Raw genomic sequence first — 54,820 nt, 5'->3', positions numbered from 1 at the left:
CGCGCGGGAACGCCTCGCGCAGTTCGGCCAGCCCTCCGGTGGCGAGAACCCGCTCGCCGGTCACGGCGAACGCCTCGACCGGCGCGGCCGCCTGGGCGTGCACGGTCGCCGCGGTGAAGATCGTCGTGGGCGCGGTGTCCACGTCAGACCTCGTCCGCCAGCTCGGCGAGCACCGCGGCGCCCTCGGCGGGCCGGACCAGGAACATCGCGTGGCTCATCGGCAGCGAGCGCACGTCGAACGGGTTGTCCGGCGTCAGCGAGTCGGCCTCCTCGATGAACCGGTCCTGCAGGGCGATCGGCATCGAGGTGTCCTCGGTGAGCCGGACGTAGGTGCGCGGGACGCGGCCCCAGGTGCCGGCCCGCGCCCGGTCGTTCTCACCGCCCGCGTCGAGGTTCTCGTCGGGCTCGAGCGTACCGAGGAAGGCGAGGAACTCCGCGTCCGTGCCGTCGGCCAGCGTCGCGTGCTTGAGCGCGGCCAGCGCCAACGGATCGGCGGTGCGCCAGTTCATCCGGATGGTGCCGAGCGCGGCGGGATCGCCGACGAGGACGTCCGGCGGGTCCGCCAGGGCGCTGGTCGCGAACTCCGGCGTGGTGAGGTAGCCGCCGAGGGGCAGCTCCACCGGACACCACGCGGAGACGTAGACGATGCGGGAGAGCAGGTCGGGGATGGCGTTGCCGAGTGCGGTGAGCGTGGCTCCTCCCCTGCTGTGCGCGACCGCGATCACCGGACCGTGCTCGCGCGCTCGCCGCACGATCCCGGCGACGTGCTCCACGCAGTCGGCGAGCGTCACGCCTGCCGAGGCCGACGGTGACTCCGCGAACGCGGCGAGGTCCTGGGGCGCCTGGTACGCCGGGGAGCAGGCCGCGCCGAACCCGTGGCCGGGCAGGTCGACGGCGAGCGAGCGGTGTCCGAGCAGGGCCAGCTCACGCTGCAGCGGCGCCCAGCCGAACGAGTTGCTGTTCGAACCGTGGATGAGCACATAAGTTGCGGTCACGGCCCCATCCTGGCACCGATCACTCCGCGAGCCAGTCTGCAGGAGCCTCGATCAGCGCACTGGTGACCGTGGTGGCCGCGGCACGGGCCACGACGTCCGCGGGCAGGCGCGAGGCTCGCACCCGCACGGCCGCGCCGGGGCAACGCTGCCGCAGCGACAGGTCCACGGCGTCGAGGAAGTCACTGCCCAGTGCGGGAAGGTGCCCGCCGAGCACGAGGACATCGGGATCGAGTGCGGGCACCAGCCCACCGAGGACGGTGCCGAGCGCCGTGGCCGCCCGGCGAACCGCCGCGACCGCCACGGCCTCCCCCGAGCCCACCAGCGCGGGCAGCTCGCCGTCGCCGCCCGTGAGCCTGGACCGCACGACCTCGTCGAGTCCGGCGGCTCGCAGCAGTGCCCGCCGTCCCGCCACGGTGTCCAGGCAGCCGCGCTGTCCACACGTGCACGGGTCGTCGGCGCCGGGGATCCGGACGTGGCCGAGCTCGCCCGCGGCCCCACGCGCTCCGGCGTGCACCTCGCCCGCGATGACGATCCCGGCGCCGAGTCCGTCCTCACCGCCCACGTGGACGAGCACCTCGGCCTCGTCGCCACCGAACCAGTGCTCCGCGCGGGCGGCGAGCTGGTGGCTGTTCGCCACGGTGACCGGAATGCCGCCGGCGCCGAGCGCGCTCAGCCGATCGCCGAGCAGCCACGGGAAGTTGGTGTCCGCCCAGCCGAGTCCGTCGGCGTGGACCACGGTGGCGTCGCGCACCCTGGCGGGCAGTCCCACCGCCACGCCCACGACGACGTTGTCGGTGCTGTTGGCTGTGTTGAGCAGCCGCCGCAGCACCGGCTCGGCGGCCTTGACGGCCCGCTGCGGGTCACCGGTGAGGTCGTCGGCCTTGCGGAGTGCGCGATCGCGCACGCGCCCGGTGAGATCGAGCAGGCACCCGGCGACGTGGTCGGCCTCGATCTGCAGGCCGATGCCCGCCGGACCGAGCGAGTTCAGCACCAGCTGGTTGGCGGGCCTGCCGGGGCCGCCCGAGCGGCCGGTGCCGATCTCGCGCAGCAGTCCGCCGTCGAGCAGCTCGCCCGTCAGCTGCGTGACGGTCGACTTCGTCAGCCCGCTCTCGTGCGCGAGCCGCGCGCGCGACACCGGGCCCAGCCGGGCCGCAAGCCGCGCGACCAGGGCGAGGTTGTGCCGGTGCTGCTGGACCGGGCGCACCGGCGCGTCGCGTTCCATGTCCACCTCGCGGGCAATTAGTTCGTCTACTGGACTATTGAACTCTAGCGGTGGCGGTCCGAGATCGGCTAGACAGTGCGCCATGGCTGATGTGTCGTTCCAGGAAGCGTCCCGCGTGTTCTCCGGCAACCCGCCGGTCCGTGCCGTCGACAAGTTGTCGCTCGACATCGCCGACGGCGAGTTCCTGGTGCTGGTCGGCCCCTCGGGCTCGGGCAAGTCCACCGCGCTGCGCATGCTCGCCGGCCTCGAGGACGTGAACGAGGGTGCGATCACCATCGGCGGCAAGGACGTCACCGAGGTCTCGCCGAAGAACCGCGACATCGCGATGGTGTTCCAGTCCTACGCGCTCTACCCGCACATGACGGTCGCGGAGAACATGGGCTTCGCGCTCAAGATCAAGCGCATCAGCAAGACCGAGATCGCTGAGCGCGTCAAGGAGGCGGCCCGTCTGCTCGACCTCACCGACTACCTGGACCGCAAGCCCAAGGCGCTCTCCGGTGGCCAGCGTCAGCGCGTGGCGATGGGCCGCGCCATCGTGCGCGAGCCCGCGGTGTTCCTCATGGACGAGCCACTGTCCAACTTGGATGCGAAGCTGCGCGTCGAGACGCGCGCCAACATCACCGCCCTGCAGAGCAGGCTCGCCACCACCACGGTGTACGTGACCCACGACCAGATCGAGGCCATGACGATGGGCCACCGGGTCGCGGTGCTCAAGGACGGCGTGCTGCAGCAGTGCGACACCCCGCGCGAGCTCTACGACCGCCCTGGCAACGTGTTCGTGGCCGGGTTCATCGGCTCGCCCGCCATGAACCTGACGACCGTGCCGCTGACGGCCGACGGCGCCCAGCTCGACGGGCTGACGGTGCCCATCGCACGCGACCTGCTCAGCGGACGGGAGGCGAGCGAGCTCTCCGAGGTGACCGTCGGCATCCGGCCGGAGGGCCTGCGCCCCGCCGACGCGGGCGAGCCCGCGCTGGAGCTGAAGGTCGAGCTCGTCGAGGTGCTCGGCTCCGACGCCTACGTCTACGGACAGGTCGCCATCGGCGCGACACACGAGCGCTTCATCGTGCGCACGGAAGCCCAGAACACCCCGTCCTTCGGCGACACCATCCGCGTCACCCTGCGAGACCCGGAGGCCGCGCACACGTTCAACCCGGGGACGGGTCAGCGCCTGACAGCCTGAGTCCCTTACGTGGCAGGCATTTTCGCGGACCTACGGACCTATTGCCCGGACAGTCGCGGTGGCACGATTGCCCCATGGCCAGCCTGGATCCAGTTCCATCCGGCCCGGCCGGACCGGACCCGTCCGGCGAGCGGACGCCCTTCACGGGACCTCGCCTGTTCGGGATCATCGCGGCCGTGCTGTTGGTGCTCGCCGCCGCACTCACGGTGGTGGGGACGTTCCAGCCGCTGTTCAGCGGCCGGGTGACGGCGTTGGGCCAACCGGGCTTCGAGCTGAAGCTCACCGGCTGGGGCGTGGACACCGACGCGCCCCAGCAGAACGGCGGAGTGCCGCTGAACGGACTGCCGCTGGTGTTCGCCGCCGCGCTACTCCTCGGGGCGGCGGGGCTGTGCCTGCTGCCCGCGCTGCGCCGGGCCGCGGGCCTGCTCACCGCCGTCGCGACCGCGTTCCTCGCCGGAGCCGGCTGGGTCGTGGCCATGCAGGTGCTCAGCTGGATCGACACGTTCCGGAGCACCGAGGCCAGCGCGGAGGCCGCCCTGCAGGTGGACACCACCACCAGCGTCGGGCTTGGCACGTGGCTGTTCGCCGGCGCGCTGGTGCTGGCCATCGCCGCGACCGTGTTCGCGTTGCGCGCGCCCTCGGCGGGCACGGTGTCGGTCGCCGAACAGGCCACACCTCGCTTCGGGTTGCCCGCGCCGGGAGTCACCACCGCCCCGTACCCGCCGAACCAGGCCGGGGCTCCCGCTCCGCAGCCTCGGTCGGAGGTGCCCGGCGAGCCGGACCCAGCGAAACCCCTGGAATGACCAAAGCGCAGCCGTATAGATCGTTATACGACCAGAGTCAGGGCTGCAGCAGGATCTTGACGTGGCGCTCCGGGCGGCGGGTGAGTTCGCGCGTCGCCAGCTGGAATTCGTCGAACGGATAGTGGCCGGTCACCAGCGGCGCCAAGTCGACGCCGGGGCGGTTCGCCAGCCGGATCGCCTCGGCGAAGTCCGCCCGCATGGACCGGCCGGCGGCGATCACGCTCACTCCGTGCGCCCTCGGCAGGTCGCCGGACACCGCGACGTCGTGCCGGGCGTGCGGCGGCCCCACGGCGACGTAGCGCCCCCTCGGCGCCAGCACGGCCAGCGACGCGGTGGCCGAGGCGCGACTGCTCACGGTGTCCACCACGATCGAGGCCGGGCCGAGGTCCCGCCAGTACGCCGCGTCGAGTTGACCGCCGAGCGTCACCACCGACGGCAGCCCGCACCGCGTCGCGATCTCGCCGCGGTCGGCGAAGCGGTCGAGCAGGACCGGAGCGGGCAGGCCCAGCGCCTTCGCGGCGACGGCCACCGTCAGCCCCGCGACCCCGGCACCGAACACCAGCAGCCGGTCGGCGGGTGTCGCGGCCGCCTGCCGCAGGATCCGCACCGCCCGCGCGAACGGCTCGAGCAGCGGACCGGCCCGTTCGGCCGCGCCGCGAGGCACCGGCATCAGCTGCGTGGCTGGCAGGGTCAGGGTCGGCCGGAAGCAGCCGTAGGGATGGGTGCGCCCGAGCATCGCGGGAGTCGCGCAGTCGTCCTCGCCCGCCAGGCAGGGCGCACAGCCGCCGCACGCCACCGAGGGGAGGACGAGCGCGTGGTGGCCCCGCCGAAGCCCGGACGCACCGGGGTCGGCGATCTGCACGAGGCATTCGTGCCCGAGCACGAGCGGATAGCGGGCGTCGGGGTCGCTGCCCGCGAGCACGGAGAGGTCGGTGCCGCAGATGCCCGCGCTGTGCACGGCCGCGGTCACGAGCGGGGCGTCGCCGTGCCAGTATTGGTCGTCGCATCCCGCCGTGCGGTCCCAGCGCCAGTGGCCGGGCCCCTCGACGTACACCGCCATCCGCCGCCTGCTCCCCAGGTTGGTCCAGTCCACCGACAACAGGGCAGCTTACAACAGGCGTTTCACTGAGAAGAACACGTCACCAGCCGGCGGTCAGCGTCCCGACCAGCCGCTCGGCGAGCGCATGCACCTCGTCCGCGTCGAGCGGGCCGCCCTCGAAGTCGATCAGGAAGGCCTGCTGGAAACACGCTCCGAGCAGCAGCGCGGCGAGCGCGTCGGGATCGGCTCCCTCGGGCAGCCCGCCGCGGTCGCGCGCCCCGCGCAGGTAGCCGGCGAGCTCACGCAGGGGCCGAGCGGGTCCCGCGGTGGGGTCGACCTCGCGCAACCGGTCGCGGTGCGCGGCGAGGAAATCCCGGGAGGAGAACACCGAGACGGCGAGCGGGAAGGTCTCGGCGTAGAACTCGATGGCGGTGCGGGCCACCTCGACGAGGTCGGCCCGCACGTCCTCGCCCGGTTCCCGCGAGTTCAGCTCGGCGAGCAGCCGGACCAGTCCGGGCAGTTGCTCGGCGAGCACGCTGAGAAAGATCTCGGTCTTGTCGTCGAAGTGCTTGTACAGCGCGGCTTCCGAATAACCGGCGGCCCGCGCGATCTGTTTGGTGGTGGCGCGGGCATAGCCGTCGGATCGCATGATCCGCGCCGCGGCGGCGATGATGTCCTCGCGCGTGCCCATCGGTGCTCCCGGGAGTGAGTGTCCACTCACCCTAACCGCAGGACACGCGCGAGGTACTCAGGCCGACGTCGTGGCGGCGGAGCGATCGCCCCGCCTGCCGAGTTCCTCAGTGGGCACCTGGTAGGTCTCCTTGCCCGAGGCCACCGCGATGGCGTTGACGACACACAGCGCCGCGGTGAACACGGCGACCGCGATCCAGTTGGAGCCGTCGCCGCCGGCCAGCGCCGCCGAGATGCTGGGCGTGAACCCGGCCACCGCGAATCCGATCTGCGTACCGATGGCCATGCCCGACAGCCGGACCCGCGCGCTGAACATCTCGCCGTAGAACGACGGCCAGATCGCGTTGGTGGCGCTGTAGACCACGCCGAACATCAGGATGCCGATCGCGAAGATCAGCCCGAGGTTGCCCGTGGAGATCGCCCACAGGTACGCGAAGATCAGCACCGCGCAGCCGAGGGAGCCGCCGATGAACACGGGCTTGCGGCCGACCCGGTCGGCGAGCCTGGCCCACAACGGGATCGCGACCAGCGCGACGACGTTGGCCAGCACGCCGACCCACAGCATCGGCGTGCGCTCGATCCCCACCGTGTTGACCGCGTACGACAGCGCGTACACCGTGAAGATCGTGCTCACCGACGCGATCACGGACGCGACGATCACGCGCAGCACGTCGGCCCAGTGGTCGCGGAAGAGCACCACGACGGGCAGCTTGGCCTTGTCCTGTGCGACTTCCTCGGTGAACACGGGCGTCTCGTCGAGCGTGCGCCGGATGACGAACCCGGCCACCACCACGAGCGCGCTGAGCCAGAACGGCAGCCGCCAGCCCCACGACAGCAACGCGTCTTCCGGCAGCGCGGCGATGGGCAGGAACACCGCGGTGGCGAGGATCTGGCCCGCCTGCGTCCCGCTGAGCGTGAAGCTCGTGTAGTACGCCCTCCGGTGCGCGGGCGCGTGCTCGAGACTCATCGAGTTGGCCCCGGCCTGCTCCCCCGCCGCCGAGACACCCTGCAGTAACCGCAGGATCACGAGCAGCACGGGCGCGAGCACGCCGACCTCGTCGTAGGTGGGCAGACAGCCGACGAGAAACGTCGACACCCCCATCAGCAACAGCGTGAAGACCAGCACCTTCCGGCGCCCGAACCGGTCGCCCACGTGGCCGAGCACGAACGCGCCGACCGGGCGCGCCAGGTAGCCGACGCCGAAGGTCGCGAGCGCGAGCAGCGTGCCGGTGGCCGGGTCCGCGTCGGGGAAGAAGATGTCCGAGAACACCAACGCCGCGGCGGTGCCGTAGATGAAGAAGTCGTAGTACTCCAGTGCGCTGCCGATCCACGCGGCGAGCGCGGCCTTGCGGGGCTTGCCGCGAGGCGCGGCCGCCTCGGCGGGTCCGGAGGGAGACGTCACGTTGTGCTCCTCTGTCGCTGCTCCGTTGCGGGAACAGGGGGCGGAACCAGTTTCGTACGTACTAGATAGTTATGTACTAGATGGTTAACAGGGAGAGTGGAGCGAGGCCGCCCGGTTTGTCAAGCACGGGTTCCGCGGCGGCTCAGCGCACGGATCAGCGCGCGGTGAGGTAACCGAGCACGAGGTCGCCGAGCATCGTGCGGTAGTGCTCGCGCCTGGCGGGGTCGAGCATGTCGCGCTTGAAGATCGCGTCGAACGTGTGCTGGTTGGCCGTGCGGAACACGCAGAAGGCGCTGATCACCATGTGCACGTCGAGCGGGTCGACGTCCTCTCGGAACCTGCCCGCGGCGCGCCCGCGCTCGAGGATGCGGGCCAGCACGTCGAGTGCCGGGTTGGCCAGCCTGGACAGCACCGACGACGTGCCGATGTGCTCGGCGCGGTGGATGTTCTCGATGCTGACGAGCCGGATGAAGTCGGGGTGCGACTCGTGGTGGTCGAAGGTCAGCTCGGCGAGCTGCCGGATGGCGTCGACCGGGTCGAGGTGCTCGACGTCGAGCTCCTGCTCCAGCGCGCGGATCGTCGTGTAGGCCTGCTCCAGCACGGCGACGAAGAGCTGCTCCTTGCTCCCGAAGTAGTAGTAGAGCATCCGCTTGGTGGTGCGCGTCTTGGCCGCGATCTCGTCCACCCGCGCGCCCGCGTAGCCGTTGTCCGAGAACTCCCGCGTGGCCACCTCGAGGATCTCGGCACGCGTCCGCTCGGCGTCGCGAGCAGGCTGGGCAGCCAACAAGTTCTCCTTCGGTACTCCGGTCAGCGATTCAACTCTAGCTGGCGGTACTTCCCGGTTGCGCGCTGTGGCCCTACAATTAACTAGCTGGTTCGTTCAAAGATGTGGAGAGCTCGTGACGCAGCACCCCGAAGGCAGCCACCTCGTCGGGCTCGTGGGCGCGGGCATCGGCCCCTCCCTCAGCCCGGCGCTGCACGAGCGCGAGGCGGACGAACTGGGCCTGCGCTACCTGTACCGCAGGCTCGACCTCGACGTGCTCGGGCTGCCCGCCGCGGCGATCGGAGACGTCGTCGCGGCGGCGCGGCTCGCTGGATTCGACGGGCTCAACGTCACGCACCCGTGCAAGCAGCTCGTGCTCGGTCACCTCGACGACCTCGCCCCGGAGGCGGAGACGCTCGGCGCCGTCAACACCATCGTCTTCAGCGGTGACCAGGCCGTCGGCCACAACACCGACTCCTCGGGGTTCGCCCGCAGCGTGGGACTCGGCCTGCCGGACGCCTCGCTCGACGTCGTGGTGCTGCTCGGCGCGGGCGGGGCGGGAGCGGCCGTCGCCCACGCGCTGCTGACCCTCGGCGCGGGCACGGTCCACGTGTTCGACGCCGATCAGCACCGGAGCGCGGCGCTCGCGCGCTCGCTGACCGCCCGGTTCGGCACGGACCGCGCCGAGGCGGGCAGGCTCGACCATGACGAACTGGCGCCGACGCTCGCCCGCGCCGACGGACTCGCGCACGCCACGCCCACCGGCATGGCAGGCCACCCCGGCCTGCCGTTGCCCGCCGAGCTGCTGCGGCCAGGGCTGTGGGTGGCCGACGTCGTCTACCGGCCGCTGTCCACGGCGCTGGTCACGGCCGCCCGCGAGCGCGGCTGCCGGGTGCTGGACGGCGGTGGGATGGCGGTCTTCCAGGCCGCCGACGCGTTCCGGCTGTTCACGGGCCACGAACCGGACGCGGCCAGGATGCTCCGGCACTTCGACGAACTCACGGGAGAGACACATGTCCACAGCTGAGATCCCCCGGCACGGCATCGCCACCGTGTGCCTGTCGGGCACGCTCGAGGACAAGCTCACGGCCGCCGCCGCGGCCGGGTTCGACGGCGTGGAGATCTTCGAGAACGACCTGGTGTGCTCGCCCGCCTCCCCCGCGCGGATCGGCGGGCTGTGCGCCGAACTCGGCCTGTCGGTCGACCTGTACCAGCCCTTCCGGGACTTCGAGGCCGTGCCGCCCGACGTGCTCGCGGCCAACCTGCGGCGCGCCGAGCGCAAGTTCGACGTGATGGAGCAGCTCGGCGCCGACACGATGCTCGTGTGCTCCACGGTCTCGCCCGACGCCGTCGATGACGACGACCTCGCGGCCGAGCAGCTGCACCTGCTCGCCGAGCGGGCCGCCGCGCGCGGCCTGCGCATCGCCTACGAGGCGCTGGCCTGGGGCCGCTTCGTCGACACCTACGACCACTCGTGGCGCATCGTGCGGCGCGCGGACCACCCCGCGCTGGGCGTGTGCCTGGACAGCTTCCACGTGCTCTCACGCGGCAGCGATCCGGCGGGCATCCGTGTGATCCCCGGCGAGAAGATCTTCTTCCTGCAGCTGGCCGACGCGCCGAAGCTGCACATGGACGTGCTGCAGTGGAGCAGGCACCACCGGCTCTTTCCTGGCCAGGGCTCGTTCGACCTGGCCGGGTTCGTGGGCACCGTACTCGGCACCGGGTACGCGGGCCCGCTCTCGCTCGAGGTGTTCAACGACGTCTTCCGGCAGGCCGATCCCCGGCGCGCCGCGGTCGACGCGATGCGCTCGTTGCTGGCGCTGCGCGAACCCCTCGACGGGGACACGCTGCCCCCCGCGCCCGAGCTGTCCGGGCACGCGTTCACCGAACTGGCCGTCGACGAGGCGGCGGAGCCGGTGCTCGCCGGTGCCCTCGGCGCGCTGGGGTTCACCCACACCGGGCGGCACCGGTCCAAGCCCGTGCAGCTGTGGGAGCAGCGCGACGCGCGGATCCTGCTCAACTCGGCGCCGCGCGAGCACGCGCGCGACGGCGGCGCCGACGTGACCGCGCTGGCCGTGGAGAGCTCCGACCCCGTCGCCTCGGCGCGCAGGGCCGAGTCCCTGCTGTCTCCGGTGCTGCCGCGCGAGACCGGCGCCGACGAGGCCGCGCTGTCCTCGGTGGCCGCGCCCGACGGCACCGCCGTGTTCTTCTGCCGCACCGGCGAGGCCGCGCCGGGAAGCTGGCGCGAGGACTTCTCCCCCACCGGCAACGCCACCGTCGCCGGTACCGGGATCACCGGCACCGACCACGTGTCGCTGACCCAGCCGTTCGACAACTTCGACGAGGCCGCGCTGTTCTACCGCTCGGTACTGGGCCTGCGTCCCGAGCAGGCCACCGAGTTCGCGGCGCCGTTCGGGCTGGTCCGCAGCCGCGCGGTCAGCGACGACTCGGCGCGCGTGCGGATCGCGCTCACCGTGGCCCGGCTGCGCCGTGGCGACTGGGCGCCCCGCGTGCCCTCCCCACAGCACGTGGCGTTCACCAGCGACGACGCCATCGCCTGCGCCGCAGCCCTGCGCGAGCGCGGCGCACCGCTGTTGGAGATTCCCGGCAACTACTACGACGACCTCGACGCCAGGCTGGCTCCGCCCGGCGAGCTGCTCGCCACGCTGCGCGAGCACTCCGTGCTCTACGACCGCGACGAGACGGGCGCGTTCCTGCACTTCTACACCGACGTCCTCGGCGGACGCGTGTTCTTCGAGGTCGTGCAGCGGCTCGACGGCTACACCGGATACGGGGCGAACAACGCGCCCGTGCGGATGGCCGCGCACCGGCACCCGCACGCATAGTGGTGCGGGCAGCCAGCACCCCATTTAGCCGGCTGCCCGCACCTCCACTGGGGTCGTGCGGCTACCGGGCGACACCTCTGCCCGGTTGCACTCCCCCGGTACCGGCCCGGCGATTTCCCCGCCACCGAGCGGTACCTGCCGCGGATCGGACCCCGCTTTGATCCACCCATTTCACCGCGGCCCTAACGGGCGAACGAGTACAGCTTGCCGCCGGGCGACGAGGCGCGGCAGGGCCGAAAGCCCTCAATTCCGGGCGCCCGCCCCGAGCCGATCACGGGGTAACACGATGGACAGACGAGAAATCCCTGCTGTACAGCGACAAGCGTCGCCTCGCACGACGTGTGGCAGTGCGCACACTCGAACTCGACGGACGCGGCGAGGCTGTGCAGCTCGATCCCGCCGCGCACCGGATAGGACGACACGACGCGCACGGATCGCCCGTCGCCCAACATGATTCGCCCTCCGCCAGTGACGGAGACCGGGCCTGCGAGGGGCCGCGCCAACTCCGGCATCGTCGTCATGATCAGATGCGTACCCGGGACACCGGGAAGGAAACCACCCGAGGTGCGGTTTGCGATCCGGTACAAGTGGGTACACACGCCCGCGGTCGCGCTGTCGAGGCGTGGCCCAGGGAGACGAGGAGCCGCCATGACCGCCTTCACCTCGCCCCTGGACAGAGACATCTACCTCGGCTTCCAGGCGACCGAACTGCTCACCACCACGCGCAGGGGCGACTCCACGCACGCCGTGCAGGTGATCCGCCACGTCTTCGCCGAAGCGGGCACCGCCGCCGGGATGTGGCTGGCCAACTGGTACTTCGACGCCGTGTCGCGCACGAGCACCGACCCCGCCATGCACGCGATCGTCGACGACTGCATCCGCGAGCTCGAGCAGACTTACGGCTCCGACGCCTAGAGCAGCTCGGCCAGCCGGTCGAGGAACACCCGCTGGCCCTTGACCAGCTTCTCCGCCGCGTCGGCCAGCGCGAACCACTCCACGCGGTCGAGCTCGGGAAACTCACGGATCGTGCCCGATCGGGGCGGCCACTCCAGCTCGAACGTGCCCGGCACGACGGCGGCCGGGTCGAGCTCACCCTCCAGCGCCCACACCGTGACGACCTTGCCGCCGGACTGCTTCACCTCGCCGAGCGCACGGAGCTCGCCCTCGGGCGCGGGCAGGCCCAGCTCCTCCTGGAACTCCCTGCGCGCGGCCGCCAGCGGCGCTTCGTCGGCGGTGTACTCGCCCTTCGGCACCGACCAGGCCGCGGCGTCCTTGCGCGCCCACAGCGGCCCGCCCATGTGCCCGAGCAACACCTGGACGTCCTCACCCCGCACCCGGTACATCAGGATTCCCGCGCTGCGCTTCGCTGCCACGGCGCACATTCTGCCGGGTCACGACGCGGCGGCCGCTCCGGCATACCCGCGCAGCGCCTCGCGTGCGTGCTCCACGAACGCCCGCGCCGCGGGCCCGCTGGTCCCCGCCGCGCGCCAGGCCAGCGCCACGCTGCCGTGCAGCCGCGGCCGCACGATCCGAACGCCGTGCAGGTCGGCGCGTGCGGCGCCGGACGAGGGCACGATCGCGACGCCGAGGCCGCGCGCGGCGAGATCGGCGAGCACCCCGGGATCACTCGCCTCGAACACGATGCGGGGCGAGACGCCCGCGGCGGCGCACGCCTGGTCGAGAATCGTCCGCATGCCGCCGCCCGGCGGAAGGCTGATCAACGCGCGCTCCGCGAGCGCGGCGAGCGGCACCGAGTCCCGGCCCGCCAACGGGTCGCCGTGGCCGACGGCGGCGACGAGTTCCTCGTCCACCACCGTCTGGACGTCGAGCCCTGCGGGCACCTCGCTGCCGAAGGCGATGAGCGCGAGGTCGAGCCCGCCCTCGCGCACGCCCCGGATCAGCGTGCCCGCGTCGGATTCGGTGAGCGTCACCTCCACGCCGGGATGAGCGTGGTGGAAGTCGGCGAGCAGGTCCGCGATGCGGAACGGCCCGCACGAGGGCAGCACCCCCATCGCGACGCTGCCCCTCAGCAGCCCGGTCAGCTCGTCGACGGCCGTCCGCGCGCCCTCGACGGCGGCGAGCGCGGCGCGGGCGCGCGGCAGCACCGCCGCGCCGGCCTGCGTGAGCCTCGGCGTGCGGCCGGTCCGGTCGAGCAGCGGCTGGCCGAGCTCGCGCTCGAGCTGCCGGAGCTGGGCGCTGACGCCGGGTTGGGCAACGTGCAGTTTCTCCGCGGCGCGCGTGAACCCGCCCTCGTCGACCACGGTGACGAAGTACCTCAGCTGCCTCAGCTCCATAACTGAACATGCTAGCTCCGAGCAGAACCAGCTGTTGGACTTCTGATTCGCCCCGGCCGAGGCTGGACCCATGACCACGCACACCGCCCCTCATCGAGACCTGGCAGCCGCCGTGCGCGGTGCCGTGCACGTGCCCGGCGAGCCCGGGTACGACGACGAACGCCACGGCTTCCAGCTGGCGCTGGCCCACCGGCCCACCGCGGTCGTCGGCGCGCTCGACGCCGAGGACGTGCGGGCCGCCGTCGCCTACGCGAGCGCGCACGGGCTCGGCGTGGCCGTGCAGGCGACCGGCCACGGCCTGTCCGTCGCGGCGGGCGCGGACGCCCTGCTGATCAGCACCCGGTGCCTGGACTCCGTTCGCGTCGACCCGGTCGCGCGCACGGCATGGGTCGGCGCCGGGGTGCGCTGGCAACGGGTGCTCGACGCCGCCGCCGAACACGGGCTCGCACCGCTGAGCGGATCGTCCCCGCACGTGGGCGTGGTGTCGTACACGCTCGGCGGCGGGCTCGGCCCGCTCGCGCGCCGCTACGGCTACGCCGCCGACCGCATCCGCGAGGCCGAGCTCGTCACCGCCGACGGCACGCTTCGCCGGGTGAGCGCCGAGACCGAGCCGGAGCTGTGCTGGGCGCTGCGCGGCGGTGGCGGCAACGTCGGCGTCGTCACCGGGCTGGAGATCGGGCTCGTGCCCGTCGAACGGCTCCACGGCGGCGGCCTGGTGTTCGACGGCGCGCACGCAGCCGACGTGCTGACGGCCTACCGCGTGTGGACCGCGACGGTGCCCGACGAGCTGACGTCGTCGGTGAGCATGGTCCCGCTGCCGGACGTGCCCGGCGTGCCGGAACCGTTGCGGGGCAAGCACATCGTGTCCGTGCGCGTCGCGTTCCTCGGACCGGCGATCGAGGGTGAACGCCTGGTGGCGCCCCTGCGCGCGGCGGCGCCGGTACTGTCGGCGGACCTGCGCGAGCTGCCGTTCCGCGATTCGGCCTCGATCTACCAGGACCCCGTCGATCCGCACGCCTATCTCGGCGACAACGCGTTCGTGCGCGATCTCGACCCGGCCGCACTGCGCTCGATCGTCGACCTCGCCGGGCCCGGCGCGCCGGTACCGTGCGTGGTGGACATCCGGCACCTCGGCGGAGCGCTCACCGAGCGGCGCGACAGCGCCGTCGGGCACCGGGACGCCGGGTTCCTGGTGCGCGTGCTGTCCGGGCTCGACGGCGTGGGCGAGGCCGAGGTCCGCGCCGCGCACGCGGACCTGCTGACCGCACTCGCGCCGGTGACGCTCGGCCGCTCACTGAGCTTCGTCTACGGCTCGAGGGCCGACGCGCGCACCGGGTTCGACGAGGCCGCGCACAACCGGCTCGCGGCGGTCAAGGCCGCCCACGATCCCGCGAACCGGTTCCGGTTCAACCAGAACGTGACCCCCGCGGTGTGAGCGGTTCCGGTGTGTACCGCTCAGACCGGATCGAGCTCGCCGGACTCGACCGGAGTGGGCGGCACGAGCTCGGAGGAGGTGTCGCGGCCGGGGTGGGTCCAGAGCACCACCCGCGAGCCCTCCTCGGCGCCCGCCGTGCCGACCGGGCGCTGCGCGGTGACCACGCCCGTCGACGGCGGCTCCGCGCTCTCCGGCCCGACGGGCACCAGACCGGCACTCCGCACGATGGAGCACGCGTCCTGTGCTCCGAGGCCCACCACGTCGGGCACCTCGGTGACCGGTCGAGGTCGATGCATAGGTCGAGTGTAGGAGCCTTGTCGACACGGGGGCCGGGTGGAAAACCCGGTGGACAGCGCGTGCGGTCGGGTCTTCCCCCACCCCCGCGCCGGGACGCACACTGGAGACGTGGCCACCAGGCCGCGGCGCGACGTCTCCGTTCGCGAGCGGGCCCGCGCACTCGCCGAGGACCACGCCGCCGCGCCCACCGGCACGGCGAACCTGTGGTCGGCGACGCGAGAGCGCTGGCGAGCCGCGCGCGAACGGCGCCGTGTTCGCTCACCCGAGACAGACCGGCTGGCGCGGGAGTTCCTCGCCGGGCGACGGCCGCTGTTCGCCCAGCGCGCCACGACCGGCAGGGTGATCGCCGACGAACGCGAGGGCTGGGCCGACGCCCTCGACGTGGCCGCCCGCGCCGCGGCGGAGCGGCCCGGGGACGCCGCGGCACTGCTCGCCGCCTACCTCGAGTGCGCGCACGACACCGCGGCCACCACGCTGGGACACCACTTCCTCGCCTGGCACCTCGACGCGTCGGGCCACGTCGACCGCGCGGCGCGGCACCTGCGCCTGGCGACGGTGCGGCTCGTGCTCGTCGGCGGGATGCCGGGCTCGGGCAAGTCCACACTCAGCTCCGCACTCGGACCGAGACTCGGCGCGAGCGTGCTCAGCAAGCACAGCCAGGCACACCCCGACTGGTCGTACCAGGAGCTGCTGCGCCGGGCGGCGGTCGAACTGGGACTCGGCAGGCCCGTCGTGCTCGACGCGTCGTGGATGTCGCCCGAGCACCGCATCGCGGCCTCCAACCTGGCACACGACACGCACAGCACGCTGGTCTCGCTGTGCTGCTGGGCGCCGAAGGCCACCACGACCCGCCGGGGCGGCCCCCACTCCGAGCCGTGCACGCAGGCCGAGGCGCACATCAACCCGTGGCCCGGCGCGAGCACGGTCAACACGGCCGGCTCGCCCGCCGACTCCCTCACCCAGGCACTGGACCTCGTCGAGCCATTCCGGAACCACCCGGGGTAGAACACCTGTTCGATTACGGGTACGCTCGCGGGATGGAAGCCGCACTCCAGGGGTCGCTGTTCGGCGCGGGCGAGGAGCCCGCACTGGGCTCGCTCGGCGGCGTGCGCCGCACCGTGCTCGGCCATGGAGCGTGGGTCGACGTGCTGCCGGGCTGGCTCACGGGCGCCGACGCGCTGTTCGACCGGCTGGTCTCCGACGTGCCGTGGCACGCCGAGCGGAGGCGGATGTACGACCGGACGGTCGACGTGCCGCGGTTGCTCAGTTTCTACGACGAGCAGGACGCGCTGCCCGATCCCGTGCTGGCGCGGGCGCGCGCGGCGCTCAGCGAGCACTACCGGGACGAGCTCGGCGAGCCGTTCCGCACGGCCGGGCTCTGCTACTACCGCGACGGCGACGACAGCGTGGCGTGGCACGGCGACACCGTCGGCAGGGGCAGCACCGAGGACACGATGGTCGCGATCCTGTCGGTGGGGGCGCCGAGGGCACTGTTGCTGCGGCCGCGAGAGGGTGGTGGCGGCTCCGTTCGCCACGGCCTCGGTCACGGCGACCTGATCGTGATGGGCGGTTCGTGCCAGCGCACGTGGGAGCACGCCGTGCCCAAGACGACCAAGCCCGTCGGACCGCGCATCAGCATCCAGTTCCGTCCCCGGGGTGTGCGGTGACGGTCGTCAGACCGTGAGCTCGCGCGTGTCGTCGTGGTGCCGGTGACGAGTCCGTCGTGGACGGTCGGTCCACGTGCCACGGCCGCGGGAACCGGTTCGGCGGACACGTCCACTCGCCTGCTCGGCCGAGCGCTACGCGCCCGCGTCCTCCTGTTGAGTGCCCTGGGTGCCTTGAGTGCCCTGCGTGTCCTGGTCCTGGTTCCCGGTGTCACCGGGGTCGCCGCCGTCGCCGGGTTCGGGAGGCGCCGAGGACTCGGACTCCGGCTGCGGCTCGGGTTCGGGCTCGGGTTCCGGCTCCTCGCAGACGATCGTCGGCTGCGGGTTGTAGACCACGGTGCGCGGTTCGCGGCGGAGTTCCTCACCGGACTCGGCATCACGGATGATGCGCGTGTCGGTGACGCTGAACCCGCTGGAGCCGCTACTCGGCGCACACGTCGCGATGGGCTGGACCTCCACCGACGGCGAGGTGTAGCCGAAGGGCTCTCCGGTGACGGACTCGACCTCGACGTGCTTGGTGCCCCACAGCTTCACGGTGATGTCCGACTCCGTCCAGATGGTCTGGATGACCACGCCGGTCTCGGTGTCGTTGGTGAACTTCAGGTCGATCACGCTGGAGCCGTCGGGGTTCTGGAACACGGTCGCTTCCCGGCCCTGCGGGTAGCGGCTGATGTAGTAGCTGTGTTCCTGGTGCTCGACGTCGGTCATCCCGGCGAAGTAGTAGGCGTTGTAGAGCGTGGTCGCGAACTGCGAGATGCCGCCGCCCACCGCGCGTCCCGGCACGCCGTTGGAGATCACGCCCGCACCGACGTAGCCCTGTTCGGTGCCGCGGGGACCGGTGAAACCGTTGAGGCTGAACGAGTCCCCCGGTTTCACGACCGCGCCGTCGACCTCCTCGGCCACCGTGCGGATGTTGATCCCGGAGTCGTAGGCGAAGCCACTGGTCGTGAACTCTCCGATGACCTCCTCGATGCCGAGCTGCTCGGCCTCCTCGGTGGTCAACGACGCGGGCTGGGCCGCGTACTTCGCGGTGACGGCGCGCTCGCCGGTCTCGCGCAGCACGTCGGGCAGACCGGACAGGGTCGCCTTCCAGTCGATGCCCCTGCCGTGCGCGGACTCCTCGATCCGCACGGAGTCGCCCTCGAACACGAAGCTCGCGTCGCGACCGCGCTGCTCGGTCGACGCCAGCTGCGGGCCCACGTCCCCGACCACGACCTCCTGGTCGATGCGGGGTTCCAGCGAGCCGTCGTCGCGCGCGGCGAACGTCAGCGCCGCGGCGATCGTCTCGGGGCTCAGCACGGCGTCCTTGTTCTCGCCACGCACGGTCACCGGACCGGAGACGGCGGGCGTCGCTATCTCCTCCAGCGCGGTGCGCACCGACTCAGGAGTGCTGCGCACGTCCAGCGTCGACACGGGAAGCGCGACACCGCCCTCCGCGGGCCAGTGCCGAAGGATCTCGGCGCGCGCCGCGCCGACGTCGAGCCGCTGGCCGGGACGGGGATCCTCGGGTACGGGGGTGAGCCCGTCGAAGCGCACGGTGCCCTCGGCGGCCGCGCGGTCGGTGGCGGCGCGCACGCGCTCCACCTCGGCGTCGAAACGCTCCTGATCGGCCTCGGACACCACGCCGATCTCGTCGGTGGTGAAGAACGACGCGATCCGCGTGAACGGGTTCAGCGGCTGATCGGCGGCCTCGGAGACGGTGCCCGCCCAGTCGACGCGCAGGTCCACGGCGGCGGGATCGAGGGTGTGGGTCTGCTCGCCCGCCGTCAGCTCGACCGGCCCCGCGAGCCGGGGTTCCAGCTCGGAGCGCAGCAGTTGCTCGGCGTCGTCGGTGCTCATTCCGCTGACGTCCACGCCTGCCACCGTGGTGCCCCGTGCGACGTCGCCCTGGCTGATCAACAGGTCGAGCCCGTACAGCAGGGCGAGCCCGCCGACGACGGATCCGGCGATGATCCCGGCCCTGCGCAGCTTCCGGTTCCGGGCCCGGGTGTCCACTCCGGACTCCGGCGGCGTGTCCAGCTGCACCTTCGGCAGCACCACCGTGGCCTCGACGTCGTCCCGGCCGGTGTCCGGACTGGCCTGAACAGTGTCCTGCTCGGCGACCGCGCTCTCGTCCTGGGCGGTGCTTTGGCCTGCGTCCTGTTCGGCGACCGGACTGTCGTCCTGGGCGGTGTCCCGGCTCGCGTCCGCGCCGGTGTCCTGCTCGGCTGCCGGACTCGCGTCGTGATCGACGTCGTGGCTCGCGTCCGGGCTCGAGTCCTGACTGGCCTGCTCGACGGTCTGTTCTGCTGCCGCGTCGGCGGACTGCTGCCCGTCAGGACGCTCCTCGGCCGAACTGTTCTCCTGCGACAAGATGTCCCCGACTGGTCCCTGGTCCGCCACGGTCAACGAAGCTGGACAAAACTACCCCACCAGGCAGGATTCGCTGATCGGTACCCCGGGCAACCTCAGCCGTCGTCGTCGGAATCGTCGTCGCCGCGGTCCTCGTGCTTGCGGCCCTTGCCGCCCTTGTCGTCCTTCTTGTCGTCGCTGTCTTTCTTGTCCGCCTTGATCTGGCGGGACGACATGAGCTCGTCGGAGTCGATCAGCGGAGTGCCGTCCTCCACGACCAGGCCTAGCCGGTGGACCTCGCGGTACACGTCGCCGCCTGCCACGGTCAGCTCGATGCCGACCTGCACGGTCGACTCGCCGTACGTCGCGGGACCGTTCACCACCTCGACGGCCTTGATGTCGCTCCAGAACCGCTCGTACTGCTGCTGCCCCTGCTTCCGCAGTCCGGGGCCCAGCGACTGCCAGCCCGCGTCGGTGTCGTCGGGCAGCGACGCGTAGTAGCCGGCGACGGCCTGCGCGAGGTCGTCCGGGTCGACGGTCTCGGAGGTCGGTGCCGGTGACGGCGTGCTCACGGCGGTGGTCGTGGCGGCGGTGGTGAGTGCGGCCGCACCGGCCGCGGTGTCCGACGACTCGGCGGTGGCGGTCACGAGCAGCTCGGCCACCAGGATGCCGATGGCCGCCGCGGCGATGACGGCGAGCGCGGTCAGGGCGATGCGCTTGCGCGAGCCCTCGTTCTTCGGCGCCGGGCCCGACGGAGCGTGGTTGTGCGCCGCGGCGCGTTGCGGCGGGGAGGGCGGCTGGGGCGGCGGCACCGAGGGGTGGAGGTCGAGCCGGGTCGCGGGCCTGCGCGGCGGCGCGGCGGGCAAGGTCGCGGGCAGCGTAGGCGGTTCGACGAGCACCGGCGGCTTTCCGTCTGCGACGGCCTGCAGCGACTCGGCGACCTGCGCCATCGTGGGCCGCGTCGCGGGCTCGGTGCCCAGCATGGCCTGCAGCTGCGCGGTGAGCGGGCCCGCCTGACGCGGCGGGATCGTCCGGCCCGTCGCGACCGTATGCAACAACGCGATCTCGTTCTCGGTGTTGCCGAACGGCGGCTGACCCTCGATGGCCGCGTAGAGCGTGGCGCCGAGCGAGAACACGTCCGAGGCCGGGCCGGGCTCGGCACCGCGCGCGGTTTCGGGCGACAGGTACGCGGGCGTGCCCGCGAGCAGGCCGGTGCTGGTCACGCTGATGTCACCGGCGGCGCGGGAGATGCCGAAGTCGGTGATCTTGGTGGTGCCGTCGTCGCCGAGCAGGATGTTGCCCGGCTTGACGTCGCGGTGGATCACCCCGGCCGCGTGGGCCACGGTCAGCGCCGAGGCGACCTGCGCGCCGATGCGGGCGGCTTCGACCGGCGGCAGCACGCTGCGCTCGTCGAGCACCGCGGAGAGACTGCGCGACGGCAGGTACTCCATCACCAGCAACGGGTGACCGTCCTCGTCGGCGACGTTGTAGAGCGAGATGGCGTGGGGATGCTGCAACCGCGCAGCGATGCGCCCCTCCCGGAACGCGCGCTGGCGCGCCTTCTCGGTCTCGGTCTCGTTGAGCCCCGGCGGCAGCAGGAGCTGCTTCACCGCGACCACGCGGTCGAGGCGCTCGTCGACCGCACGCCACACGACTCCCATCGCGCCGCTGCCGATACGAGCCTGGAGGCGGTAACGGCCTGCGACCAGCCGTCCCTCGTCGTCACTCACCTACGCCTCCCCTTTCACGCGGACAGATTACGGCGTGTGTTCCCGGCTCACCCGCCTAGGACCCGACACATGCTGGTCCACCTGGAGTAATTCGCCTCCGGGCGACCAAAACAGCGTTTTGGTGTCACCCGATCGCGGGTAACTGGAGCGAGCAAGACCCGGCACGTTAGCAAACACCAATGATCGAAGGAGATCGATCGTGAAAGGCGGGGCACAGGTTGCCGCGGCGGTTGGAGCCGGTTACCTCCTTGGACGCACTCGCAAGATGCGGCTGGCGCTGATGATCGCCGCCGCGGGCGCCACCGGAAAGTTCGGTGCGGCACCTCGCGAGCTGCTGCAACAGGGAGTGAAACGGCTCGCAGCGTCGCCAGAACTCAGCAAGATCACCGACAGCGTCCGAGGTGAGCTGCTCGACGCGGCCAGGTCGGCGGCGGTCACGGCGGCGAGCAGTCGCATCGACTCGCTCAACGACCGGCTGCAGGACCGGATCACCAATCCGGTGCGCGGCACGCGCGGACAGGACGAGAACGGCGAACAGCCCGCGGACGACGACTACATCGACGCCGACGAGGAACCCGTCGACGACTCCGTGGAGTCCGACAACGGCGAAGTGTCCGAAGTGTCCGACGAGCCCGAGGCCGACGAGGAACCGGAACCGCCCCGGCGCAGGAACGCCCCGGCCACCCGGTCCACGCAGAGCCGCTCGAGCCGTAGCCGCGCCACCACACAGGCACGGTCCGCATCCGGACGGGCACCCGTCCGGCGCACCGGGAGGTGAGGATGATGGCCACGAGATCGGCTGCGAACGCGACGAAAGCCGCGGGAGGCACGGCCAAGAAAGCGGCGGGAGGCGCCGCGAAGACCGCGAGTGGGGCGGCGAAGACCGCGGGCGGGGCCGCGCAGGCGGCGAGTTCCGCACTGTCACCCTCGGAGTTGCTGAAGCAGGCGCTCGGACAGCTGGCCACGACCATGGCCCAGCGGGCGGCGTCGTCGGTGACCGACCGCGTGTCCGCCACGGCGGAGCGGCTCACCGACTACGCCGAGAGCGGCGGAGGCGGCGGCGGACTCAAGGCCGCGCTCACCGGAGCGTCCAAGCTTGCCGAGGGCAAGTCACCGATGTCAGCGGCGCTGAGCGCCGGGTTCTCCGGCATCAAGGACAAGGTCAAGAACGCCGTCGGGCTCGGTGGCGGCGGCGAGGGCGGCGGCACCAGCACCAAGGTGAAGGTCACCAACATCGTCGAGTCCATCGACATCGGCGTGCCCATCGACCTGGCCTACGACCAGTGGACCCGCTTCACCGACTTCCCCCGGTTCATGAAGAAGGTCGAGAGCGTGGAGCAGGTCTCCGACGAGAAGCTCGCGTGGAAGGCTCAGATCTTCCTGTCCCACCGCACGTGGGAGTCGACGATCCAGGAGCAGGTCCCCAACGAGCGGATCGTCTGGCGTTCCAAGGGCCAGAAGGGCTATGTGGACGGTGCGGTGACGTTCCACGAGCTCGCGCCGAACCTCACCAGGATCGTGCTGGTGCTCGAGTACCACCCGCAGGGCCTGTTCGAGAAGACCGGCAACATCTGGCGCGCACAGGGTCGCCGGGCCCGGCTGGAGCTCAAGCACTTCAGCCGCTACGTCAGCGCCCACGCGATCCTGCGCCCCGACGAGGTCGAGGGCTGGCGCGGCGAGATCCGCGACGGCGAGGTCGTCGAGGAGTCCGAAGAGGACACCGATGAGGCCGAGGACGAGCGCGAGGACGACGACCTCGACGCCGAGGACACAGAAGACACCGACGACACCGAAGAAGAAAAGGAAGTAGACGCCGGCGAACCGGACGTCGCCGAAGCAGAGGACGACGAGGAAGAGGAGGAGGCTCCCAGGCCCCGAAGGCGTCGCCGGGCCGCGGAGGGGACGCCGACCCGCAGGAGCAGCAGGAGCCGAGGAGGTCGTTCGTGACCACAGCCGTACAGCCGTCAGGCGGAGGAGGCGGCTTCAGCGGCCCCTCGTCGTCTGGCCTCGCCGACGTCATCGACACCATTCTGGACAAGGGCCTCGTGATCGACGCCTATGTGCGCGTCTCCCTCGTCGGCATCGAACTGCTGACGATCGACGCGCGGATCGTCGTGGCGAGCGTGGACACCTACCTGCGCTTCGCGGAGGCGGTGAACCGGCTCGACATCCCGGCCAACGACCAGCAGAAGGGGCTGCCCGACCTCATGCAGGACATGACCGAGGGCGGCGCCAAGTCGAAGACGAAGGGCGCGCTGGAAGCAGCGGGAGAGAAGCTCACGGACTTCCTCGGCGCCGACGACGACGAGGAACGGCAGACCGCCCGCCGCAAGCGGAGGGACGGCTGACATGACGACCGGCGAGCAGACCGAGCACAGAACCGCTCTCTACGTGTACGGAATCGTGCCCTCCGACGTCGAGAGCGACCCCGAGGCGCGGGGAATCGGCGACCCGCCAAGCCCGATCACGCTGGTGAAGCACGGCGACGTCGCGGCGCTGGTGAGCGAGATCGACGCCGGGACGCCGCTCGGCAAACCCGCGGACCTGTCCATGCACGCGCAGGTGCTCGACGCCACCTCGGGGGTGGCCCCGGTGCTGCCACTGCGCTTCGGCGCGGTCGTGGCCGGGGAGGACGCCGTCACCGAGGAACTGCTCGCCGAGCACCACGACGAGTTCCGTTCCGCGTTGGAGGAGCTCGAGGGCAAGGCCCAGTACGTCGTCAAGGGCCGCTACGACGAGCAGGCGATCCTGCGCGAGATCCTGTCCGAGAGCGACGAGGCCGCGCGGTTGCGGGACTCCGTGAACAGCCTGCCCGAGGACGCCGCCCGCAACGACCGCATCGCGCTGGGCGAGCTGATCAACAACACGATCGCCGCGAAACGTGAGCAGGACACCAGCCGGACGGTCGAGGTGCTCGAGGGCGCGTGTGTGGCGCTGAACGTGCGGGAGGCGACCCACGAGCGCGACGCCGTGTACCTCGCGTGCCTGTGCGAGGTGGCCGAGCAGGACGAGCTCGAGCGCGTGGTCGGCGAGCTGGCGCAGGACTGGGAGGGCAGGGTCGAGTTGCGGCTGCTCGGTCCGCTCGCCCCCTACGACTTCGTCGTGACGCAGCAACCGCAGGGGTGAGGACATGGGTCTGCTCTCGTTCATCACCGGGCTCCCGCTGGCCCCGGTCCGTGGGGTGATCTCGCTCGGCAAGGTCGTCCAGGAGCAAGTGGAGTCCGAGCTGTACGACCCGGCCTCGGTGCGCAGGGAGCTCGAGGCCGCCGAGGAGGCGAGGGCCGCGGGTGAGATCACCGCCGAGGAGGAGGCGCGGATCCAGCAGGCCGCCCTCGACCGGATGACCGGTGACCGCGAGGCTCCCGGCGCCGGAAAGGAGTGATGGCGGTGGCAGGCGAACGACGCACTTCCCGCAAGGCCCCGGCGGAACTGTCCGCACCGGATGCCGCCGAGACGGCACTCGGCCACATCTCGTCGCTGACGGGCAGGGAGCTCATCGGCGCCACGTCGGTGGAGCCGACCGACGACGGGTGGCGTGTGGGGGTGGAGGTGATCGAGGAACGGCGCATTCCCTCCACATCGGACTTGCTCGCACAGTACGAGGTGGACCTCGACCTGACCGGAGAGCTGCTGGCCTACCGCAGGGCCCGCCGCTACGTCAGGGGCAGAACGGACGCAGGGAACGGGATCGCATGACCGAGATCGGACGGCCGACCTCCACCGCGCTCGGTGGCGCACAGGGATCGAGCCGGAGCGCCAACCTCGGGGACATCCTCGAGCGCGTGCTCGACAAGGGGCTCGTGATCGCCGGGGACATCCAGGTGAACCTGCTCGACATCGAACTGCTCACCATCAAGCTGCGGCTCGTGGTCGCCTCGCTGGAGACGGCGAAGGAGGTGGGCATCGACTGGTGGGAGAGCGACCCGTGGCTCACCAGCGGCAACGACCGCCGTGAGCTGGAACAGGAGAACCGGGAGCTGCGGGAGCGCGTGGCCAGACTCGAGTCGGGGCGTGCGGAACCCAAGCAGGTCGAGGCGGCCGACGACGAGTACGACGACGAGCAGGTGGATGTGGTGGACGGCGAGTTCGCCGCCGAACAGGAGCCGGCAGAGCGGGAGCGCGGCTAAGGCGGAGGGAATCGGGGGACGATGATGGCGGACAAGGAAGGACGCTGGCTCTACGCCGTGGCTCGCGATGTGGCCGTGGGCTCCCGGACGCTGACCGGCGTGGCCGGTGAGCCGGTACGGGTGCTCGAGAGTTCGGGACTCGCCGCCGTGGTGAGCGACGTGGACCTCGCCGAGTTCGGAGCCGAACCGCTGAAGAGCAACCTGGAGGACCTGGACTGGCTCGCGGACACCGCCCGCGCCCACGACGCCGTGGTGACCGCCGTGGTGCGGGCAGCGCCGGCCGCGGTGCCCCTGCGGCTCGCGACGGTCTATCTCGGCGACGACCGGGTACGCGAACTGCTGACGCGGCGCGCGGCCGACTTCGGCGTCGCGCTGGACCAGTTGACGGGGCGCACCGAGTGGGGCGTGAAGGGCTACGCCGACCCGGACGCGCTGGCCGAGGTGGCCGAGCAGGCGGCCTCGGAGGGCTCCGGCGCGGGCACCGCGTACCTGTTGCGCCGCAAGGCGCAGCTGTCGGCGAGGGAGCGGGCCGAGCAGACGGCCGCCGCGCGAGCCGACCGGCTGCACGGCGAGATCGCCGGGCTGGCCACGGCCGCGCGCAGGCACCCGCCGCAGGACCCGAAGCTGTCCGGGCAGCGCGACTGGATGGTGCTCAACGGCGCCTACCTGGTCGACGACGTGTTGGCGGACGAGCTCGCCGCGATCGTGGAACGCCTCGGCTCCGAGCTGCCGGGCGTGCGGCTGGAGCTGACCGGACCGTGGCCGCCGTACTCCTTCGCCGGAGTCGAGCAGGAGCGGGAATGAGCGAACTGGAGCCCGCACCCGAGCGCCGGATCGCGCTCGTGGACCTCCTGGACCGGGTACTCGCCGGCGGCGTGGTGCTCTCCGGCGAGGTGACGCTGTCGATCGCCGAGGTGGACCTGGTGCACGTGTCGCTGCGGGCGCTGATCACCTCGGCGAGCACGTTGGAACGGAGCCTGTCCGGTGAGTGAGAACCCCCACAGAAACGAGCTGACCGAGCACATCGACGCCGATCCCGAGACCGTCGAGAAGGGTCTCGTGAGCCTGGTCCTGACCATCGTGGAGCTGCTGCGGCAGCTGATGGAACGGCAGGCGCTGCGGCGTGTCGACGACGGAAAACTGAGCGATGAGCAGGTGGAACGCATCGGCCTGACCCTGATGCGACTCGAGGAGCGGATGGGTGAGCTGCGGGATCACTTCGGGCTCGAACCCGAGGACCTCAACATCGATCTAGGACCGCTGGGCCCTCTTCTCGCACCCGAATAGGTGACATAGGCTCCGCCCCATGGGTTGGTTGTCGAACGCGTGGCACGAGTCTGCCTCCAGGCGGGAGCTCGCCGCGCTCTCCGACCGGCTGAGCCGGGTCGGGCTCGCCGCGAGTGGTCTGGCCCCGGGTCTGCTCGCCACGGTCGACCAGCACGCCGCGGCGATTCGCGACATCCTCGCACTGTCGGGCGACCGCGTCGGAGCCATCGAGCTGGCCGGTTACGCCCGCGGGATCCAGGACGTCGCCGAGGAGTCCGGCTGGCAGCCGCCCGCCAGGGGCGCCTTCGCCGGCGACTGGGTCAGCCTGCGGCTCCTCGCGGTGTGCCTGCTCGCCACGGCGGGCACCGTCGCGGTGACGAGCGGTGACATCGACCCGCTGCTGTTCTTCTGAAGTTCTCGGGACACGATGAGGGCGCCAGGGACATGCCCTGGCGCCCTCATCTGTTTTCCTGGTTATCGAGTGGTCACGGGTAGTCACCGCGGGAGTGCTGCGGCAGCGTTCCCGACGTGCCGGTCTGGATCGGCTCGGTCTGCGGTGACTGCGGCGATGGCATTCCCTGCTGCTCCGAGTGAGCCCGCGTGGCGTCTTCGCGGCCACGCTCGTAGGCCTCGTTCTTCGGGTTCGCCTTGGGCAGCTCGTCCTCGGCCTTGTTCAGCCAGCGGTCCCAGCGCTGCTGCATCGGGCGGACCATGCCGCCGCCGAGGCCGACGACCAGGATCCCGCCGACCGTCGCGAGCACGGTGACCAGCACCGGCGTGGTGACGGCGGTGGCGACGCCGATCTGGTTCAGCGCGGCGATGACGCCGAGGGCGACGATGAAGACCTGGGCGACCCGCGCGATGAGGTTGCCGTAGCTGAGGCCACCGAGTGCGCTGCCCGCCAGATCGCGCACCGCGCTGGCGATGGCTGCGGCCACCACGATGATGACGATCGCGACGATCGCCTTCGGCAGCCAGGCCACGATGCCCGCCAGCATGTCGCTGATCGGGTTCGACCCGAAGACGCCGAACGCCATCTGCAACGCGATCAGCAGCACCGCGTAGTACACGAGTGCCGCGATCAGTCCGCTCGCGTCGTACTTGGACCGCGCGAGCGCCTGCTTGATACCTCCGCGCTCGACGGCGCGGTCGAAGTTCAGCCGATCCAATACGACGTCGACCAGTTTGCGAAGGGCTTTCGCAACAAGCCAACCGATGACCAGGATCACCAGGAAAACGGCGAACTTCGGCAGGAAGGTAATGACTGACCGAAGCGCGTCGTTGAACGATTCCGTGATGTTCATCCGGCTTCCATCCTTTCCGTGGCCGGCCGGTTCACCGTGCCAGACATGACGTTCGCGGCACGATGTAACTCCCGTGTGGACAGTGGTAACCCACGAGACGAGGGTCACACGCCGGCGGCGAGGACGCCTTTCGGGAATTGCGGACAGCTCGATCAGGTGAGGCCGAGCGAACGCGCCAAATCTGCGATGTCACCTGGGCGCACCCGGCAGCAACCACCCACGAGGGCGGCGCCCTCGACGATCCACTGGTTCACTCCACCGGGCGAGAACGCGGATCGCCCCGTCCAGCGCCTGTTCCTGGCGTCCCAGCCCTCCCCGCTGTTCGGGTAGACCACGACGGGTTTGCCGGTGACCTCCCGCGCGATCACGACCGCGTCGGCGACCTCGTCCGGCGAGCAGCAGTTGACGCCGACGGCCAGCACCCGCTCGCGCTCCGCCGCGACGGCGAACGCGTCCTCCAGGCGCTGCCCGGCGCGGGTCCGCCCGCCCGCGACGGTGTAGGAGAGCCAGGCGGGCACGTCCACGGACTCGAGCGCGTCGAGCTCGGCGACCGCCTCGTCCACATCGGGCACCGTCTCGAAGGCGATCAGGTCCGGCTTCGCCTCGGCGAGCACCTCCAGCCGGGGCCGGTGGAAGGCGAGCAGCTCACGGTGGCTCAGGCCGTACCGGCCGCGGTACTCCGAACCGTCGGCGAGGACCGCACCGTACGGACCCACCGACGCGGCGACCCGGCGCCGCCCGCCGGAGGTATCGAAGGCACCGCCGCTCCAGCCGCCGGTTCGGCCGCCGCTCCAGCCGCCGGTTTGGTCGCCGTTTCGGCTGCCGGTTCGGTCGCCGGTTCTGCCGGACGCGCCATCGGCGTCGCCGCCCGAGGCATCGTCCGTGGCACCGCCTGGGGCGGTGCCGCTGCTGTCGCCCGCGACGGCGTCGCGCGCTCGCCGGGCCAGCTCGACGCTGCGGCGCATCAGCCGGGCGGCCTCGGCGGTGCCGATGCCGCGCGTGGCGAAGCCCGGAAAGCTCGCCTGGTAACTCGCCGTGGTGGCGACCTCGGCACCCGCGCGGAAGAACGCGGTGTGGGCGGCGACGATCGCATCGGGGTCGTCGGCGAGCAGGCGTGCCGACCACAACGAGTCGGAGAGGTCGTACCCGCGAGCCTCCAGCTCGGTGGCGAGCCCGCCGTCGAGCAGAACCGGCCCACCGGACGAGAACACCCCTCCACCCTAACCACCCGCGAGTCCCCCGCTCCGGCCCGCGAGTCCCCCGCCCAAGCCCGCGAGTCCCCCGCCCAAGTCCGCGAGTCCCCCGTTCCGGCACGCGAGTCCCCCGCTCCGGCACGCGAGTCCCCCACCCAAGCCCGCGAGTCCCCCGCCCAAGTCCGCGAGTCCCCCGTTCCGGCACGCGAGTCCCCCGCTCGGGCGCGAGAGTCCCCGTCCAGCACCGGAGTCACCGGCCCCTGAAGCCGGGTCCTGCGCCCCGTCCGCGCGTCCGCTCCCAGTGCCTCGGCCCTGCTCTCGCGTGCACGGCGGTGCGCATGGGCGCGCGAGCCCCGCTCCAGAACGCGCGAAGTTCCCCGCCTCGGCACGTGAGCCAACACTCCCGCGCGAAGTTCCCCGCCTCGGCACGCGGGCCCCACACTCCCGCCCACGAGTTCCCCACCCCCGCACGGGAGTCGCCGCCGCACCCGAGCCGCCTCAGCACCCGAGCCACCCGCGTCCCGCCCCACAACCACGGCCCCCGCTCGCAGCATCCCTTAGCACACAAGCGATCCACCCGAACGTGCCGGGCGGGCGGTGCCCGGTGGCCCCCGGGCACGCCATAGGGTGTGCGCTGCCGAGGAGGTGCCGCTTGCCCGACGTCGACTACTACGAGCTCCTTGGCGTGCGGCCCGATGCCACTCCGGCGCAGATCAAGTCGGCCTACCGCGCGCTGGCCCGGTCGATGCATCCCGACACCGGCGGCACCGCGGGCACGTTCCGGTTGTTGCGCGACGCGTACGAGACGCTCGGCGATCCGGATCGTCGCGCCGAGTACGACGCCGGCAACGGCGAGGTCGTCGAACCGGCCGTTCGCCCGTCCCCTGCCGCCACCGCCACCCGCACCCGGTGGGCGCCTCGCACTCGCACTCGCCGCTTCGGCGAGGACCCGGCCTTCATGCCGCAGGCCGCACGCGTCGACACAACGACGATTCCGTGGTGGCACAGCGTGGACTCCGTCGCGCGCGTGCACTACGCCCATCCCGGTTCGCCCGGGCACGCGCCGCCCGCGTTCGCGGCCGCCGCCGTGCTGGTGCTCGCGCTGCCACTGCTGCTGGGCGCGAGCTTCCCGGTTCCGGTGCTGGTGGTGTGGCTGCTGTTGCTCGCCGGTGCGCTGGGGGTGGCGTTCGCGCTCGGGCGGCGTCACGTCGCCGCGCTGCGGTCGGTGCGAGCGTTTCGCAGCGAGTTCGGCGGGCGCACCGTGTTCGGCAAGCCGGGACAGGACGACGACCAGATCGTCGAGCGCCTGACCGCGGACCTGCTCTCCCGCTATCTCACGCGGCTGCCCGGCGTGCGGATCTTCCACGGGCTCGCCTGGCCCGGTTCGGTGTTCGCCGATGTCGACCACGCGGTGCTGTGCGGCCGCAGGCTCGTGCTCGTGGAGTCGAAACGCTGGCTTCCCGGGCACTACGACACCGACGAGACCGGGACCCTGCGGCGCAACGGGCAGCGCTTCCGCGGCGGCGGCAGCAGGCTGGCCGAGAGCGTCGAGGAGTTCGAGATCCTGCTGCCCGGCGTCGAGGTCCGCGGCGCCCTGGTGCTCTACCCCAGCCGCGCGGGCGAGCTCACCGCTGATCCGGATCCCGAGGACCCGGCGCCGCCGATGACCCCGGACCAGCTGGTGCGGGAGCTCGGCGACTGGCTCGCCGTCGAACCATCCACAGTGGACAGGAACGTGTTCAGGACCATACTGGGCCGCGTCGTCACCTGACCGCCCGCTCACACCCTCCGTGGCTGAATAGAACGAAACGGACACGGAGGATTTTTCATGGCGGACGAACGGGCAGGCCGCGCGCTCCCGCTCGCGGGGCTCGCCGGGCTGGTGCTCGGCAGTGCGCTGATGGGGCTGCTGCACCTGCTGCCGCTCACCAGCGACGGCGTCGACCCGGTGCGCCGCACCATCAGCGAGTACGCGCTCGGCCCCGGCAGGCTGCTGTTCGACGTCGCCGTGCTGCTGGTCGCGGCCGGTTCGGCCGCGGTGTTCGTGACGCTCGTGCGCTCCGGGCGGGCGCGGCCGTTCTCGGCGGCGACGATCTTCGGCGGCGCGTGGACACTGTGCCTGCTGGTGATCGTCGCGTTCCAGAAGACGGACTGGTCGATCGGGCCGAGCGTCGCCGGCACCATCCACCGCTACGCGAGCGTGGTCGCGTTCGTGTGCCTGCCGCTGGCCGTGTTCGCCGCCGCGCGCGCCGCGTACCCGCACTCCCCCGGCCCGCGCCTGGTCGCCCGCGTGCTGAGCCTGCTGTCGCTCGCGTGGTTCGGACTGATCCTGGGGGCCGTGTTCGTGATGCTGGCCGGGGGCGAGCCGTGGTGGCGCGCGATCCCGCTCGGCCTGGTCGAACGGCTCCTCGCGCTCAACGAGGTGCTCGCGATCGCGGCGCTCGTGCCGGGCCTGCTCCGCCTCCGCTCGCCCGCTCCCGCCACGGCCGCTCCCCTGGTACCTTCCTAAGCGAACGCTTACTCAATGAGGAGGACCCACGTGACGCAGTCGCCTTCCCGTGTCGCCATCGTCACCGGAGCCGGTCGCGGAATCGGCGCCGCCATCGCCCGCAAGCTCGCCGGCGACGGGTTCGCCGTCGGGATCCTCGACCTCGACGAGGCGGGCGCGAAGGCGGCGGCCGAGGCCATCGCCTCCGGCGGCGGCACAGCGATCGGCGTCGGCCTCGACGTGAGCGACGCCGATCAGGTGGAGTCGGCTGTCGCCACCGTGGCCGAGCAGCTGGGCGCGCCGACGGTGCTGATCAACAACGCCGGGATCACGCGCGACAACCTCCTTTTCAAGATGAGCGAGACCGACTGGGACTCGGTGCTGGGCGTGCACCTGCGCGGCTCGTTCCTCATGAGCAAGGCGACGCAGAAGTACATGACCGAGCAGGGCTGGGGCCGCATCGTCAACCTCTCCTCCACCTCGGCGCTGGGCAACCGCGGCCAGGCCAACTACTCCACCGCGAAGGCCGGTCTGCAGGGCTTCACCAAGACGCTCGCGATCGAGCTCGGCAAGTTCGGTGTCACCGCCAATGCGATCGCCCCTGGCTTCATCGCCACCGACATGACCGCGGCGACCGCCGAGCGCCTCGGGATGCCGTTCGAGGACTTCAAGAAGGCCGCGGCGCAGGAGATCCCCGTGCGCAGGGTCGGCGAGCCCGAGGACATCGCCAACGTCGTGTCGTTCCTCGTCAGCGAGGGAGCCGGGTTCGTCTCCGGCCAGGTGATCTACGTGGCCGGCGGGCCGAAGGCATGACCGGCCTGCGCGTCTTCGCCAGTCTGGACGACTTCGCCGCGGCCGTGGGCCAGCACTTCGGCTACACCGACTGGCACACCGTCACCCAGGAGCAGGTCGATCTCTTCGCCGACGCCACCGGCGACCACCAGTGGATCCACGTCGACCCCGAGCGGGCCGCGCAGGGCCCGTTCGGCGCACCGATCGCGCACGGCTACCTCACGCTGTCGCTGATTCCCATGCTGGGCAAGGAGCTCTACCGCGTCGACGGCCTGCGCATGGGCATCAACTACGGCGTCAACAAGGTGCGCTTCCCTCAGCCCGTCACGGTGGGATCGAAGGTCAGGGCCGGAGCGGAGCTGACCGAGGTCTCCGATGCCGCGCAGGGCAAGCAGGCGATCGTGCGGTGGACCATCGAGATCGACGGCGAGGCCAAACCCGCGTGCGTCGCGGAGACGGTCTCCATCCTGATCGCCTGATGCGTCGGAGGGATCGAACGACCGGCCGCACCGCTGACAGGGAGGTCAGATGAGCGACGAGAACCCACCCGGGCTCGACCTGGCGCGGTTGCGCACCCACCTCGACCACGAACGGCCCGGTCTGGTGGGCGGGCCGCTGTCCGCCTCCGTGGTGGAGGGCGGCCGGTCGAACCTCACCTACATCGTCACCGACGGCTCGGCGAGCTGGGTGGTGCGCCGCCCGCCGCTCGGGCACGTGCTGCCCACGGCTCACGACATGAAGCGTGAGCACCGGGTCATGAGCGCGCTGGGCCCCACGAGCGTGCCGGTGCCGCCGACGATCCTGCTGTGCGAGGACGACTCCGTGCTCGGCGCGCAGTTCTACGTGATGGACTTCGTGGCGGGCACGCCGTTCCGCAGCGCGGAGGAGCTCACCGAGCTGGGGCCGCAGCGCACCGGGGCCATCGCCGACCGGCTCGTCGACACGCTCGTGGACCTGCACGCGGTGGAGCCCGAGAGCGTCGGGCTCGGTGACTTCGGCAGGCCCGAGGGCTTTCTCGAGCGGCAGCTGCGCCGCTGGAAGAAACAGCTCGACGCCTCGCGCAGCAGGGACCTGCCCGGCATCGACGACCTGCACGAACGGCTCGCACGCCGGATCCCGGAGTCACCGCCGCCCGCGATCGTGCACGGCGACTACCGCCTCGACAACGTGCTCGTGGGCTCCGACGACGAGATCACGGCCGTGCTGGACTGGGAGATGTCGACCCTGGGCGACCCGCTCACCGACCTCGGTCTGCTGCTGGCCTACTCGGAGCGCCGTTCGCTGGACCTGAGCTTCGTGAGCAACGTCAGCGCGGCGCCGGGACATCCGGGTGCCGACGAGATCGTCGCCCGCTACGCGCGGCGCTCGGGCCGCGACGTCTCGGCGCTGGCGTACTACACGGGCTTCGCCTTCTTCAAGCTCGCCGTGATCCTCGAGGGCATCTACTACCGGTTCAGCCAGGGCAAGACCGTCGGGTCGGGCTTCGAGGCGATCGGCGGCGGCGTGCCCGCGCTCGTGCGGCACGGCAACGCGATTCTCGAGGAGGACTGATGGACTTCGCTTACGACGCGACGACCGAGCGGCTGCGCGAACAGCTACTCGCGTTCATGGACGAGCGCGTCTATCCCGCCGAGCCGGTGTTCCACGAGCAGCTCGCCGAGCGCGAGAACCCCTGGACGAGCGTGCCGGTGGTCGAGGAGCTCAAGACCGAGGCCCGCACGCGCGGGCTGTGGAACTTCTTCCTGCCGGGCGAGCTGGGCGCGGGACTGACCAACCTGCAGTACGCGCCGCTGGCCGAGATCACCGGGCGCAGCCCCTCGCTCGCACCGGCTGCGCTGAACTGCGCCGCGCCGGACACGGGAAACATGGAAGTGCTCGCCATGTTCGGCACCGAGGCGCAGCGCAAGCAGTGGCTGCAACCGTTGCTGGACGGCGAGATCCGCTCCGCCTTCGCGATGACCGAACCCGACGTCGCCTCCTCCGATGCGCGCAACATCGCCACCAGCATCCGCCGTGACGGCGCGGACTACGTGCTCAACGGGCGCAAGTGGTACATCTCCGGTGCGATGAACCCGAACTGCCGGATCTTCATCGTGATGGGCAAGACCGATCCCGACGCGGAGCCGCACCGCCAGCAGAGCATGATCCTCGTGCCGAGGGACACGCCCGGTGTGCACGTCAAGCGCGGGATGCAGGTGTTCGGCTACACCGACGGCGACCACGGCGGGCACGCCGAGGTGATCTTCGACGACGCGCGGGTGCCGGCTGAGAACCTGATCGACGCCGAGGGCAGCGGGTTCGCGATCGCACAGGCCCGGCTCGGCCCCGGCCGGATCCACCACTGCATGCGGCTCATCGGGATGGCCGAGCGCGCCATCGAGCTGATGTGCCGCAGGGCCGTCTCGCGCGAGGCGTTCGGCAAGGCACTCGCGCAGCAGGGCGTGGTTCAGGAGTGGATCGCCGAGGCACGCGTGCGCGTGGAACAGCTGCGGCTGCTGGTGCTCAAGACCGCGTGGCTGATGGACACCCAGGGAAACAAGGGCGCGCACACCGAGATCCAGTCGATCAAGATCGCCACTCCGGCGTCGGTGGAGTGGATTCTCGACAAGGCGATCCAGCTGCACGGCGCGGGCGGGGTGAGCCAGGACTTCCCGCTGGCCGAACTGTGGGCCGCCGCGCGGATGCTGCGGCTGGCCGACGGTCCCGACGAGGTGCACAAGCGCTCACTGGCGCGCCGCGAGCTGAAGAGGTACCTGTGATGAGTGAGTCCACTATAGACGCCGCAGAGCTGCGCGACCGGGTCGCCGCGCTGCTGGCCGAACACGATCCCGCGACCACGGAGCGCCCGGAGTTCCTGCGCGCCCGGTTCGACGCCGGGCTGGCGTGGGTGCACTACCCGGTGGGGCTCGGCGGGCTGAACGCGCCGCGCGAGCTCCAGTCGGTCGTGGAGGCCGAACTGGCCGCGGCGGGTGCGCCGGACAACGACCCGCGCCGCATCGGCATCGGGCTCGGCATGGCCGCGCCGACGGTGCTGCGGTTCGGCTCAGACGAGCTGAAACAGCGCTTCTTACGTCCACTGTGGACCGGCGAGGAGGTGTGGTGCCAGCTGTTCTCCGAGCCGGGCGCCGGATCGGACCTCGCGGCGCTGGCCACCCGCGCGGTGCGCGACGGTGACGACTGGGTGGTGAACGGGCAGAAGGTGTGGACCTCCAGCGCTCACACCGCGCGGTGGGCGATCCTGGTGACCCGCACCGATCCCGATGTCCCCAAGCACGCCGGGATGACGTACTTCGTGTGCGACATGACGCAGCCGGGCGTGGACGTGCGGCCGCTGCGCCAGATCACCGGCGAGGCGGAGTTCAACGAGGTCTTCCTCAACGACGTGCGGATCCCCGACGCCCACCGGCTCGGCGCCGTGGGCGAGGGCTGGCGCGTCGCGCAGACGACGCTGATGAACGAGCGCGTGGCCATCGGCGGCAACGCGATGCCGCGCGAGGGCGGGATGCTCGGCAAGGTCGCGGCCACGTGGCGCGAGCGGCCCGAGCTGCGCACGGCGGAGCTGCACGACCGGCTGCTGACGCTGTGGGCGGAGTCCGAGGCGTTCCGGCTCGCGGGCACGCGGTTGCGCCAGCAGCTCGCCGTCGGCTCGCCGGGGCCCGAGGGCTCCGGGATGAAGCTCGCGTTCGCCCGCCTGTCGCAGGCGCTGTCCGGGCTGGAGGTGGAACTGCTCGGCGACGACGGGCTGCGCTACGACGACTGGACGATGCGCAGACCGGAGCTCGTCGACTTCACCGGCCGCGAGGCCGGATACCGCTACCTGCGCGCGAAGGGGAACTCGATCGAGGGCGGCACCTCGGAGATCCTGCGCAACATCATCGCTGAGCGCGTTCTCGGGCTGCCGTCCGAACCGCGGACCGACAAGGACGTCGCGTGGAAGGACCTGCCCCGATGAGCACTCCGGACCTGCTGTACTCCGACGTCGAGACCGATCTGCGCGCGAGCGTGCGCGATCTGCTCACCGACCGCTGCGAGCCCACCGCGCTGCTGGCGCGGGTCGAGAGCGCCGAACCGTACGACACCAAGCTGTGGCGCACGCTCGCCGCGGAGCTCGGCCTGGCCGGGCTCCCCGTGCCCGAGGAACTGGGCGGGCAGGGCGCGTCGGTGCGCGAGACCGCGCTGGTGCTGGAGGAACTGGGTCGCAGCGTGGCGCCGGTGCCGTTCCTCGGCAGCGCCGTGCTCGCGACGGCGGCGCTGCTCGGCGCCGACACCGGGCACGAGCCGGTGGCGGCTCTGCTGCGCAGGCTCGCTTCGGGCGAGGCGAGCGGTGCGCTCGCCGTGCCGCTGTCGACGGCGCCGGGCTCGGCGTTCCCGTCGGCGGTCGCGGCCGACGGCGGCGGACGGCTCAGCGGCACCGTGCGCTCGGTGGCCGACGGCGGGGCCGCCGAGGTGTTCGTGGTGCCGGCGACCGGGCCGGACGGACCGGGGCTCTACGCCGTGGAGGCGAGCGCGGCGACCGTGGCGGAACCGGTGTCGCTCGACCTCACGCGCCGGATCGCGGATGTGACGTTCGCGGGTGCCCAGGCGACGCTGCTGGCCGGCGCGAACGGAGCTCCGGCGGCGCTGGAGCACGCGCTGCTGACCGGCGCGGGACTGCTCGCCTCCGAACAGCTCGGCGTGGCGCAGTGGTGCCTCGAGACGACCGTGGCCCACGTGCGCGACCGGTACCAGTTCGGCCGCCCGGTGGGCTCGTTCCAGGCGCTCAAGCACCGCATCGCCGACGTGTGGCTGGAGCTCGTGGCCGCGAGGGCCGCGGCGCGCTACGCGGCGGACGCGCTGGCGACCGGCAGCGACGACGCGGGCGTGGCGGTGGCCGTGGCGCAGTCGTACTGCGCGACGGTGGCCGTGCACGCGGCCGAGGAGTGCGTGCAGCTGCACGGCGGCATCGGCATGACGTGGGAGCATCCGGCGCACCTGTATCTCAAGCGCGCCAAGGCGAGCCAGCTGGCACTGGGCACGCCGGGCAAGCACCGCGCCACCCTGGCAACCCTGGTGGACCTCCCCGGTTAGCCCCCGCCGACCGCGGTGAAGGGCACCTTTACTGCATCCAACGCAGTAAAGGTGCCCTTCACCGCAGTCGCGGCCAGGGTCAGGGGCGGGTTTCCGTTTCCAGCCAGGACAGGTACTCGGCGTGGCCGCCGATGATCGGCGTGACGATCACCTCGGGCACGTCGTAGGCGTGGCGGGCGCGCAGCTCCTCGGTGAGGGCCTCGGCGCGGTCGGCCGCCGTCTTCACCTCGACGCGCCACTCACGGGCGGTCTCCACGATGCCCTCCCAGCGAAAGACGCTCGTGATGGGCCCGACGATCTGCGCGCACGCGCCGAGCTTGGTCTCGACGGCCGCGGCGGCCAGTGCGTGCGCGGCGTCCTCGGAGTCGGTGGTGGTGGCGACGATGACGTGGTCCGTAGACATGCCAGACATACCGCCACCCTAGGCAACCACCCGCTCACCGCGCGATCTGTTCCTCCACTTTGCGCTGCAACTTGTTCATGCCGCCCAGCCAGCGCTCGTTCTGGGTCGCCCTCGCCGCGTAGTAGCCGGCGATCTCGGGGTGCGGCAGGATCAGGAACCGTCCGTCGCGCAGCGCTTCCAGGCACGTGTCGGCCACGTCCTCCGGCTCGATCGCGGTGGCGCCCATGATGAACTCGCCCTCCTCGCCGGTGTCCGCGAGCATCTTGGTGCGCACGCCCTGTGGGCACACGGCCTGCACCGTGATGCCGCGGTGGCGGTAGGTCGCCGAGAGCCACTCGGCGAACGCCAGGGCGCCGTGCTTGGTGACGGAGTACGGCGCCGAGCCGAGGCTCGTCAGGAGCCCGGCCGCCGACACGGTGGCGAGGAAGTGCCCGCGCCCGCGCTCCAGCCACGCGGGCAGCAGCTCGCGCGTGGCTCGCACGTGGGCCATCACGTTGACCTCCCACGACAGCGCCCAGCCGTCCTCGGGGGTCTCCGGTCCACCGTGGACGGCGACGCCCGCGTTGGCGCAGTAGAGGTCGATCTCGCCGAGTTCGGCGCGGGCGCGCTCGACGAGCCGCCGCACGCCGTCCTCGCTCGCCGCGTCGCCCACCACGGCCACGCCACCGACCTCCTCGGCCACCGCGGTCACGGCGTCGCCGTCGAGATCGGCCAGCACGAGCCGTGCGCCCTCACCGGCCAGCCGCCGCGCCAGCGCCGCGCCGATCCCGCCGCCGCCGCCGGTGACGACCACGCCCGCGCCGTCGAGCCGCGCGGTCACAGCCCGCCGCCCAGCGTGACACCGCCGTCGAGCACGAGCGTCTGCCCGGTGATCCACCCGGCCTCGTCCGACAACAGGAACGCCACGGCACTCGCGATGTCGGCGGGCACGCCGAGCCGCTTCATCGGGTAGGCCGAGGCCACCTCGTCCTCGCGGTCCTCGTACAGGGCGGTCGCGAACTTCGTCTTCACCACGGCGGGCGCGACGGCGTTGACGCGGATGCCCGGTCCCAGCTCGCCCGCGAGCTCCATCGTGAGCCGGATCAGCGCGGCCTTGGTGACGCCGTACATCCCGATGCCGGGCGAGGTACGCAGGCCCGCGATGGACGAGACGTTGACGACCGCGCCGCCGTGCTCGCCCAGCCGCGCGTCGCGCACCTTGCGGGTCCACGACAGCGGCGCGAGCACGTTGACGCCGAAGAGCTTGGCCGCCGCGTCGGTGTCCACGTCGAGGATCGACCCGAAAACCGGGTTGATGCCGGTGTTGTTGACCAGGAAGTCGAGTCCGCCGAACGTCTCGATGGTTCGCGCGATGACGTCGTCCTGGTGCTCGGGGTCGTCGGTCTTGCCGGGCACGCCGAGTGCGACCGAGGGGCCGCCGAGCTGCTCCACCGCCTCGGCGAGCGGATCGGGCTTGCGCGCCGTGATGCACACCTTGGCGCCGCGCTCCACCAGTTCCCTGGCGACGCCGAGGCCGATGCCCCTGCTCGCGCCTGTCACAATGGCCACGCGGTCCTTGAGTGAGTTCACCGGTGCCGATCTCCAATCCGCGCTAAGCGCTCGCTTACACTCTGGTCATGACGATGTCGTTGTCGGCCGAGTTGTGGCCGGAGGTCCAGCCGGAGACGGCGCGCAGACTGATGCTCGCGGGGGTCGAGTCGTTCGCGCAGCGCGGCTACCACGCCACCACCACCCGCGACATCGCGGGCAGCGCGGGGATGAGCCCCGCCGCGCTGTACGTGCACTTCCCCTCCAAGGCCGCGCTGCTGTTCGCGATCAGCCGCAGCGGCCACGAGCAGGTGCTGGCGCTGGTCAAGCAGGCCGCCGAGAACACGGACTCCCCCACCGACGCCGTGCGCGGGATCGTCGAGCAGTTCGTCGCGTGGCACGCGCGCAGGCACACCGTGGCCCGCGTCGTGCAGTACGAGCTGGGCGCGCTGCCCGAGCAGGAGTACGCGGTGGTGGCAGGGCTGCGCCGCGACATCGAACGCATCCTGCGCGAGCTCGTGGTGGCGGGTACCGAGTCGGGCGAGTTCACCGTCGCCGATCCCGGAACGGCCGCGCGTGCACTGCTCTCGCTGGGCATCGACGTCGCGCGCTGGTACACCGAGCGCCATCGCAAGACCCCGGAGAAACTCGGCACGGAGTACGGCCAGCTCGCACTGCGCATGCTGGGTGCCACGCAGAGCTGATCCGTCCCCGGAGGCGTCGTTGGCCACCGCGACATACTAAGCGCTCGCTCACCACTCTCGCCAGCGTCCGGTCGGCCCTTGTCAGCCCGGACGCGCTGCCGGACAGTGGGATCATGAAACCCATCGACACCGCCGCCCTGCTCGCCGTGGCACGCGACGAGGCCAGGACGGGAGAGGCCGAGGGCGGAATCCCCATCGGCGCGGCCCTGTTCACGGCCGGTGGCGAGCTCCTGGGCCGCGGACACAACCGGCGGGTGCAGGACGACGACCCGTCGATGCACGCCGAGACCAGCGCCTTCCGCGCGGCGGGGCGCAGGCCGCACTACCGCGACACCGTGATGGTCACGACGCTCTCGCCGTGCTGGTACTGCAGCGGACTGGTGCGCCAGTTCGGCATCTCCCACGTGGTGATCGGCGAGGCCACCACGTTCTCGGGCGGGCACGACTGGCTCGCCGAACACGGCGTGCGCATCACGCTGCTGGACGACCCCGAGTGCGTGGAGCTGATGTCGCGCTTCATCGAGCGCAGCCCCGAGCTGTGGTTCGAGGACATCGGTTCCGACGCCACCGCGCGGGGCTAGCACGCCTACGGCACCACGGGTTCGAGCAGCGTCGCCCACTGCCTCGTGATCTGGCGCCTGCGGTTGGTGTCGTCGGCGAGCAGGTTCGCCAGTCCGAGTCCGCGCGCGAGGTCCAGTGTCGCCTGCACGGTCTCGCGCACGCCCGGCCTGCTCTCGTCCGCGCCGAGCAGTTCCAGCGCCACGCGGTGCGCCTCGCGGCCCACCTTCGCCTGCAACGGCACCAGCACCTCGCGCAGCGCCTCGTCGGTGGACGCGGCGACCCACAGGTGCAGCGCGGCGCGGAACTTCACGCCCGTGTAGAGATCCAGCAGCATCTCCGCGACCGGCAGGGCACGCGACGGCCCCGCCGGCAGCGCCGCGGCGCGGGCGCGCAGCTCGGCGATCTGTTCCTCGCCGAGGTGGCCGACGGCGGCCACCACCAGGTCCTCCCTGGTCGGGAAGTGGTGCTGCGCCGCGCCGCGCGAGACTCCCGCCCGCTCGGCGATCATCGACACCGTGGTGCCGTGCCAGCCGAGCTCGGCCAGGCATTCGACGGCGGCGTCGATGAGCCGCCGTCGCGTCGTCCTGCTGCGTTCCTGCCTCGGCTCGCGCAGGACCTGTCCGTCGCGCCTGGCCGTCAAGCCGGATCAACCCAGAAGTCGAGCTGGAGGTCCTCCTCGCGCTCGCCGATCCGGTACTTCGCGAGGTCGGTGACGCCCGCGGCGGCCAGCACCTCGTCGTCGATGAAGAAGCGGCCCGTCGCCTCGCGGCTCGGCGTGGTGAGGATCGCGTACGCCGCGTCGGCCATGATCTCCGGCGTGCGCGAGCGGTTGGCCAGCTCAGCGCCCACCACGTTGCGGATGGCGGCGGTGTCGATCGTCGTGCGCGGCCACAGCGAGTTCGCCGCGATGCCGTCGCCCTTGAGCTCGGCGGCGAGGCCGACGGTCACCAGGCTCATCGAGTACTTCGCGATGCTGTAGGCCAGATGTCCCGCCTGGAACCACTTCTCCTCGAGCCGGATCGGCGGCGACAGCGTGAGGATGTGCGGGTTGTCCGACCGGCGCAGGTGCGGGATCGCGCTGCGCGCCAGCACGAACGACCCGCGCGCGTTGATGTCCTGCATCAGGTCGTAGCGCTTCATCGGAATGTGCTCCGACGGCGTCAGGTCGATCGCACTGGCGTTGTTCACGACGATGTCGATGCCGCCGAACTGCTCGGCCGCCTTCGCCACGGCCTCGGCGACGCCGTCCTCGTCCCGCACGTCCCCGACGATGGGCAGCGCCGTGCCGCCCGCCTCCTCGATCGCCTTGGCCGCCGTGTAGATCGTGCCGGGCAGTGTCGGGTGCGGCTCGGTGGTCTTGGCGAGCAGCGCCACGTTGGCACCGTCGCGGGCGGCGCGCACGGCGATCGCCTCCCCGATGCCCCTGCTGCCGCCGGACATGATCAGTGTCTTGCCCGCGAGTGTCACGGTCGTGCTCCCTCTGTCGTAGGACTCAGTAGGACTTGGGCAGGCCGAGGCTGTGCTGGGCGACGAAGTTCAGCACCATCTCCCTGCTCACCGGGGCGATGCGGCCGACGCGCACGGCGCCGAGCAACGTGCCGAGCCCGTACTCCGACGCGAGCCCGTTGCCGCCGTGCACCTGCACGGCCTGGTCCACGGCCCGGATGGCCGCCTCCGCGCCCGCGTACTTGGCCATGTTGGCCGACTCGCCCGCGCCGAAGTCGTCGCCGGAGTCATAGAGCGCGGCGGCCTTCTGCGTCATCAGTTTGGCGAGCTCGAGCTCGATCTTCACCTGGGCCAGCGGGTGCGCGAGCCCCTGGTGCGCGCCGATGGGCACGCCGAAGACGTTGCGCTCCTTGGCGTAGGCCACGCCCTTGTCGAGTGCGTAGCGCGCGATGCCCACGGAGAACGCCGCGCCCATGATGCGCTCGGGGTTGAGCCCGGCGAACAGCTGCGCGATCGCGGCGTCCTCCGAGCCGACGAGCGCCTCGGCCGGCAGGCGCACGTCGTCGAGGAACAGCGAGAACTGGCTGTCCGCCGACACCAGGTCCATCGGGATCCTGCGGTACTCGAACCCGGGCGCGTCGGTGGGCACGATGTAGAGCGCGGGCTTGAGCCGCCCGGTCTTGGCGTCCTCGGTCCTGCCGACGATCAGCACGGCGTCGGCCTCGTCCACGCCGGAGATGTAGACCTTGCGTCCACTGAGGATCCAGTCGCCGCCGTCGCGCCGCGCCGTGGTGGTGATGCGGTGTGAGTTGGACCCGGCGTCGGGCTCGGTGATGCCGAAGGCCATGCGCACGCTGCCGTTCGCGAAGCCGGGCAGCCAGTGCTTCTTCTGCTCGTCGGTGCCGAAGCGGGCGATGACGGTCGCGCAGATGGCGGGCGAGACGACCATGAGCAGCATGGGCGTGCCCGCGGCGCAGAACTCCTCGCACACGGCGGCGAGGTCGCCGATGCCCGCTCCGCCGCCGCCGTACTCCTCGGGCACGGACACGCCGAGGTAGCCGAGTGCGCCCGCCTCGTCCCACAGCTCGGTGGTGTGCCCGCCGGAGCGGGCTTTCTCGGCGTAGTACTCGTGGCCGTAGCCGCGCGCCAGTGCGGCGACCGCCGCGCGCAGCTCCTGCCGTTCGGTGGACTCGACGAACTCCATCGCTCTACTCCTCCGTGTTCACGACCGCGAGCACCGTGCCGGGTTCGACCTGCTGGCTCGCCACCACGGGCAGTTCCGTCACCACGCCGTCGGCGGGTGCGGCGATGCGGTGCTCCATCTTCATCGCCTCGAGCCACAGCAGCGGCTCCCCCGCGCGCACCGCCTGTCCCTGCTCCACGGCGATCCGGACGACCGTGCCGGGCATCGGGGCGAGCAGTGAGCCCGCCGCGACCTCGGCGTCCGGGTCGGTGAAGCGCGGCACGGGGACGAGGCTCACCGGGCCGAGCGGCGAGTCCACCGCCACCAGCCCCGGATAGCGGGCGACGGTGAACACCCGCCGCACGCCTCGGGTCTCCAGCACCACGTGCTCCGGCCGCGCCTCCACCAGCGTCACGTCGTCGAAGCCTTCGGCGCGCAGACCGTCGCGGCCGAGCCGGTAGCGCACCTCGTGCTCGACGCCGGCCACGGTGTAGGTCTTGCGCTGCGGCAACGAGCCCACGTTGCGCCAGCCGCTGGGCAGCCCTCCCAGCACCGCGGCCCGAGCGCGGTTGGCCGCCGCGTCGGCCAGCGCCGCGGCGAGCGCGGACAACCGGACCGCGTCACCGTCGGCCAGCGGCGCCGCGAGCGCGGCGAGGCCGTGCCGGTCCAGGAACGCGGTGTCGGTCTCGCCCGCGAGGAACGCGGGATGCCGCAGGACGTTGACGAGCAGGTCGCGGTTGGTGCGCAGACCGTGGATGCGCGCCCGCGCCAGTGCGCCCGCGAGCGCACGGGCGGCCGAGGCACGCTCGGGACCATAGGAGATCACCTTGGCGAGCATCGGGTCGTAGTGCACGCCCACCACCGAGCCGTCGACCACGCCGCTGTCGAGCCGGATACCGTACGAGCCCGGCACGACGAACTCGGCCACCACCCCGGGCACCTCGACGGTGTGCAGGGTTCCGCTCTGCGGTTGCCAGTCCTCAGCGGGATCCTCGGCGTAGAGCCGAACCTCGATGGCATGCCCCGTCCACTGTGGAGGTTCTGGGTCGAGCCGGGCGCCCTCGGCGATCCGCAGCTGCCACGCCACCAGGTCGAGGCCCGTGGTGCACTCCGTGACCGGATGCTCCACCTGCAGGCGCGTGTTCATCTCGAGGAAGTAGAAGTCACCGTCCCCGGTGGCCAGGAACTCGACGGTGCCAGCACCCGTGTAGTCCACGGCCTTGGCCGCGCTCGTGGCCGCCGCGAACAGCCGCTCCCGCATCGCCGCGTCCACGAGCGGCGACGGAGTCTCCTCCACCACCTTCTGGTGCCGGCGCTGGATCGAGCACTCCCGCTCGCCGACGGCCCACACGGTGCCATGCGTGTCGGCCAGCACCTGCACCTCGATGTGGCGCCCCGTGTCCAGGTAGCGCTCGCAGAACACGGTGGCGTCGCCGAACGCCGAGGCCGCCTCGGCGCTCGCGCCGCGCACCGCCTCGTCGAGGCCGGCGAGCTCGCGCACCACGCGCATGCCACGCCCTCCGCCACCAGCCGAGGCCTTGACCAGCACGGGCAGGTCGGACTCGCTCACCTCGGCGGGGTCGAGTTCGGGCAGCACCGGAACCCCGGCGTCGGCCATGAGGCGCTTGGACTCCACTTTGGAGCCCATCGCCCGCATCGCGCCGGGCTCCGGCCCGATCCAGACCAGCCCCGCCTCGGCCACGGCACGCGCGAAGTCCGCGTTCTCCGACAGGAAGCCGTAACCGGGGTGCACCGCGTCGGCGCCAGCGGCGAGCGCGGCCCGCACGACGAGGTCGCCACGGAGGTAGGTCTGCGCCGGGGTGTCGCCCGGCAACCGGATCGCGGCGTCGGCCGCCGCCACGTGGGGCGAGGCCTCGTCGGCGTCGGAGTACACGGCGACGGTGCCGATCCCGGCGTCGCGGCAGGACCGGAAGATCCGCAGTGCGATCTCCCCGCGGTTGGCGACCAGAACGTTCTCGATCATCAGCTCACATCCGGAAGACGCCGAAGCCGGTGCCGTCGAACCGGGCACCCTCGACGGAGTTGGTGTGGATGGCCGACAGGCACAGCCCCAGCACGGTGCGGGTGTCCCTCGGGTCGATCACGCCGTCGTCGTAGAGACGGCCGGACAGAAACGTCGGCAGCGACTCGGCCTCCACCTGAGCCTCCACCGCGGCCCGCATGGCGGCGTCGCCGTCCTCGTCGTAGGCCTGCCCGCGCGCCTCGCTGGCCGCTCTGGCCACGATGGACAGCACCCCGGCCAGCTGCTGCGGGCCCATCACGGCGGACTTCGCGCTGGGCCACGCGAACAGGAACCGCGGGTCGTAGGCCCGGCCGCACATGCCGTAGTGGCCCGCGCCGTAGGAGGCGCCGATCAGCAGCGAGACGTGCGGCACCTTGCTGTTGGACACGGCGTTGATCATCATCGCGCCGTGCTTGATGATGCCGCCCTGCTCGTAGTCCTTGCCCACCATGTAGCCGGTGGTGTTGTGCAGGAACAGCAGCGGCGTGTTCGTCTGGTTGGCCAGCTGGATGAACTGGGCAGCCTTCTGCGACTCCTCGCTGAACAGGATGCCGCGCGCGTTGGCGAGCACCCCCACCGGATAGCCGTGCACGCGTGCCCAGCCGGTGACGAGACTGGTGCCGTACAAGGGTTTGAACTCGTCGAACTCGGAACCGTCGACCACCCGCGCGAGCACGTCCCTCGGGTCGAAGGGCACCTTGAGCCCGTCGGGCACGACGCCGAGCAGCTCCTCCTCGTCGTAGCGGGGCGGGCTCACCGGAGCCGGGGCCGGGCCGCGCTTTGCCCAGTTGAGCCTGGCGACGATGCGACGCCCGATCCGCAGGGCGTCGGGCTCGTCGCGAGCGAGGTAGTCGGCCAGACCCGACGAGCGGGCGTGCATCGCCGCGCCCCCGAGCGACTCGTCGTCGGACTCCTCGCCGGTGGCCATCTTCACCAGCGGTGGCCCGCCGAGGAAGACCTTGGAGCGCTCCTCGATCATCACGACGTGGTCGGACATGCCCGGCACGTACGCGCCGCCCGCGGTCGAGTTGCCGAACACGAGCGCGATCGTGGGGATCCCGGCCGCCGACAGCCGCGTGAGGTCACGGAACAGCCTGCCACCGGGGATGAAGATCTCCTTCTGCGTCGGCAGATCCGCGCCGCCCGACTCCACCAGGTTGAGCACCGGCAGCCGGTTCTCCAGCGCGATGTCGGAGGCGCGGAAGATCTTGCGCACCGTCCACGGGTTGCTCGATCCGCCGCGCACCGTGGGGTCGTTGGCGATGATCATGCACTCGACGCCCTCGACCACGCCGATGCCGGTGACCACGCTGGCGCCGACCGTGAAATCGCTGCCCCAGCCCGCCAGCGGCGAGAGCTCGAGAAACGGCGAGTCCTCGTCGACCAGCAGCTCGATCCGCTCGCGCGCGAGGAGCTTGCCCCGCTGGTGATGGCGGGTCGTGTACTTCTCGCCGCCGCCCTCGACGGCCTTGGCGTGCTCGGTCTCCAGTTCGGCGAGCTTGGCGAGCATCGCGTCGCGGTAGCCCGCGAACTCGGCGCTCGCGGTGTCCAGTGTGGAACGCAGTGCCGTCACGCCGTGTACCCCAATCGTTTCGCCGCGAGCCCGGCCAGGATCTCGGTGGTGCCGCCGCCGATGCCGAGGATTCGCATGTCGCGGTAGTGCCGTTCCACCTCGGACTCACTCATGTACCCGAGCCCGCCGTGCAGCTGCACCGCCTCGTTGACCACCCACTCGCCCGTCTCCACCGCCGTGTTCTTGGCGAAGCAGGCCTCGGCGATCACCTCCTCGCCGGCGACGTGACGCTGGGCGATCTGGCGGACGTAGGTGCGCGCGACGTCGATCCTGCGGGCCATGTCCACGAGCTTGTGCTGCACGAGCTGGCGCGAGATGAGCGGTCGCCCGAACGTCTCCCGCAGCCGGCACCACTCCAGCGTCAGATCCAGTGCGCGCTGCGCGGTCGCGTAGGCCTGCACCGCCAGTGACAGCCGCTCGGTGACGAACTGCGTGGCCACCTGGGCGAATCCGCTGTTCTCCGCGCCCACCACGTTCGCGACCGGCACTCTAGCGTCCACGTAGGACAGTTCAGCGGTGTCGGAGCAGTGCCAGCCCATCTTGTCGAGCTTGCGGGTCACCGTGAACCCCGGGGTGCCCTTCTCGACGACGAGCAGCGAGAGCCCGCGCGCGCCGGGTTCGCCCGTGCGGACCACAGTGGTGACGAAGTCGGCCCGGCAACCGGAGGTGATGAACGTCTTGGCGCCGTTGACGACGTAGTGGTCTCCCTCGCGGCGCGCGGTGGTGCGCACCCCGGCGACGTCGGAACCGCCGTCGGGCTCGGTCACCGCGAGCGCGCCGATCAGCTCGCCGCGCAGTGTCGGCCTGACCCACTTCTCGAGCTGGGTCCCGTCTGCCGCTGCGACCAGGTGGGGCACCGCGATGCCGCACGTGAACAACGAGGCGATCAGCCCGCCCGACCCGCCCGCGTAGTGGATCTCCTCGGCGACGGTGAGCGCGTCGAGGTAGTCACCGCCCCCGCCACCCGCACTCTCCGGGAACTCGATGCCGAGCAGTCCGAGCTCACCCGCCCTGCGGTGCAGGTCTCTCGGCAGTTCCCCGGCGCGCTCCCAGCCGGCGAGGTGGGGCAGCACCTCGGTCTCGGTGAACCGGCGGACGGTCTGGCGCAACGCGAGCCGTTCCGGGGTGGCGAAGACGTCGGTCACCACAGTTCCTCCGGGATGTCGACGTGCCGGCCGCGCAGCCACTCGCCCAGTGCCTTGGCCTGAGGGTCGAAGCGGGCCTGCGCCGCCACGCCCTCGCCGAGCAGCCCCTCGACCACGAAGTTCAGGGCCCGCAGGTTGCCGAACACGAAGCGGCGCACCTCCAGCCCCGAGGTCTCGGGCAGCAGGCGTTTCAGCTCGGTGACGGTGAGCGTGTGCGCCAGCCAGCGCCACGCTGCCTCCGAGCGCACCCACACGCCGACGTTGGCGTTGCCGCCCTTGTCGCCGCTGCGCGCACCCGCGACGAGGCCGAGCGGCGCCCTGCGCACAGGTCCATCCGGCAACGGTTCCGGCAGTTCCGGTTCGTCCACGGCGGACAGTGCCAGCGTGCGCCCGGCCTTGGCGATGTCCACCCTGGTGCCGTCCGGCAGCACGGCGACGTGCGGCACCCGCGCCGCGTCGACGTAGGCCTCGGTGTAGACGCCGTAGGGCGAGGCGTCCGAGGGCGGCGCGGTGACGTGGAAGCCGGGGTAGCTCGCCAGTGCGAGTTCGATGGCGGCGCCGCTGAACGCCCGCCCCGCGATCGTCGGGTCGGGATCCTTGACGGCACAGTGCAGCAGCGCACTCGCCGCCTCCTGCGTGTCGGCGTCGGTGTGGTCGGTGCGGCCCAGCGTCCAGCGGACCTCCCGCGGCGGCCGCTGCCCGAGCCCGGCCTCCAGCTGTTCCCGCACCAGCGCGGCCTTGGCCTCGATGTCGAGACCGGTGAGCACGAACGTGACCTCGTTGCGGAACCCGCCGAGCCGGTTGAGGCACACCTTGAGCGTCGGGGGTGGCGCTTCGCCGCGCACGCCGCTGATGCGCACGCGGTCCGGGCCGTCGTCGTCGAGCCGGAGGGTGTCGAAGCGCGCGGTGACGTCCGGCCCGGCATAACGGGGGCCCGCGATCTCGTAGAGCAGCTGCGCGGTGACCGTGCCCGTGCTGACCACGCCGCCCGTGCCGTCGTGCTTGGTGATCACGCTGGAGCCGTCGGCGTGGATCTCGGCGATCGGAAATCCCGGCACACCAAAGGAATGCTCGGTGAAGAACGCGTAGTTGCCGCCGGTGGCCTGCGCGCCGCACTCGATCACGTGCCCGGCCGCCACGGCCCCCGCGAGCGCGTCGTAGTCGTCGCGCGCCCAGCCGAAGTGCGCCGCGGCGGGGCCGACGATCACCGAGGCGTCGGTGACCCGGCCGGTCACCACCACGTCCGCGCCGGCCTTCAGGCAGTCGGCGATGCCCCACGCGCCGAGGTAGGCGTTGGCGGTGAGCGGTTCGCCGAGGTCCAGCTCGCCCGCGCGGGGCAGCAGGTCGTCGCCCTCGACGTGGGCGACGCGGACGTCGAGCCCGAGCCGGTCCGCCAGCTCGCGCAGCGCGTCGGCGAGCCCGGCGGGGTTGAGCCCGCCGGCGTTGGTGACGATCGTGACGCCCTTGTCCTTGGCGAGCCCGAGGTTGTCCTCGAGCTGGCGCAGGAACGTCTTCGCATAGCCTCGGCCCGGGTCCTTGAGCCGGTCACGGCCGAGGATCAACATCGTCAGCTCGGCCAGGTAGTCGCCGGTGAGCACGTCGAGCGGCCCCCCGGTGAGCATCTCGCGCATCGCGGAGAAGCGGTCGCCGTAGAAACCCGAGGCGTTGCCGATGCGAATCATGCGAACTGCCCCGGCTCACGTCCCGCGCCGGGCTGGCCCGCGAACGCCTGCGCGATGCCGAGCCACTCCCGCGCCGACTCGCCCTCGGCGTGCACGTCGGTGTCGGCGGGATGCCTGCGCTGGGTCACCACGAAGCAGAACCCGAGCGCGCTGCCCGTGACCCGCTCGGCGGCGTCGTCGGGCCCGAACGCCCACGTGTCACCGTCCGGCGCGGTCAGCTCGACACGGAACTCCTCGACGGGAGGGGCCAGCGAGTTGACGGCGAACGCGAAGTCCCGCGTGCGCACGCCGAAGCGCGCGATGTGCCAGAGCCGGCCGGTGGGGACGCGGTGGACGCCGAGTGCGTCGGCGACGTCCTGGCCGTGCGCCCAGGTCTCCATCAGCCGGGCGGTCGCCAGGGAGGCGACGCTCATCGGTGGCCCGTACCACGGCAGTTTCGCTCCCTTGGGCACCGAGGCCAGCGCCTGACGCAGTTCGGCACGGCCCTCCCGCCACCGGGCCAGCAGCTCGCCGGGAGGCGCGGTCGCCAGCTCGGCGGCGCACTGACCGGCGTAGTCGTCGCCCGCGGCGAGGGCTCGTTTGAGCTCCTCGCCGAACTCGTCGGGTTCCGTGGCCGAGAGCAGCGCCTTCTGGTCGGTCCAGAGCAGATGCGCGATCTGGTGCGCGATCGTCCAGCCCTCGGCCGGCGTCAGGCGCGCCCAGTCCTGCGCGGCGAGCCCGGCCACGAGCCCGTCGACCTCCTGACTCTCCGCGTCCAGGTCGCTCAGGATCGCCTCGAGATCCGCCACGCAGCACCTCCTCGAGCTGTCTGCGGCCAGAGTCGCACCGGCCGCGAGATAAATCAAGCACGCATGATTGTTTTGCTTGTTGACAGGTTGCCAGCAAGTGTGTGGTGCAATACGGTCGCCTCAACGACGACGCCAGGAGACCTTCGTGGGTGACGACAGCGAGTACACCGAGATCACGTACCGGGTCGCCGACCGGATCGCCACGGTCGCGCTGAACCGTCCGCACGCCCGCAACGGCTACACCGTGCGCATGGCCGACGAACTGGCCGCCGCACTCGACCGCGCCGACACCGACGAGGACGTGCGCGTCGTCGTGCTCACGGGCGAGGGCAAGGACTTCTGCGTCGGCGCCGACCTGTCCCAGGGCGGCTTCGACTTCGACGCCGAGAAGGGTCCGGGGCCCGAATGGCAGGAGCCCGCGGGCCGGTGCTCCAAGCGGATGTTCGCCATGAACAAGCCCGTGATCGCCGCCATCCAGGGCGCCGCGATCGGTGGCGGCATCACCATCACACTCGCGGCCGACTACCGGCTCGCCGCGACCGACGCGCGGTTCGGGTTCGTGTTCACCCGGCGCGGCATCTACCCCGAGGGCGCCTCCGCGTGGTTCCTGCCCCGGCTCGTCGGGCTCGGCAGAGCGCTCGACTGGATGGTGAGCGGCCGCGTCTTCGGCGCCGAGGAGGCCCACGCGGGCGGGCTCGTGCACAGCCTGCACGAGCCGGAGAAGCTACTGGCCGCGGCCTACGAGCTCGCCGCCGACCTCGTCGCCAGCACCGCCCCGGTGTCGGTCGCGGTCACCCGCCAGCTGCTGTACCGCATGTCCGGAATGGACTCACCCGTGCCGGTGCACGAACTGGACTCGAAGCTCATCGCCGGCATCACGAGCAACCCCGACTCCATCGAGGGCGTACTGTCGTTCCTGCAGAAGCGCCCGCCGGAGTTCCGCCTGCGCGCCGGGGCGGACCAGCCGGACTTCCTGCCCTGGCGTCAGGAGAGCTGACATGCCCGAGTACCCGCCGCAACCGTGGAACCTCGCGGGCAACGCGTACCTGTCGGTCTGGTCGGTGCCGCGCTCCGGCCTGCCCCGGGTGCCCGCCACCGTGCGGCCGCTGACGATCGGCGGCAACGCCGTGGTGTTCACCGCCTGGATCGACTACCAGCCGCCGGGCCAGCTCGCCTACCACGAGCTGCTGTCCACTGTGGCCGTCCGCAACGGACCGCGCGCGACGGGCAGCATCACCGAGATCTGGGTCGACAGCGAGATCTCGCTCGCGGGCGGGCGCGAGCTGTGGGCCATCCCGAAGGATCTGGCGACGCTGGAGTTCGCCTACGGCAGAGGTTTCACGGCGTCGGCGAGCGCGGGCGACGACTGGATCGCCACGGCGGCGTTCTCGCCCAGGCCCGGCCCGCCGGTGCGGCTACCCGCGAACTTCGCGATCGCGCAGTCGGCCGACGGCCGCCCGCTGGTCAGCGACGTCCGCTCGAAGGGAAAGCCGCACGCGGCGGCCGCGAGCTGGAACATCAACCCCGGTGGGCCACTGGGCTACCTGGCGGGGCGCCGTCCGCTGCTCAGCGCCCACCTCGGGGACTTCCGGATCCGGTTCGGCGCCTGAACTCCCTGGGGCTGACGCCTTTCCAGCGGGTGAAGGCGTGGATGAAGCTCGACGCCTCGCTGTAGCCGAGCCGGTAGGCGACCTGCTCCACCGACAGTGCCTGCGTGGCCAACAGCTCCTCCGCATAGGCCTCACGCACCTCGTCGAGCAGCGCCCGGTACGTCGCGCCCTCGGTGGCGAGCTTGCGGCGCAGGGTGCGCACCGTCATCGACAGCCCGGCGGCGACCTGCTCCATGTCGGAGCGCAGACCGTCCACGGCGAGCAGCTCGTCGCGCACCAGGCGCGCGACGCCGGTGCGCTCGCGACGACGCGCCAGCAGCTCGCGGCATTGCCGCTCGCACAGCGCCGCCGTGTGCTCGTTGGCCTGCGGCATCGGCTGGTTGAGCAGCGCCCGGTCGAAACTCACGCGCGTGCGCTCGTGCCCGAACTCGGGCTCGAGTCCGAGCACCTCGCGGTACGGCGTCACGTCGCGTGGTCCGGGCAACCGCAGCACCACTTCGCGAGCGCGCAGCGGCGCGCCGACCTGTTCCCGCACCAGGGTGAAGATCGCGGCGATGTCCCTGGCGAGCAGGAACGAGCGCACGTCGGAGGGCACGTCGTCGTCGCGGCAGTACAGGTGCGCCGCATCGGCTTCCACCCGTAGCTCCGGGACACAGAAGACATACGTCAGCTCGACGTAGCGCAGCGCCAGCTCCATGGCGTCGTGCACCGTGCGGCTGCTGGTCAGCGCGTAACCCCAGATGCCGTAGGACGTCGCGTGGTAGCGCTGACCCACGGCGAGCCCGAGCAGGGCGGCGTCGCCGGAGGGCGCACGCCGCAGCAGGTTGCGCACCACGGTCAGCTCCTGATGCGCCTCGACGTGCGCGAGCGGGTCCCTGAGCGTGGTCTCGTCGAGGCCCGAGCCGCGCAGCACGTCGCCCGGCGCGATGCCGAGCTCACCCGCGAACTCGGCCAGCAGCGCGGCACTCGCGACGCCGCGAGTGAAGTCCCAGCCGACCATGTGTCCGAAAATATCAATATCTTGTCCGCGCGTGCGCTGGGGCCGGTGGTACGCGCGACCTAATCTCGTGCTCATGACCACCACCCGCACGACCGCGCTCATCGTCGGCGCGGGTTTCGGCGGCATCGCCATGGCGATCGAGCTGCGCCGCGCCGGCATCCACGACTTCGTCGTACTGGAGAAGGCCGACGACCTCGGCGGCGTCTGGCGCGAGAACACCTACCCCGGTTCCGGCTGCGACGTCCCGTCGCCGCTGTACTCGTTCTCCTACGCGCGCAACCTGACCTGGCCCCGGCGCTACGCGGGCCAGCGCGACATCCACGCCTACGTCGCGCGCACCGCGCGCCGCTTCGGCGTCCTGTCGCACATCCGCTTCGGCCAGGAGGTCACCTCGGCCGAGTTCGACGAGAGCACGGCCGAATGGCTGGTGCGCACCACCGACGGCACGGAGTTCAGTGCCAGGGCCTTCATCCCCGCCACCGGACAGCTCTCGCGCCCCGCCTTTCCCTCGATCCCCGGCCTCGAGAGCTTCGGCGGCACGTCGTTCCACTCCGCCGAGTGGGACCACGACGCCGAACTGGAGGGCAAGCGCATCGCCGTGATCGGCACCGGCGCGAGCGCGATCCAGTTCGTGCCGGAGATCCAGCCCGGCGCGCGGCGGCTCACGGTGTTCCAGCGCTCGGCGCAGTACATCCTGCCCAAACGCGACCACGCCTACAAACCCTGGCACCAAAAGGCTTTTCGCGCACTGCCGATCCTGCAGACGCTCGACAGGCTCGGCTTCTGGCTCTACGCCGAGTTCGCCCAGCAGTGCCTGTCGAAGTGGCGGTTCTTCACCCCGCTGTTCCAGCGGCAGACGAGCAGGCACCTGCGCGAGAAGGTCACCGATCCCGGGCTGCGCTACAGGCTGACGCCGGACTACGCACTGGGCTGCAAACGCGTGCTCTTCAGCAACGACTACCTGCCCGCTGTCACCAAGTCCAATGTAGACCTAATGACGGACGAGATCACCGAGGTGACACCGAAAGGTGTGCGCACCGCCGACGGCACGCACCACGACGCCGACGTGCTCATCTACGGCACCGGCTTCGCCGCGCTCGACCTGCTGGCCCCCATGAAGATCCACGGCCTCGACGGCCGCGGTCTGGAACAGACGTGGAGCGAGGGCGCCCGCGCGCACCTCGGCATCACGGTTCCCGGGTTCCCCAATCTGTTCCTGATCTACGGCCCCAACACCAACCTCGGCGGAGGCTCGATCATCTACATGCTGGAGAGCCAGGCGCGCTACGTCCGCGACGCGGTGCGGATCCTCGCCGAGCACCCCCGCCGCTGGCTCGACGTGCGCCCGGCGGCGGAACGGGACTGGGACGTCGAGGTCCAGACGCGCTTGGCGCGCTCGGTGTGGACCCGCTGCGACAGCTGGTACCGCAACGAGCACGGCCGCGTGGTCGCCAACTGGCCCGGCCGCACGCACGAGTACCGCAGGCGCACACGCAGGGTGGACCTCGCCGACTTCCGCGTCGGCGCCGCCGGGTAGTGACCCATAACACACCGACACGCCCGTATATGGGCGACGTCGCCACGCCCACCCCAACATGTAGTGTTCCTCCCGCTGGTGGTTCGCCCGGTGTTCGCGCGGGGCGAGGCAAGAGGGAACCCGGTGTGAATCCGGGACTGCCCCGCAGCGGTGAGCGGGAACGACCGCCGTCACCGTGCCGTCGACGGACGGCGCGCTGCAGCACTGGGCCGACGGGCCTGGGAAGCGACGGCCAGTAGGTCCGGTCCGGTCGAGCGACGACCGGGCCCGCCCGCGAGTCCGAAGACCTGCCACCCGTACGCACACCGCCGGTGTGCGTCGTCCGGGGGCCTCGAGGGAGGGCCTGCACGGAGCCGGCGTCATCGCCGCGCCACTGTGCTCTCGTCGCGCTCGCGCGCCCCCGCGACATTCGGCTGTCGAGCTCGCGAGGAGAGAGCTGTGACTCACAGCGTGGCGGCAACGCCCGAGAGGACCGCGTCCACGGACGCGCTGACGGCGATGCGGGTGATCCGCAGGGACGGAAGCGTGTCGGTGTTCGACGCCGGCAAGATCTCCGTGGCGATGACCAAGGCGTTTCTCGCCGTCGAGGGGGGCGACGCCGCCGCGTCGTCGCGACTGCACCACGTGGTCACCGAACTGACCGGGCAGGTGTGCGCCTCGCTGGCGCGCCACGCCGGGGCGGAGACCGCACTGCACATCGAGCACAT

60 protein-coding genes and 1 riboswitch (2 of these 61 running past the window's edge) are annotated in these 54,820 nt (G+C 71.6%); of the genes, 33 read left to right on the top strand and 27 right to left on the bottom strand.

Annotated features, from left to right (window positions below; all coding sequences use genetic code 11):
- The 3 genes in view from JHE00_RS28530 to JHE00_RS28520 are tightly spaced (at most 19 nt apart) and all read right to left on the bottom strand, a layout consistent with a single transcriptional unit that may run on beyond the window.
- A protein-coding gene (locus JHE00_RS28530; RefSeq protein WP_200323988.1) for an amidohydrolase crosses the window boundary here: on the bottom strand, window positions 1-142 show its 5' portion. It extends 1,460 nt beyond the left edge of the window; 142 of the gene's 1,602 nt are visible here — the first part of the coding sequence; the start codon lies at window positions 140-142; the stop codon falls past the left edge of the window.
- A gap of 1 nt (window position 143) precedes the next feature.
- A complete protein-coding gene (locus tag JHE00_RS28525; RefSeq protein WP_200323986.1) occupies window positions 144-995 on the bottom strand; it encodes an alpha/beta hydrolase in 852 nt (283 codons plus the stop codon).
- 19 nt (window positions 996-1,014) lie between these two features.
- Window positions 1,015-2,217 (bottom strand): ROK family protein, encoded by a 1,203-nt coding sequence (locus tag JHE00_RS28520; RefSeq protein WP_200323984.1) that lies wholly within the window; start codon window positions 2,215-2,217, stop codon window positions 1,015-1,017.
- Window positions 2,218-2,299: 82 nt separating this feature from the next.
- On the opposite strand from JHE00_RS28520, the gene JHE00_RS28515 reads away from it, so the two are divergent.
- Window positions 2,300-3,400 (top strand): ABC transporter ATP-binding protein, encoded by a 1,101-nt coding sequence (locus JHE00_RS28515; RefSeq protein ID WP_200323982.1) that lies wholly within the window; start codon window positions 2,300-2,302, stop codon window positions 3,398-3,400.
- A 74-nt stretch (window positions 3,401-3,474) separates the two neighbouring features.
- Window positions 3,475-4,203 (top strand): hypothetical protein, encoded by a 729-nt coding sequence (locus tag JHE00_RS28510; RefSeq protein ID WP_200323980.1) that lies wholly within the window; start codon window positions 3,475-3,477, stop codon window positions 4,201-4,203.
- Between the two features lie 37 nt (window positions 4,204-4,240).
- On the opposite strand, the gene JHE00_RS28505 is transcribed toward JHE00_RS28510, so the two are convergent.
- The 4 genes from JHE00_RS28505 to JHE00_RS28490 form a co-directional block, all read right to left on the bottom strand.
- A complete protein-coding gene (locus JHE00_RS28505) occupies window positions 4,241-5,296 on the bottom strand; it encodes a zinc-dependent alcohol dehydrogenase (protein ID WP_200323978.1) in 1,056 nt (351 codons plus the stop codon).
- 46 nt (window positions 5,297-5,342) lie between these two features.
- The gene (locus JHE00_RS28500) at window positions 5,343-5,933 is read right to left on the bottom strand and encodes a TetR/AcrR family transcriptional regulator (RefSeq protein ID WP_200323976.1); all 591 of its coding nucleotides are present in this window, start codon (window positions 5,931-5,933) and stop codon (window positions 5,343-5,345) included.
- Window positions 5,934-5,990: 57 nt separating this feature from the next.
- Window positions 5,991-7,334 (bottom strand): MFS transporter, encoded by a 1,344-nt coding sequence (locus JHE00_RS28495; protein ID WP_200323974.1) that lies wholly within the window; start codon window positions 7,332-7,334, stop codon window positions 5,991-5,993.
- A gap of 154 nt (window positions 7,335-7,488) precedes the next feature.
- Window positions 7,489-8,118, bottom strand: coding sequence for a TetR/AcrR family transcriptional regulator (locus JHE00_RS28490; RefSeq protein WP_200323972.1), 630 nt, complete (start codon window positions 8,116-8,118; stop codon window positions 7,489-7,491).
- 115 nt (window positions 8,119-8,233) lie between these two features.
- Here JHE00_RS28490 and JHE00_RS28485 point away from each other — a divergent pair, with 115 nt between their 5' ends.
- Entirely contained in the window at window positions 8,234-9,124 is an 891-nt protein-coding gene (locus JHE00_RS28485) for a shikimate dehydrogenase (RefSeq protein WP_200323970.1), read from the top strand.
- On the top strand, window positions 9,111-10,943 hold the full coding sequence (locus tag JHE00_RS28480) for a bifunctional sugar phosphate isomerase/epimerase/4-hydroxyphenylpyruvate dioxygenase family protein (RefSeq protein ID WP_200323968.1): 1,833 nt from the start codon (window positions 9,111-9,113) through the stop codon (window positions 10,941-10,943). Before JHE00_RS28485 ends, JHE00_RS28480 begins: the two co-directional genes overlap by 14 nt.
- 182 nt (window positions 10,944-11,125) lie before the next feature.
- Here JHE00_RS28480 and JHE00_RS28475 read toward each other — a convergent pair whose 3' ends face one another.
- Window positions 11,126-11,464 carry a hypothetical protein gene (locus JHE00_RS28475; RefSeq protein ID WP_200323966.1) on the bottom strand — a complete coding sequence of 113 codons (339 nt, stop codon included), beginning with the start codon at window positions 11,462-11,464 and terminating at the stop codon, window positions 11,126-11,128.
- 127 nt (window positions 11,465-11,591) lie between these two features.
- On the opposite strand from JHE00_RS28475, the gene JHE00_RS28470 reads away from it, so the two are divergent.
- Entirely contained in the window at window positions 11,592-11,858 is a 267-nt protein-coding gene (locus JHE00_RS28470) for a hypothetical protein (protein WP_200323964.1), read from the top strand.
- On the opposite strand, the gene JHE00_RS28465 is transcribed toward JHE00_RS28470, so the two are convergent.
- Both JHE00_RS28465 and JHE00_RS28460 read right to left on the bottom strand, forming a co-directional pair.
- Window positions 11,855-12,316, bottom strand: coding sequence for an NUDIX hydrolase (locus JHE00_RS28465; RefSeq protein ID WP_200323962.1), 462 nt, complete (start codon window positions 12,314-12,316; stop codon window positions 11,855-11,857). The two genes, JHE00_RS28470 and JHE00_RS28465, sit on opposite strands and share 4 nt — an antisense overlap.
- 18 nt (window positions 12,317-12,334) lie before the next feature.
- Window positions 12,335-13,237, bottom strand: coding sequence for a LysR family transcriptional regulator (locus tag JHE00_RS28460; RefSeq protein WP_200323960.1), 903 nt, complete (start codon window positions 13,235-13,237; stop codon window positions 12,335-12,337).
- A gap of 70 nt (window positions 13,238-13,307) precedes the next feature.
- On the opposite strand from JHE00_RS28460, the gene JHE00_RS28455 reads away from it, so the two are divergent.
- The gene (locus JHE00_RS28455; RefSeq protein WP_200323958.1) at window positions 13,308-14,672 is read left to right on the top strand and encodes an FAD-binding oxidoreductase; all 1,365 of its coding nucleotides are present in this window, start codon (window positions 13,308-13,310) and stop codon (window positions 14,670-14,672) included.
- A 20-nt stretch (window positions 14,673-14,692) separates the two neighbouring features.
- On the opposite strand, the gene JHE00_RS28450 is transcribed toward JHE00_RS28455, so the two are convergent.
- The gene (locus tag JHE00_RS28450; RefSeq protein ID WP_200323956.1) at window positions 14,693-14,968 is read right to left on the bottom strand and encodes a PASTA domain-containing protein; all 276 of its coding nucleotides are present in this window, start codon (window positions 14,966-14,968) and stop codon (window positions 14,693-14,695) included.
- A gap of 109 nt (window positions 14,969-15,077) precedes the next feature.
- Between JHE00_RS28450 and JHE00_RS35970 the strand changes: the two genes are divergently transcribed.
- Window positions 15,078-15,974 carry a P-loop nucleotide/nucleoside kinase family protein gene (locus tag JHE00_RS35970; protein WP_200323954.1) on the top strand — a complete coding sequence of 299 codons (897 nt, stop codon included), beginning with the start codon at window positions 15,078-15,080 and terminating at the stop codon, window positions 15,972-15,974.
- Between the two features lie 32 nt (window positions 15,975-16,006).
- Window positions 16,007-16,636: an alpha-ketoglutarate-dependent dioxygenase AlkB gene (locus tag JHE00_RS28440; protein ID WP_200323952.1), complete on the top strand. Its 630-nt coding sequence runs from the start codon at window positions 16,007-16,009 to the stop codon at window positions 16,634-16,636.
- Between the two features lie 132 nt (window positions 16,637-16,768).
- Here JHE00_RS28440 and JHE00_RS28435 read toward each other — a convergent pair whose 3' ends face one another.
- Together JHE00_RS28435 and JHE00_RS28430 are read right to left on the bottom strand one after the other, a co-directional pair.
- Window positions 16,769-18,985 carry a VanW family protein gene (locus tag JHE00_RS28435; protein ID WP_230425068.1) on the bottom strand — a complete coding sequence of 739 codons (2,217 nt, stop codon included), beginning with the start codon at window positions 18,983-18,985 and terminating at the stop codon, window positions 16,769-16,771.
- A gap of 95 nt (window positions 18,986-19,080) precedes the next feature.
- Window positions 19,081-20,694, bottom strand: coding sequence for a serine/threonine-protein kinase (locus JHE00_RS28430; protein WP_200323950.1), 1,614 nt, complete (start codon window positions 20,692-20,694; stop codon window positions 19,081-19,083).
- 265 nt (window positions 20,695-20,959) lie between these two features.
- On the opposite strand from JHE00_RS28430, the gene JHE00_RS28425 reads away from it, so the two are divergent.
- From JHE00_RS28425 to JHE00_RS28375, 11 genes are read left to right on the top strand one after another with little or no spacing between them, the layout of a single operon-like run.
- Window positions 20,960-21,472: a hypothetical protein gene (locus JHE00_RS28425; protein WP_230425067.1), complete on the top strand. Its 513-nt coding sequence runs from the start codon at window positions 20,960-20,962 to the stop codon at window positions 21,470-21,472.
- Window positions 21,473-21,474: 2 nt separating this feature from the next.
- Window positions 21,475-22,641, top strand: a complete 1,167-nt coding sequence (locus tag JHE00_RS28420) for an SRPBCC family protein (RefSeq protein WP_200323946.1) — start codon at window positions 21,475-21,477, stop codon at window positions 22,639-22,641.
- Window positions 22,638-23,042, top strand: a complete 405-nt coding sequence (gene gvpJ / locus JHE00_RS28415; RefSeq protein WP_200323944.1) for a gas vesicle protein GvpJ — start codon at window positions 22,638-22,640, stop codon at window positions 23,040-23,042. Before JHE00_RS28420 ends, gvpJ begins: the two co-directional genes overlap by 4 nt.
- A 1-nt stretch (window position 23,043) precedes the next feature.
- Window positions 23,044-23,820: a GvpL/GvpF family gas vesicle protein gene (locus tag JHE00_RS28410; protein ID WP_200323942.1), complete on the top strand. Its 777-nt coding sequence runs from the start codon at window positions 23,044-23,046 to the stop codon at window positions 23,818-23,820.
- 4 nt (window positions 23,821-23,824) lie between these two features.
- Complete coding sequence (locus JHE00_RS28405; protein WP_200323940.1) at window positions 23,825-24,076, top strand: gas vesicle protein GvpG; 252 nt, start codon at window positions 23,825-23,827, stop codon at window positions 24,074-24,076.
- A gap of 5 nt (window positions 24,077-24,081) precedes the next feature.
- On the top strand, window positions 24,082-24,390 hold the full coding sequence (gene gvpO / locus JHE00_RS28400; RefSeq protein ID WP_307832158.1) for a gas vesicle protein GvpO: 309 nt from the start codon (window positions 24,082-24,084) through the stop codon (window positions 24,388-24,390).
- Window positions 24,387-24,821: a gas vesicle protein gene (locus JHE00_RS28395; protein WP_200323930.1), complete on the top strand. Its 435-nt coding sequence runs from the start codon at window positions 24,387-24,389 to the stop codon at window positions 24,819-24,821. Before gvpO ends, JHE00_RS28395 begins: the two co-directional genes overlap by 4 nt.
- A gap of 21 nt (window positions 24,822-24,842) precedes the next feature.
- Window positions 24,843-25,625 (top strand): GvpL/GvpF family gas vesicle protein, encoded by a 783-nt coding sequence (locus JHE00_RS28390; RefSeq protein WP_307832157.1) that lies wholly within the window; start codon window positions 24,843-24,845, stop codon window positions 25,623-25,625.
- A complete protein-coding gene (locus JHE00_RS28385) occupies window positions 25,622-25,813 on the top strand; it encodes a gas vesicle protein (protein ID WP_200323928.1) in 192 nt (63 codons plus the stop codon). The genes JHE00_RS28390 and JHE00_RS28385 overlap by 4 nt, the downstream gene beginning before the upstream one ends.
- Window positions 25,806-26,108, top strand: coding sequence for a gas vesicle protein K (locus tag JHE00_RS28380; RefSeq protein ID WP_307832156.1), 303 nt, complete (start codon window positions 25,806-25,808; stop codon window positions 26,106-26,108). The genes JHE00_RS28385 and JHE00_RS28380 overlap by 8 nt, the downstream gene beginning before the upstream one ends.
- 19 nt (window positions 26,109-26,127) lie before the next feature.
- A complete protein-coding gene (locus JHE00_RS28375; protein WP_200323920.1) occupies window positions 26,128-26,499 on the top strand; it encodes a DUF6401 family natural product biosynthesis protein in 372 nt (123 codons plus the stop codon).
- Window positions 26,500-26,572: 73 nt separating this feature from the next.
- Here the strand turns inward: JHE00_RS28375 and JHE00_RS28370 are convergent, their stop codons facing one another.
- Both JHE00_RS28370 and mmuM read right to left on the bottom strand, forming a co-directional pair.
- Window positions 26,573-27,391, bottom strand: a complete 819-nt coding sequence (locus tag JHE00_RS28370) for a mechanosensitive ion channel family protein (protein ID WP_200324119.1) — start codon at window positions 27,389-27,391, stop codon at window positions 26,573-26,575.
- A gap of 152 nt (window positions 27,392-27,543) precedes the next feature.
- Window positions 27,544-28,602 (bottom strand): homocysteine S-methyltransferase, encoded by a 1,059-nt coding sequence (mmuM, locus tag JHE00_RS28365; RefSeq protein ID WP_200323918.1) that lies wholly within the window; start codon window positions 28,600-28,602, stop codon window positions 27,544-27,546.
- A gap of 634 nt (window positions 28,603-29,236) precedes the next feature.
- Here mmuM and JHE00_RS28360 point away from each other — a divergent pair.
- From JHE00_RS28360 to JHE00_RS28325, 8 genes are read left to right on the top strand one after another with little or no spacing between them, the layout of a single operon-like run.
- Window positions 29,237-30,355: a J domain-containing protein gene (locus JHE00_RS28360; protein ID WP_200323916.1), complete on the top strand. Its 1,119-nt coding sequence runs from the start codon at window positions 29,237-29,239 to the stop codon at window positions 30,353-30,355.
- A gap of 57 nt (window positions 30,356-30,412) precedes the next feature.
- On the top strand, window positions 30,413-31,093 hold the full coding sequence (locus tag JHE00_RS28355; RefSeq protein WP_200323908.1) for a DUF998 domain-containing protein: 681 nt from the start codon (window positions 30,413-30,415) through the stop codon (window positions 31,091-31,093).
- 30 nt (window positions 31,094-31,123) lie between these two features.
- The gene (gene fabG, locus JHE00_RS28350; protein ID WP_200323906.1) at window positions 31,124-31,885 is read left to right on the top strand and encodes a 3-oxoacyl-ACP reductase FabG; all 762 of its coding nucleotides are present in this window, start codon (window positions 31,124-31,126) and stop codon (window positions 31,883-31,885) included.
- Complete coding sequence (locus JHE00_RS28345) at window positions 31,882-32,343, top strand: MaoC family dehydratase (RefSeq protein WP_307832155.1); 462 nt, start codon at window positions 31,882-31,884, stop codon at window positions 32,341-32,343. Before fabG ends, JHE00_RS28345 begins: the two co-directional genes overlap by 4 nt.
- Before the next feature lie 49 nt (window positions 32,344-32,392).
- Complete coding sequence (locus tag JHE00_RS28340; RefSeq protein WP_200323904.1) at window positions 32,393-33,415, top strand: phosphotransferase family protein; 1,023 nt, start codon at window positions 32,393-32,395, stop codon at window positions 33,413-33,415.
- Window positions 33,415-34,623, top strand: a complete 1,209-nt coding sequence (locus JHE00_RS28335) for an acyl-CoA dehydrogenase family protein (RefSeq protein ID WP_200323902.1) — start codon at window positions 33,415-33,417, stop codon at window positions 34,621-34,623. The genes JHE00_RS28340 and JHE00_RS28335 overlap by 1 nt, the downstream gene beginning before the upstream one ends.
- On the top strand, window positions 34,623-35,816 hold the full coding sequence (locus JHE00_RS28330; protein ID WP_200323900.1) for an acyl-CoA dehydrogenase family protein: 1,194 nt from the start codon (window positions 34,623-34,625) through the stop codon (window positions 35,814-35,816). Before JHE00_RS28335 ends, JHE00_RS28330 begins: the two co-directional genes overlap by 1 nt.
- Window positions 35,813-36,931 carry an acyl-CoA dehydrogenase family protein gene (locus tag JHE00_RS28325; RefSeq protein WP_200323898.1) on the top strand — a complete coding sequence of 373 codons (1,119 nt, stop codon included), beginning with the start codon at window positions 35,813-35,815 and terminating at the stop codon, window positions 36,929-36,931. The genes JHE00_RS28330 and JHE00_RS28325 overlap by 4 nt, the downstream gene beginning before the upstream one ends.
- 79 nt (window positions 36,932-37,010) lie before the next feature.
- Here the strand turns inward: JHE00_RS28325 and cutA are convergent, their stop codons facing one another.
- The 3 genes from cutA to JHE00_RS28310 are packed head-to-tail and all read right to left on the bottom strand — an operon-like array spanning window position 37,011 to window position 38,903.
- Window positions 37,011-37,334 carry a divalent-cation tolerance protein CutA gene (cutA, locus tag JHE00_RS28320; protein ID WP_200324115.1) on the bottom strand — a complete coding sequence of 108 codons (324 nt, stop codon included), beginning with the start codon at window positions 37,332-37,334 and terminating at the stop codon, window positions 37,011-37,013.
- A 34-nt stretch (window positions 37,335-37,368) separates the two neighbouring features.
- The gene (locus JHE00_RS28315; RefSeq protein WP_200323896.1) at window positions 37,369-38,154 is read right to left on the bottom strand and encodes an SDR family oxidoreductase; all 786 of its coding nucleotides are present in this window, start codon (window positions 38,152-38,154) and stop codon (window positions 37,369-37,371) included.
- Entirely contained in the window at window positions 38,151-38,903 is a 753-nt protein-coding gene (locus JHE00_RS28310) for an SDR family oxidoreductase (protein ID WP_200323894.1), read from the bottom strand. Before JHE00_RS28310 ends, JHE00_RS28315 begins: the two co-directional genes overlap by 4 nt.
- A 47-nt stretch (window positions 38,904-38,950) precedes the next feature.
- On the opposite strand from JHE00_RS28310, the gene JHE00_RS28305 reads away from it, so the two are divergent.
- Together JHE00_RS28305 and JHE00_RS28300 are read left to right on the top strand one after the other, a co-directional pair.
- On the top strand, window positions 38,951-39,565 hold the full coding sequence (locus JHE00_RS28305) for a TetR/AcrR family transcriptional regulator (RefSeq protein WP_200323892.1): 615 nt from the start codon (window positions 38,951-38,953) through the stop codon (window positions 39,563-39,565).
- Window positions 39,566-39,678: 113 nt separating this feature from the next.
- On the top strand, window positions 39,679-40,146 hold the full coding sequence (locus tag JHE00_RS28300; RefSeq protein ID WP_200323890.1) for a nucleoside deaminase: 468 nt from the start codon (window positions 39,679-39,681) through the stop codon (window positions 40,144-40,146).
- A gap of 5 nt (window positions 40,147-40,151) precedes the next feature.
- Here the strand turns inward: JHE00_RS28300 and JHE00_RS28295 are convergent, their stop codons facing one another.
- From JHE00_RS28295 to JHE00_RS28260, 8 genes are read right to left on the bottom strand one after another with little or no spacing between them, the layout of a single operon-like run.
- Window positions 40,152-40,739 (bottom strand): TetR/AcrR family transcriptional regulator, encoded by a 588-nt coding sequence (locus JHE00_RS28295; protein ID WP_200324113.1) that lies wholly within the window; start codon window positions 40,737-40,739, stop codon window positions 40,152-40,154.
- Window positions 40,740-40,762: 23 nt separating this feature from the next.
- Complete coding sequence (locus JHE00_RS28290; RefSeq protein WP_307832154.1) at window positions 40,763-41,593, bottom strand: SDR family oxidoreductase; 831 nt, start codon at window positions 41,591-41,593, stop codon at window positions 40,763-40,765.
- Between the two features lie 25 nt (window positions 41,594-41,618).
- On the bottom strand, window positions 41,619-42,776 hold the full coding sequence (locus tag JHE00_RS28285) for an acyl-CoA dehydrogenase family protein (protein WP_200323888.1): 1,158 nt from the start codon (window positions 42,774-42,776) through the stop codon (window positions 41,619-41,621).
- Window positions 42,777-42,780: 4 nt separating this feature from the next.
- Window positions 42,781-44,739 carry an ATP-binding protein gene (locus JHE00_RS28280; RefSeq protein ID WP_200323886.1) on the bottom strand — a complete coding sequence of 653 codons (1,959 nt, stop codon included), beginning with the start codon at window positions 44,737-44,739 and terminating at the stop codon, window positions 42,781-42,783.
- Window positions 44,740-44,743: 4 nt separating this feature from the next.
- The gene (locus tag JHE00_RS28275; RefSeq protein ID WP_200323884.1) at window positions 44,744-46,351 is read right to left on the bottom strand and encodes an acyl-CoA carboxylase subunit beta; all 1,608 of its coding nucleotides are present in this window, start codon (window positions 46,349-46,351) and stop codon (window positions 44,744-44,746) included.
- Window positions 46,348-47,496, bottom strand: coding sequence for an acyl-CoA dehydrogenase family protein (locus JHE00_RS28270; RefSeq protein WP_200323882.1), 1,149 nt, complete (start codon window positions 47,494-47,496; stop codon window positions 46,348-46,350). The genes JHE00_RS28275 and JHE00_RS28270 overlap by 4 nt, the downstream gene beginning before the upstream one ends.
- Entirely contained in the window at window positions 47,493-49,178 is a 1,686-nt protein-coding gene (locus JHE00_RS28265; RefSeq protein WP_200323875.1) for an acyclic terpene utilization AtuA family protein, read from the bottom strand. The genes JHE00_RS28270 and JHE00_RS28265 overlap by 4 nt, the downstream gene beginning before the upstream one ends.
- Entirely contained in the window at window positions 49,175-49,966 is a 792-nt protein-coding gene (locus tag JHE00_RS28260; RefSeq protein ID WP_200323873.1) for a TIGR03084 family metal-binding protein, read from the bottom strand. The genes JHE00_RS28265 and JHE00_RS28260 overlap by 4 nt, the downstream gene beginning before the upstream one ends.
- A 145-nt stretch (window positions 49,967-50,111) precedes the next feature.
- Here JHE00_RS28260 and JHE00_RS28255 point away from each other — a divergent pair, with 145 nt between their 5' ends.
- Both JHE00_RS28255 and JHE00_RS28250 read left to right on the top strand, forming a co-directional pair.
- The gene (locus JHE00_RS28255) at window positions 50,112-50,963 is read left to right on the top strand and encodes an enoyl-CoA hydratase-related protein (RefSeq protein WP_200323871.1); all 852 of its coding nucleotides are present in this window, start codon (window positions 50,112-50,114) and stop codon (window positions 50,961-50,963) included.
- A gap of 1 nt (window position 50,964) precedes the next feature.
- Window positions 50,965-51,576, top strand: coding sequence for an acetoacetate decarboxylase family protein (locus tag JHE00_RS28250; protein WP_200323862.1), 612 nt, complete (start codon window positions 50,965-50,967; stop codon window positions 51,574-51,576).
- On the opposite strand, the gene JHE00_RS28245 is transcribed toward JHE00_RS28250, so the two are convergent.
- Complete coding sequence (locus JHE00_RS28245) at window positions 51,533-52,576, bottom strand: AraC family transcriptional regulator (RefSeq protein WP_200323860.1); 1,044 nt, start codon at window positions 52,574-52,576, stop codon at window positions 51,533-51,535. The genes JHE00_RS28250 and JHE00_RS28245 overlap by 44 nt on opposite strands.
- A gap of 73 nt (window positions 52,577-52,649) precedes the next feature.
- On the opposite strand from JHE00_RS28245, the gene JHE00_RS28240 reads away from it, so the two are divergent.
- Window positions 52,650-54,113, top strand: coding sequence for a flavin-containing monooxygenase (locus JHE00_RS28240; protein WP_200323858.1), 1,464 nt, complete (start codon window positions 52,650-52,652; stop codon window positions 54,111-54,113).
- 62 nt (window positions 54,114-54,175) lie between these two features.
- Window positions 54,176-54,422, top strand: a riboswitch (cobalamin riboswitch).
- A 129-nt stretch (window positions 54,423-54,551) separates the two neighbouring features.
- Window positions 54,552-54,820 carry the start of a ribonucleoside-diphosphate reductase subunit alpha gene (locus JHE00_RS28235; RefSeq protein ID WP_307832153.1) on the top strand. The gene runs 2,593 nt beyond the window's last position, so 269 of the gene's 2,862 nt are visible here — the first part of the coding sequence; the start codon lies at window positions 54,552-54,554; its stop codon lies off the right edge, out of view.

The organism is Prauserella cavernicola (genome assembly GCF_016595675.1).
Taxonomy (GTDB): domain Bacteria; phylum Actinomycetota; class Actinomycetes; order Mycobacteriales; family Pseudonocardiaceae; genus Prauserella_A; species Prauserella_A cavernicola.
Note: the sequence above shows the minus strand (reverse complement) of the source record. Positions and strands in the feature narration are given on the sequence as shown.

Coding starts and splice junctions, on each gene's coding strand:
- JHE00_RS28520 (WP_200323984.1), bottom strand. CDS start 2,217: ATGGAACGCGACGCGCCGGTGCGCCCGGTCCAGCAGCACCGGCACAAC.
- JHE00_RS28515 (WP_200323982.1), top strand. CDS start 2,300: ATGGCTGATGTGTCGTTCCAGGAAGCGTCCCGCGTGTTCTCCGGCAAC.
- JHE00_RS28510 (WP_200323980.1), top strand. CDS start 3,475: ATGGCCAGCCTGGATCCAGTTCCATCCGGCCCGGCCGGACCGGACCCG.
- JHE00_RS28500 (WP_200323976.1), bottom strand. CDS start 5,933: ATGGGCACGCGCGAGGACATCATCGCCGCCGCGGCGCGGATCATGCGA.
- JHE00_RS28480 (WP_200323968.1), top strand. CDS start 9,111: ATGTCCACAGCTGAGATCCCCCGGCACGGCATCGCCACCGTGTGCCTG.
- JHE00_RS28475 (WP_200323966.1), bottom strand. CDS start 11,464: ATGACGACGATGCCGGAGTTGGCGCGGCCCCTCGCAGGCCCGGTCTCC.
- JHE00_RS28470 (WP_200323964.1), top strand. CDS start 11,592: ATGACCGCCTTCACCTCGCCCCTGGACAGAGACATCTACCTCGGCTTC.
- JHE00_RS28460 (WP_200323960.1), bottom strand. CDS start 13,237: ATGGAGCTGAGGCAGCTGAGGTACTTCGTCACCGTGGTCGACGAGGGC.
- JHE00_RS28455 (WP_200323958.1), top strand. CDS start 13,308: ATGACCACGCACACCGCCCCTCATCGAGACCTGGCAGCCGCCGTGCGC.
- JHE00_RS28450 (WP_200323956.1), bottom strand. CDS start 14,968: ATGCATCGACCTCGACCGGTCACCGAGGTGCCCGACGTGGTGGGCCTC.
- JHE00_RS28440 (WP_200323952.1), top strand. CDS start 16,007: ATGGAAGCCGCACTCCAGGGGTCGCTGTTCGGCGCGGGCGAGGAGCCC.
- JHE00_RS28425 (WP_230425067.1), top strand. CDS start 20,960: ATGCGGCTGGCGCTGATGATCGCCGCCGCGGGCGCCACCGGAAAGTTC.
- JHE00_RS28420 (WP_200323946.1), top strand. CDS start 21,475: ATGATGGCCACGAGATCGGCTGCGAACGCGACGAAAGCCGCGGGAGGC.
- JHE00_RS28410 (WP_200323942.1), top strand. CDS start 23,044: ATGACGACCGGCGAGCAGACCGAGCACAGAACCGCTCTCTACGTGTAC.
- JHE00_RS28405 (WP_200323940.1), top strand. CDS start 23,825: ATGGGTCTGCTCTCGTTCATCACCGGGCTCCCGCTGGCCCCGGTCCGT.
- JHE00_RS28395 (WP_200323930.1), top strand. CDS start 24,387: ATGACCGAGATCGGACGGCCGACCTCCACCGCGCTCGGTGGCGCACAG.
- JHE00_RS28390 (WP_307832157.1), top strand. CDS start 24,843: ATGATGGCGGACAAGGAAGGACGCTGGCTCTACGCCGTGGCTCGCGAT.
- JHE00_RS28385 (WP_200323928.1), top strand. CDS start 25,622: ATGAGCGAACTGGAGCCCGCACCCGAGCGCCGGATCGCGCTCGTGGAC.
- JHE00_RS28375 (WP_200323920.1), top strand. CDS start 26,128: ATGGGTTGGTTGTCGAACGCGTGGCACGAGTCTGCCTCCAGGCGGGAG.
- JHE00_RS28370 (WP_200324119.1), bottom strand. CDS start 27,391: ATGAACATCACGGAATCGTTCAACGACGCGCTTCGGTCAGTCATTACC.
- JHE00_RS28355 (WP_200323908.1), top strand. CDS start 30,413: ATGGCGGACGAACGGGCAGGCCGCGCGCTCCCGCTCGCGGGGCTCGCC.
- JHE00_RS28345 (WP_307832155.1), top strand. CDS start 31,882: ATGACCGGCCTGCGCGTCTTCGCCAGTCTGGACGACTTCGCCGCGGCC.
- JHE00_RS28340 (WP_200323904.1), top strand. CDS start 32,393: ATGAGCGACGAGAACCCACCCGGGCTCGACCTGGCGCGGTTGCGCACC.
- JHE00_RS28335 (WP_200323902.1), top strand. CDS start 33,415: ATGGACTTCGCTTACGACGCGACGACCGAGCGGCTGCGCGAACAGCTA.
- JHE00_RS28330 (WP_200323900.1), top strand. CDS start 34,623: ATGAGTGAGTCCACTATAGACGCCGCAGAGCTGCGCGACCGGGTCGCC.
- JHE00_RS28325 (WP_200323898.1), top strand. CDS start 35,813: ATGAGCACTCCGGACCTGCTGTACTCCGACGTCGAGACCGATCTGCGC.
- cutA (WP_200324115.1), bottom strand. CDS start 37,334: ATGTCTACGGACCACGTCATCGTCGCCACCACCACCGACTCCGAGGAC.
- JHE00_RS28305 (WP_200323892.1), top strand. CDS start 38,951: ATGACGATGTCGTTGTCGGCCGAGTTGTGGCCGGAGGTCCAGCCGGAG.
- JHE00_RS28300 (WP_200323890.1), top strand. CDS start 39,679: ATGAAACCCATCGACACCGCCGCCCTGCTCGCCGTGGCACGCGACGAG.
- JHE00_RS28285 (WP_200323888.1), bottom strand. CDS start 42,776: ATGGAGTTCGTCGAGTCCACCGAACGGCAGGAGCTGCGCGCGGCGGTC.
- JHE00_RS28280 (WP_200323886.1), bottom strand. CDS start 44,739: ATGATCGAGAACGTTCTGGTCGCCAACCGCGGGGAGATCGCACTGCGG.
- JHE00_RS28265 (WP_200323875.1), bottom strand. CDS start 49,178: ATGATTCGCATCGGCAACGCCTCGGGTTTCTACGGCGACCGCTTCTCC.
- JHE00_RS28250 (WP_200323862.1), top strand. CDS start 50,965: ATGCCCGAGTACCCGCCGCAACCGTGGAACCTCGCGGGCAACGCGTAC.
- JHE00_RS28245 (WP_200323860.1), bottom strand. CDS start 52,576: ATGGTCGGCTGGGACTTCACTCGCGGCGTCGCGAGTGCCGCGCTGCTG.
- JHE00_RS28240 (WP_200323858.1), top strand. CDS start 52,650: ATGACCACCACCCGCACGACCGCGCTCATCGTCGGCGCGGGTTTCGGC.